At 45.3% G+C, this 57,671-nt stretch carries 54 protein-coding genes and 1 tRNA gene (1 of these 55 cut by a window edge); 32 read left to right on the top strand and 23 right to left on the bottom strand.

The features are described 5' to 3' along the window. The 3 genes from F3J22_RS20075 to F3J22_RS20065 form a co-directional block, all read left to right on the top strand. Positions 1–748, top strand: partial view of a FecR family protein gene (locus F3J22_RS20075; RefSeq protein ID WP_167019724.1) — the 3' portion only. 269 nt of this gene lie to the left of the window's left edge; 748 of the gene's 1,017 nt are visible here — the last part of the coding sequence; its start codon lies beyond the left edge, outside the window; it ends in the stop codon at positions 746–748. Between the two features lie 205 nt (positions 749–953). After that, a complete protein-coding gene (locus F3J22_RS20070; protein WP_167019723.1) occupies positions 954–4,436 on the top strand; it encodes a SusC/RagA family TonB-linked outer membrane protein in 3,483 nt (1,160 codons plus the stop codon). A 12-nt stretch (positions 4,437–4,448) separates the two neighbouring features. Further along, positions 4,449–6,017, top strand: a complete 1,569-nt coding sequence (locus F3J22_RS20065; protein WP_167019722.1) for a SusD/RagB family nutrient-binding outer membrane lipoprotein — start codon at positions 4,449–4,451, stop codon at positions 6,015–6,017. Positions 6,018–6,088: 71 nt separating this feature from the next. Here the strand turns inward: F3J22_RS20065 and F3J22_RS20060 are convergent, their stop codons facing one another. The 3 genes from F3J22_RS20060 to F3J22_RS20050 all read right to left on the bottom strand — a co-directional run bounded on the left by F3J22_RS20060 (position 6,089) and on the right by F3J22_RS20050 (position 8,908). Beyond that, a complete protein-coding gene (locus F3J22_RS20060) occupies positions 6,089–6,646 on the bottom strand; it encodes a cysteine hydrolase family protein (RefSeq protein WP_167019721.1) in 558 nt (185 codons plus the stop codon). A 69-nt stretch (positions 6,647–6,715) separates the two neighbouring features. Next, positions 6,716–7,300 (bottom strand): Crp/Fnr family transcriptional regulator, encoded by a 585-nt coding sequence (locus tag F3J22_RS20055; protein ID WP_167019720.1) that lies wholly within the window; start codon positions 7,298–7,300, stop codon positions 6,716–6,718. A 117-nt stretch (positions 7,301–7,417) separates the two neighbouring features. Beyond that, a complete protein-coding gene (locus F3J22_RS20050) occupies positions 7,418–8,908 on the bottom strand; it encodes a DUF1254 domain-containing protein (protein WP_167019719.1) in 1,491 nt (496 codons plus the stop codon). A 3-nt stretch (positions 8,909–8,911) separates the two neighbouring features. Between F3J22_RS20050 and F3J22_RS20045 the strand changes: the two genes are divergently transcribed. Continuing rightward, the gene (locus F3J22_RS20045) at positions 8,912–9,592 is read left to right on the top strand and encodes a GreA/GreB family elongation factor (protein WP_240155135.1); all 681 of its coding nucleotides are present in this window, start codon (positions 8,912–8,914) and stop codon (positions 9,590–9,592) included. 40 nt (positions 9,593–9,632) lie between these two features. Here the strand turns inward: F3J22_RS20045 and F3J22_RS20040 are convergent, their stop codons facing one another. Next, entirely contained in the window at positions 9,633–10,337 is a 705-nt protein-coding gene (locus F3J22_RS20040) for a hypothetical protein (RefSeq protein ID WP_167019718.1), read from the bottom strand. A 51-nt stretch (positions 10,338–10,388) separates the two neighbouring features. Further along, the gene (locus F3J22_RS20035) at positions 10,389–10,937 is read right to left on the bottom strand and encodes a GNAT family N-acetyltransferase (RefSeq protein ID WP_167019717.1); all 549 of its coding nucleotides are present in this window, start codon (positions 10,935–10,937) and stop codon (positions 10,389–10,391) included. 153 nt (positions 10,938–11,090) lie between these two features. Between F3J22_RS20035 and F3J22_RS20030 the strand changes: the two genes are divergently transcribed. Next, a complete protein-coding gene (locus F3J22_RS20030; RefSeq protein ID WP_167019716.1) occupies positions 11,091–11,759 on the top strand; it encodes an ankyrin repeat domain-containing protein in 669 nt (222 codons plus the stop codon). A 58-nt stretch (positions 11,760–11,817) separates the two neighbouring features. On the opposite strand, the gene F3J22_RS20025 is transcribed toward F3J22_RS20030, so the two are convergent. After that, complete coding sequence (locus F3J22_RS20025; RefSeq protein ID WP_167019715.1) at positions 11,818–12,930, bottom strand: acyltransferase; 1,113 nt, start codon at positions 12,928–12,930, stop codon at positions 11,818–11,820. 171 nt (positions 12,931–13,101) lie between these two features. Here F3J22_RS20025 and F3J22_RS20020 point away from each other — a divergent pair, with 171 nt between their 5' ends. Continuing rightward, positions 13,102–14,562 carry a S41 family peptidase gene (locus F3J22_RS20020; RefSeq protein ID WP_167019714.1) on the top strand — a complete coding sequence of 487 codons (1,461 nt, stop codon included), beginning with the start codon at positions 13,102–13,104 and terminating at the stop codon, positions 14,560–14,562. A gap of 7 nt (positions 14,563–14,569) precedes the next feature. Here F3J22_RS20020 and F3J22_RS30745 read toward each other — a convergent pair whose 3' ends face one another. The 4 genes from F3J22_RS30745 to F3J22_RS20005 all read right to left on the bottom strand — a co-directional run bounded on the left by F3J22_RS30745 (position 14,570) and on the right by F3J22_RS20005 (position 16,584). Beyond that, complete coding sequence (locus F3J22_RS30745) at positions 14,570–14,785, bottom strand: GDCCVxC domain-containing (seleno)protein (protein ID WP_304487957.1); 216 nt, start codon at positions 14,783–14,785, stop codon at positions 14,570–14,572. A 5-nt stretch (positions 14,786–14,790) separates the two neighbouring features. Continuing rightward, positions 14,791–15,396, bottom strand: a complete 606-nt coding sequence (gene merTP, locus F3J22_RS20015; RefSeq protein WP_167019713.1) for a mercuric transport protein MerTP — start codon at positions 15,394–15,396, stop codon at positions 14,791–14,793. Continuing rightward, positions 15,393–15,764 (bottom strand): metalloregulator ArsR/SmtB family transcription factor, encoded by a 372-nt coding sequence (locus F3J22_RS20010; RefSeq protein ID WP_167019712.1) that lies wholly within the window; start codon positions 15,762–15,764, stop codon positions 15,393–15,395. The genes merTP and F3J22_RS20010 overlap by 4 nt, the downstream gene beginning before the upstream one ends. A 367-nt stretch (positions 15,765–16,131) precedes the next feature. Beyond that, positions 16,132–16,584, bottom strand: coding sequence for a DUF6265 family protein (locus F3J22_RS20005; protein WP_167019711.1), 453 nt, complete (start codon positions 16,582–16,584; stop codon positions 16,132–16,134). Between the two features lie 392 nt (positions 16,585–16,976). Between F3J22_RS20005 and F3J22_RS20000 the strand changes: the two genes are divergently transcribed. From F3J22_RS20000 to F3J22_RS19975, 6 genes are all read left to right on the top strand, one after another. After that, entirely contained in the window at positions 16,977–17,525 is a 549-nt protein-coding gene (locus tag F3J22_RS20000) for an RNA polymerase sigma factor (RefSeq protein WP_167019710.1), read from the top strand. 106 nt (positions 17,526–17,631) lie between these two features. Beyond that, positions 17,632–18,819, top strand: coding sequence for a FecR family protein (locus tag F3J22_RS19995; RefSeq protein WP_167019709.1), 1,188 nt, complete (start codon positions 17,632–17,634; stop codon positions 18,817–18,819). A gap of 257 nt (positions 18,820–19,076) precedes the next feature. Then, the gene (locus F3J22_RS19990; RefSeq protein ID WP_167019708.1) at positions 19,077–22,421 is read left to right on the top strand and encodes a SusC/RagA family TonB-linked outer membrane protein; all 3,345 of its coding nucleotides are present in this window, start codon (positions 19,077–19,079) and stop codon (positions 22,419–22,421) included. A 50-nt stretch (positions 22,422–22,471) separates the two neighbouring features. After that, entirely contained in the window at positions 22,472–24,103 is a 1,632-nt protein-coding gene (locus tag F3J22_RS19985) for a SusD/RagB family nutrient-binding outer membrane lipoprotein (protein ID WP_167019707.1), read from the top strand. A 41-nt stretch (positions 24,104–24,144) separates the two neighbouring features. Then, positions 24,145–25,059 (top strand): glycosyl hydrolase family 18 protein, encoded by a 915-nt coding sequence (locus tag F3J22_RS19980; RefSeq protein ID WP_167019706.1) that lies wholly within the window; start codon positions 24,145–24,147, stop codon positions 25,057–25,059. 159 nt (positions 25,060–25,218) lie between these two features. After that, positions 25,219–25,812, top strand: coding sequence for an FMN-dependent NADH-azoreductase (locus tag F3J22_RS19975; protein WP_167019705.1), 594 nt, complete (start codon positions 25,219–25,221; stop codon positions 25,810–25,812). A 44-nt stretch (positions 25,813–25,856) separates the two neighbouring features. Here F3J22_RS19975 and F3J22_RS19970 read toward each other — a convergent pair whose 3' ends face one another. From F3J22_RS19970 to F3J22_RS19955, 4 genes are all read right to left on the bottom strand, one after another. Then, positions 25,857–26,318 (bottom strand): hypothetical protein, encoded by a 462-nt coding sequence (locus tag F3J22_RS19970; protein ID WP_167019704.1) that lies wholly within the window; start codon positions 26,316–26,318, stop codon positions 25,857–25,859. A gap of 62 nt (positions 26,319–26,380) precedes the next feature. Continuing rightward, positions 26,381–27,418, bottom strand: coding sequence for an AraC family transcriptional regulator (locus F3J22_RS19965; RefSeq protein WP_167019703.1), 1,038 nt, complete (start codon positions 27,416–27,418; stop codon positions 26,381–26,383). Positions 27,419–27,488: 70 nt separating this feature from the next. After that, the gene (locus F3J22_RS19960) at positions 27,489–28,190 is read right to left on the bottom strand and encodes a LytTR family DNA-binding domain-containing protein (RefSeq protein WP_167019702.1); all 702 of its coding nucleotides are present in this window, start codon (positions 28,188–28,190) and stop codon (positions 27,489–27,491) included. Next, positions 28,187–29,212 carry a sensor histidine kinase gene (locus F3J22_RS19955; protein WP_167019701.1) on the bottom strand — a complete coding sequence of 342 codons (1,026 nt, stop codon included), beginning with the start codon at positions 29,210–29,212 and terminating at the stop codon, positions 28,187–28,189. The genes F3J22_RS19960 and F3J22_RS19955 overlap by 4 nt, the downstream gene beginning before the upstream one ends. Positions 29,213–29,350: 138 nt before the next feature. Here F3J22_RS19955 and F3J22_RS19950 point away from each other — a divergent pair, with 138 nt between their 5' ends. From F3J22_RS19950 to F3J22_RS19935, 4 genes are all read left to right on the top strand, one after another. Further along, positions 29,351–31,528: an outer membrane beta-barrel family protein gene (locus tag F3J22_RS19950; protein ID WP_167019700.1), complete on the top strand. Its 2,178-nt coding sequence runs from the start codon at positions 29,351–29,353 to the stop codon at positions 31,526–31,528. A gap of 143 nt (positions 31,529–31,671) precedes the next feature. After that, positions 31,672–32,220: a serine O-acetyltransferase gene (locus F3J22_RS19945; protein WP_167019699.1), complete on the top strand. Its 549-nt coding sequence runs from the start codon at positions 31,672–31,674 to the stop codon at positions 32,218–32,220. Positions 32,221–32,337: 117 nt separating this feature from the next. Next, a complete protein-coding gene (locus F3J22_RS19940; protein ID WP_167019698.1) occupies positions 32,338–33,753 on the top strand; it encodes an aldehyde dehydrogenase family protein in 1,416 nt (471 codons plus the stop codon). A gap of 138 nt (positions 33,754–33,891) precedes the next feature. Continuing rightward, a complete protein-coding gene (locus F3J22_RS19935; protein ID WP_205195443.1) occupies positions 33,892–34,707 on the top strand; it encodes an AraC family transcriptional regulator in 816 nt (271 codons plus the stop codon). 4 nt (positions 34,708–34,711) lie between these two features. On the opposite strand, the gene F3J22_RS19930 is transcribed toward F3J22_RS19935, so the two are convergent. Next, positions 34,712–35,077 (bottom strand): helix-turn-helix domain-containing protein, encoded by a 366-nt coding sequence (locus F3J22_RS19930; protein ID WP_167019697.1) that lies wholly within the window; start codon positions 35,075–35,077, stop codon positions 34,712–34,714. Positions 35,078–35,209: 132 nt separating this feature from the next. On the opposite strand from F3J22_RS19930, the gene F3J22_RS19925 reads away from it, so the two are divergent. Continuing rightward, entirely contained in the window at positions 35,210–35,866 is a 657-nt protein-coding gene (locus tag F3J22_RS19925) for a DUF2306 domain-containing protein (RefSeq protein WP_167019696.1), read from the top strand. A 60-nt stretch (positions 35,867–35,926) separates the two neighbouring features. Here F3J22_RS19925 and F3J22_RS19920 read toward each other — a convergent pair whose 3' ends face one another. Continuing rightward, entirely contained in the window at positions 35,927–37,549 is a 1,623-nt protein-coding gene (locus tag F3J22_RS19920) for an NADP-dependent glyceraldehyde-3-phosphate dehydrogenase (protein WP_167019695.1), read from the bottom strand. Positions 37,550–37,817: 268 nt separating this feature from the next. On the opposite strand from F3J22_RS19920, the gene F3J22_RS19915 reads away from it, so the two are divergent. The 7 genes from F3J22_RS19915 (at position 37,818) to F3J22_RS19885 (ending at position 42,756) form a co-directional block, all read left to right on the top strand. After that, positions 37,818–38,162, top strand: a complete 345-nt coding sequence (locus tag F3J22_RS19915) for a hypothetical protein (protein ID WP_167019694.1) — start codon at positions 37,818–37,820, stop codon at positions 38,160–38,162. Between the two features lie 162 nt (positions 38,163–38,324). Then, entirely contained in the window at positions 38,325–39,143 is an 819-nt protein-coding gene (locus F3J22_RS19910; protein WP_167019693.1) for an MbnP family protein, read from the top strand. Positions 39,144–39,154: 11 nt separating this feature from the next. Further along, the gene (locus F3J22_RS19905; RefSeq protein ID WP_167019692.1) at positions 39,155–40,189 is read left to right on the top strand and encodes a cytochrome-c peroxidase; all 1,035 of its coding nucleotides are present in this window, start codon (positions 39,155–39,157) and stop codon (positions 40,187–40,189) included. A gap of 20 nt (positions 40,190–40,209) precedes the next feature. Continuing rightward, entirely contained in the window at positions 40,210–41,133 is a 924-nt protein-coding gene (locus F3J22_RS19900) for a transporter (RefSeq protein WP_167019691.1), read from the top strand. Positions 41,134–41,151: 18 nt separating this feature from the next. Beyond that, complete coding sequence (locus F3J22_RS19895) at positions 41,152–42,003, top strand: AraC family transcriptional regulator (RefSeq protein WP_167019690.1); 852 nt, start codon at positions 41,152–41,154, stop codon at positions 42,001–42,003. A gap of 125 nt (positions 42,004–42,128) precedes the next feature. Beyond that, the gene (locus F3J22_RS19890) at positions 42,129–42,278 is read left to right on the top strand and encodes a hypothetical protein (RefSeq protein ID WP_167019689.1); all 150 of its coding nucleotides are present in this window, start codon (positions 42,129–42,131) and stop codon (positions 42,276–42,278) included. Positions 42,279–42,420: 142 nt separating this feature from the next. Then, positions 42,421–42,756 carry a hypothetical protein gene (locus tag F3J22_RS19885; RefSeq protein WP_167019688.1) on the top strand — a complete coding sequence of 112 codons (336 nt, stop codon included), beginning with the start codon at positions 42,421–42,423 and terminating at the stop codon, positions 42,754–42,756. Between the two features lie 70 nt (positions 42,757–42,826). Here F3J22_RS19885 and F3J22_RS19880 read toward each other — a convergent pair whose 3' ends face one another. Next, entirely contained in the window at positions 42,827–43,912 is a 1,086-nt protein-coding gene (locus F3J22_RS19880) for a sulfatase-like hydrolase/transferase (protein ID WP_304487956.1), read from the bottom strand. Beyond that, positions 43,876–44,049, bottom strand: a complete 174-nt coding sequence (locus F3J22_RS30740; protein WP_304487955.1) for a hypothetical protein — start codon at positions 44,047–44,049, stop codon at positions 43,876–43,878. Before F3J22_RS30740 ends, F3J22_RS19880 begins: the two co-directional genes overlap by 37 nt. A 276-nt stretch (positions 44,050–44,325) precedes the next feature. Here F3J22_RS30740 and F3J22_RS19875 point away from each other — a divergent pair, with 276 nt between their 5' ends. Then, positions 44,326–45,357 carry an RNA ligase family protein gene (locus F3J22_RS19875; RefSeq protein ID WP_167019687.1) on the top strand — a complete coding sequence of 344 codons (1,032 nt, stop codon included), beginning with the start codon at positions 44,326–44,328 and terminating at the stop codon, positions 45,355–45,357. On the opposite strand, the gene F3J22_RS19870 is transcribed toward F3J22_RS19875, so the two are convergent. Next, positions 45,354–45,899, bottom strand: a complete 546-nt coding sequence (locus F3J22_RS19870) for a hypothetical protein (RefSeq protein ID WP_167019686.1) — start codon at positions 45,897–45,899, stop codon at positions 45,354–45,356. The two genes, F3J22_RS19875 and F3J22_RS19870, sit on opposite strands and share 4 nt — an antisense overlap. A gap of 76 nt (positions 45,900–45,975) precedes the next feature. Between F3J22_RS19870 and F3J22_RS19865 the strand changes: the two genes are divergently transcribed. The 6 genes from F3J22_RS19865 (at position 45,976) to F3J22_RS19840 (ending at position 50,037) form a co-directional block, all read left to right on the top strand. Further along, positions 45,976–46,551 carry a Crp/Fnr family transcriptional regulator gene (locus F3J22_RS19865; RefSeq protein WP_167019685.1) on the top strand — a complete coding sequence of 192 codons (576 nt, stop codon included), beginning with the start codon at positions 45,976–45,978 and terminating at the stop codon, positions 46,549–46,551. Between the two features lie 70 nt (positions 46,552–46,621). Beyond that, a complete protein-coding gene (locus F3J22_RS19860) occupies positions 46,622–47,029 on the top strand; it encodes a DUF4267 domain-containing protein (protein WP_167019684.1) in 408 nt (135 codons plus the stop codon). Continuing rightward, the gene (locus F3J22_RS19855; RefSeq protein WP_167019683.1) at positions 47,019–47,345 is read left to right on the top strand and encodes a hypothetical protein; all 327 of its coding nucleotides are present in this window, start codon (positions 47,019–47,021) and stop codon (positions 47,343–47,345) included. Before F3J22_RS19860 ends, F3J22_RS19855 begins: the two co-directional genes overlap by 11 nt. 59 nt (positions 47,346–47,404) lie before the next feature. Further along, positions 47,405–47,956 (top strand): hypothetical protein, encoded by a 552-nt coding sequence (locus F3J22_RS19850; RefSeq protein ID WP_167019682.1) that lies wholly within the window; start codon positions 47,405–47,407, stop codon positions 47,954–47,956. A gap of 91 nt (positions 47,957–48,047) precedes the next feature. Beyond that, positions 48,048–48,120: transfer RNA gene (locus F3J22_RS19845), tRNA-Lys, on the top strand. A gap of 1,026 nt (positions 48,121–49,146) precedes the next feature. Next, a complete protein-coding gene (locus F3J22_RS19840; protein ID WP_167019681.1) occupies positions 49,147–50,037 on the top strand; it encodes a hypothetical protein in 891 nt (296 codons plus the stop codon). Positions 50,038–50,241: 204 nt separating this feature from the next. Here F3J22_RS19840 and F3J22_RS19835 read toward each other — a convergent pair whose 3' ends face one another. Next, on the bottom strand, positions 50,242–50,748 hold the full coding sequence (locus tag F3J22_RS19835) for a DUF4240 domain-containing protein (protein ID WP_167019680.1): 507 nt from the start codon (positions 50,746–50,748) through the stop codon (positions 50,242–50,244). A 298-nt stretch (positions 50,749–51,046) separates the two neighbouring features. Between F3J22_RS19835 and F3J22_RS19830 the strand changes: the two genes are divergently transcribed. Continuing rightward, on the top strand, positions 51,047–51,646 hold the full coding sequence (locus F3J22_RS19830) for a DUF4291 domain-containing protein (protein ID WP_167019679.1): 600 nt from the start codon (positions 51,047–51,049) through the stop codon (positions 51,644–51,646). Positions 51,647–51,703: 57 nt separating this feature from the next. Here the strand turns inward: F3J22_RS19830 and F3J22_RS19825 are convergent, their stop codons facing one another. The 3 genes from F3J22_RS19825 to F3J22_RS19815 all read right to left on the bottom strand — a co-directional run bounded on the left by F3J22_RS19825 (position 51,704) and on the right by F3J22_RS19815 (position 57,302). Beyond that, positions 51,704–52,720 carry a PKD domain-containing protein gene (locus F3J22_RS19825; RefSeq protein ID WP_255492086.1) on the bottom strand — a complete coding sequence of 339 codons (1,017 nt, stop codon included), beginning with the start codon at positions 52,718–52,720 and terminating at the stop codon, positions 51,704–51,706. Positions 52,721–53,021: 301 nt separating this feature from the next. Then, complete coding sequence (locus F3J22_RS19820; protein WP_167019677.1) at positions 53,022–55,520, bottom strand: DUF262 domain-containing protein; 2,499 nt, start codon at positions 55,518–55,520, stop codon at positions 53,022–53,024. Between the two features lie 6 nt (positions 55,521–55,526). Next, positions 55,527–57,302 carry a DUF262 domain-containing protein gene (locus F3J22_RS19815; RefSeq protein ID WP_167019676.1) on the bottom strand — a complete coding sequence of 592 codons (1,776 nt, stop codon included), beginning with the start codon at positions 57,300–57,302 and terminating at the stop codon, positions 55,527–55,529. Positions 57,303–57,671: the final 369 nt, after the last annotated feature.

The following is a 57,671-nucleotide window of genomic DNA, read 5'->3' as shown; positions in this document are numbered from 1 at the left end:
AGCGGTTATCGGCACGCTGATGGTATGGTCGGGCAAACATTATTTCTTATCCTCTCCCGCTATAAAAACCATCAGTGCAAAGGAAATCGCTACCAAACCGGGTTCCCGTACCAGTGTAGTATTGGAAGACGGCACGAAGGTCTGGCTGAATGCAGATAGTAAAATCGAAGCGGTAAAAGGGAAAAGAGAAGTCACGCTTACCGGTGAAGCCTATTTTGATGTAATGAGTGATGCCAACAATCCGTTCATTGTGCACGTAAGCGGTGTAGATGTACGTGTATTGGGTACCACACTCAACATCAGGGCCTATCCGGGGCAGGGCACTGTTGAAACCGCGCTGATAAATGGTAAGCTGGAAGTAGAACTAAAAGAAGGCGCCGGCAGAAAAATCCTGTTATTACCCGGACAAAAAGCCACCATATCTACTACAGAGAAAAATACAGACCCGGCTGCACCACCTATTGGTTTTACGGTGAGCAATATGACCACCGATTCCGCCACTGGAGCGCCTCCTGAAACAGGCTGGATGAGTAACAGTATATCATTTAAACAACAAAATCTGCCAGATATAATAAAAGAGTTAGAAAGATGGTATGGGGTAAATATCTGGATAGAGAACAACAGGTACGACAATGAAATAATCACCGGAACATTCAAAGATAAAGACCTCCACCAGGTACTGCAGGCACTGCAACTTTCGGCAGGCTTTAAATACAGGACAGACAGCCTGGGAGTACATATTTACTAACGCAAAAAAGAACGTATGCTGTAAGAAAATTCCAACTATTCTAATTAAAAAGGCAGGAAGTGTTGGCCCACTCCCTGCCCGAAAGGATTGAACACTATTTACTATATCTCCTTGCTTGAACACCGGGAGATGTAAATGGCATTTTATTACCCAGAATCTAAAGATAATGAAGAAAAAGCAGGCAATTAAAAAGATTTTATTGCTTATGAAGCTGACTACATTCCTGATTTGCGCAGCCTGCATGCAAGTGGCTGCCAAAGGTTATGCCCAGGTCAAACTCTCCCTGAACTATGCCGATGTAAGCTTAAACAGTCTACTCGATAGTATTGAAAAGAAAAGTAATTACACGTTCGTTTACAACAACAAACTGACGCTTCAATCAGATAAGGTAAGCGTCCGGGTAACAGAGAAAACGGTGCCGGAAATTCTTAGCGGTGTACTTACGCCCATCGGGCTTGATTTTAAGATCATGCAGGGCAATATGGTGATTATCCTTCCCGCCGCAGAAACGCCACAGCAGCAGAAAGTCAGTGGCCGGGCCACAGACAAAACAGGTATGCCGCTGATTGGTGTCACCGTTAAGGTAGAGGGCGCCGCCAACGGCACCACTACCGATGCACAAGGTGCCTATACCCTCTCTATTCCTGATGGGAAAGGGGCGCTGGTATTCAGCTTTATTGGTTACCTGCCACAGCGCGTTGCCATAGAAAACCGCTCCCATATTGATGTTATCCTCCAGGAAGACACCAAAGGGCTGAATGAAGTAGTAGTAACGGCCATGGGTATTACCCGCCAGAAACGTTCCCTGACCTATGCTGTCAGTGAAGTGAAAGCGGCAGAGATCATGCATGCAGGTGCCGATAATATCGGTAGTGCGCTGGTAGGTAAATTACCGGGCGTAGACCTCGTAGGCATGGCCGGTGGCCCTATGGGTGGTACCCGCATCAATATCCGCGGTATCAATTCAATCGATGGAAACAGCCGCCCGCTCATCGTACTGGATGGTATCCCCGTTAATGACAATGACGACGGATTTTCTGGCCGCGGCAGCGGCGGAACCGCAAAAGGTTCCCTCCTGAACTATATCAACCCGGACGACATCGAGTCACTGACCGTGCTGAAAGGCGCCAACGCCGCTGCACTCTATGGCTCACAGGCCCTCAACGGTGTAATCGTTATTACCACCAAAAAAGGTAAAGGCGGCAGAAAAGGTTTAGGCGTAGAAGTTTATAGCGACTATACCTACAACCAACGCGCCTTTCTGCCTAAATACCAGAACGAATACGGCTCCGGAACAACACCGTATTTTACGTCTTTCGCAGCAGATGGCACGCCTATCTATACGGGTACCTCCACGCTGAACTTCGGCCCTAAACTGGATGGCAGTACCGTACAATGGTGGGATGGCCAGCGTCGTCCATGGGTAGGACAACCAGATAACTTCAAAGACATCTTCAAAGATGGCTTTACCAACAGCAACCGCGCCAGTGTAAACGGCAATTCCGACAAAGGCTTCTTCCGGCTCTCTCTGACCAACTTCAACTACGGCGGGTTCCTGCCGGAAATGAAACAGGGCCGCAACACCGTGTCGCTGGCAAGTGGCTACCAGGTGTCCAGCAAGGTAAAGGTAGATGTACAGCTGATGTACAATAATATCGACAACCAGAACCCGCCACAGCGTATAGACAGAGCGTCCAACTATCCTATGCCCAGGAATGAGCTGACCTCTCTGTATGAAAGCAATTATAAAAACGCACTGGGTTATTATCTCACCGACTCTATTAAAAAAATCTCCGGCAACCTGCGCGATAATATCCTGCGCCCATTGTTCTGGGACCAGCGCGAGAATCTCTATACCTCCAACCAGCAGCAGCTGTTTGGAAGCATCACTGCTACCATTGAGATCATCAAACCTTTGAGTCTGCGCCTGCGCTATGGTACCGACAGATACTATATCCTCAGCGAATCCAAAGAGAAATGGCTACAGGCATCAGATCCTACCAACATCAACGATCAGCAGGGCAGCTATTCCCGTACCATCGACAATAACTACAGGAACTACGCCGAAGCGTTGCTCACCTATAACAAATCGCTGGGTAAAGACTTCAAGCTGGGTGTTACTGCCGGTACTTCTTTTGATGACCAGTACGGATACGCCAATACCGCCTATACCAGAGGATTACGCTTCCGGGATATCTTCTCCCTGAATAACAGTAAAGCCAACGACAACAACCCTCCAAGAGGCAGCAGCGGCGGTGAACGTTATATGGCCGCTTTTGGTTCCGCACAGCTGGGCTACCGCGATTACTTATTCCTGGACCTTACCGGCCGCAACGACTGGTCCAGCAAGCTGCCCACCAAAAACCGCAGCTATTTCTATCCTTCTGTAGGGTTGAGCTATGTGTTGTCTGAAGCCGTGAAACTGCCGGAAATCATCAACTACATGAAGTTCCGCGGTTCGTATGCACAAGTAGGCAATACCGTGCCTTCCCGCTACTTTGCCAACGAAGGTTATACCTACACCTCTTACCTGCGCCCGGATGGTACCAGCGCTGTAATGACAGGTGTTAACGCCAGCGTGCCACCACTGGATATCAGGGCGGAGAAGAACTATTCCCTGGAATTCGGTATGGAAGCCGCCGTGCTGGAAAACAGGCTGACACTCGACCTGACCTATTACAGCAATAAAGGCGTAGACCTGATCAATGCCGTAAACGTAACACCATCCAGTGGCGCTACCAGCATCCGTATCAACTCCGGCTCCATGTCCAACAAAGGGCTGGAAATCCAGCTGAAAGCGGACGTACTGAGAGGTCATGCCTTTGGCTGGCAGACTACCCTCAACGGCTCTACGATAAAAAGAAAAGTATTATCCCTTGCCGACGGGATCAAAGAAAGAGTGATCGGCAACCCATTCAGTGCAGTATTCAAAGCCGTACCAGGCAACGCCCCATATGACATATACATGAACAAAATTGCCAGAGACGCTAAAACCGGCCTTCCCGTTGTAGATGCCAATGGTTTATGGACTTTTGAAGGAACACTGTCTAACATGGGTAACGCCTTACCTAAATGGTATGGTGGCTTCATCAATGATTTCTCTTACAAAAACTTCCTCTTCACAGTAGTGATGGACTATCGCTATGGCGGTAAAATCGTTTCCTATTCCAATATCCTGATGAATGCCGCGGGTGTATCTAAACAATCCCTGTATGGCCGCGACACAGAACATGGTGGTATTGCCTTCTACACCAACGACCAGGGTAAAAATATCCGACTGCAGGATGGCCAGCAGCCACCAGCAGGTAAAACCTTGCGTACAGATGGTATGATCGTTCCGGGAGTTAAACAGGATGGTTCTGCCAATGATATCATTGTTTCCGCAGCCAACTACTACAACAGCCGTTATGGCAACTTCGGAACAGAAGATGCGGTATTTGACAACAACTATATCCGACTGGGAGAGTTATCCCTGGCTTACCGCCTGCCGGCGAATATCTGCCAGCGCCTGAAAGTGCAGACAGTGACCATTTCCCTGATTGCACGTAACGTGGCCTATCTCTACAAATCGTTACCGAATGTAGTACCAAACAGCGGACTCGGTACCGATGCGGTGAACAGCAATTTCGAATATACCGCGTTCCCGTCTGCAAGGAACCTCGGTGGATCTGTTAAAGTAAACTTCTAAACTACAACCGTTATGAATTTAAAGAAATCAGCGATCGCAGGATTATTAGTGGCCATGGCAGTTACCGGTTGTAAGCGGAATATGGACGACCTGTTCAACAACCCGGAAACCTTTACCAGCACCAAAATCGAATACCTGCTGCCTACTGCTATCGATGCAACCATCCGTCAGGATTATGTATCTTCCTATAACAACTATTTCCGCTTCCTGGCACCGATGATGCAGCTGACGGCATCTTCCGTGGATCCTGTAAGTGGTAATTTCTATCGTGTCACCAGCGACAAAGGCGAGTGGAGCAACTATTATCTTACCAAAATGCTCAATGTAATTGCCATCGAAAACAATTACAAATACAAACTTACCGCGGCACAACAGGAAGAATATAAAATCTATTACCACCTCGCAAAAGTAATCGGTGCCTATGCTACCGGCCAGGCCACCGATCTTTTTGACGACATCCCCTATAAAGATGGTTTTGCCGCGCAGAATTCCTTGTACGGACAACCTGTCAACTACTACCCTGCCTACGATAACCAGCAAACTGTTTATTACAGTATCCTGGATGATCTGAAAGCAGCAGCCGATTACCTGAGTACTGCACAGCTGCAGCCCACGCTCTATGAAAGCCATAAATCACTGGCAGTACAGGACATCCTGTATAAGGGTAACCTGAGCCGCTGGGTGAAAATGGCCAACTCCCTGCGTTTGCGCCTGGCCATGCGTATTTCAGCGGTAGATCAGGCCAGGGCCAAACAGGAACTGACAGACCTGATGCAGAACAATCAACCACTGATTACGGACAACGCTGATAATGCGGTGTTGCTGATTGGTAACCAGTCGTACGGCGGTTCCAGCAACACCATCCTGCGTGCACTCAACGAAAACCTGACCTATCAGTATGCGCCAAAATTTGTGGTAGACCAGATGCAGCAGGCCGGCGATCCACGTCTGCCGATATTCTTCGGCAAAGGTGACACTACCGCTATCGTTGGGTTACCTGCTTCTGTTGGCAGCAGAACATTTGATGTAACCAAAGCAGCAGTGATAGATACGGTAACGTTTACACGTAATACCAATTTACCTACAGGTATTGTTATAAGTGCGGCAGATGTCTGCTTTTTACTGGCAGAAGCACGTCAGCAGAACCTGATCAGCACCAGCGACGCCAAAACCTACTATGAGAACGGCATTCGCGCGTCTATCTCCTGGTATTACAGTCTGTACCTGGGTAGCCCGGTTGCTAAAAAACCAGGTATCACCGCCCAGCCGGATGCCAATGCCATCAATACTTTGCTGGCCAGTTCAAGCTACGCCTTCAACAGCGCAAACGCCCTGGCACAGATTGGTTTACAGAAATACCTGAACACCAATTTCATGGAGATGAACGAAACCTATGCAGAGTTCAGAAGACTGGATTATCCGCAACTGCCGGCAGATATCTACGAAGGCCAGCAACAGAATGCGAGCTTCCCGGTAAGGTACTTCTACCCTACCTCAGAAGCGGCCAATAATTCTGAAAACTTCAGTAAAGTAGGTGCCAAAAATAATATGACTACCCGCGTATGGTGGGATGTGAAATAAGATTACAAGAACAATGGACAAATAAGAAAAGGCCCTCTCTGCTTTGCGGAGAGGGTCTTATAGTTTACACCTTACTGGTTTCCGCAGAATTCAGCGGCAGTAATTACATGGGCATACAATCCGCCGAGCGCCGCCATACCGGCCAGGTAAGCCTGATGCACTGCCGCCGCAGCAACCGGCTTGCCATACAACTCCCTGTCGCGGGTAGTGCAGGCATCACCGATTACAGTAGTGGTAAATCCTGCATCCATAGCGGCCCTGACGGTAGCGTCTATACATACATCTGTCATCATACCACATATCAACAGATCTGTGATATTTTCACCGCGGAGGTATTCCAGTAAAGTTGTTTCCCTGAAACTATTCGGGTAATGCTTGATGACCAACATTTCGCCGGATGCCGGCTCCACCAGCGGATGAATGTCCGCTCCAGGCGTACCAGGGAGGAAGAAATCCGCCCCCTCATTAATGGCCAGGTGCTGTATATGCACCACTGGTAACTGCCGCAGCCTGGCAGCTGTCAATACCTGCTGTGCATGCATCGCTGCCGGCATCGGGTTTACCAGCGTATGCGCGCCGCCTTCGAAATAATCATTTTGTACATCAATAATCAGGAGTGCTGTTTTCATAAAAGAAATTTATGTGTGCAAATTATCTTCTCCGGATCTCCTGAAAATTGAACTGGTTCAAAAAATCATTTATCGGCGTGACAGTCGTTTCCTGATCTTGCTTAAAAATTCGTGAGAGATGCCCAGATAGGCCGCCAGCTGTTGCTGTGTGAGTCGCTGCTCAAGCGCAGGATACTTTTCGACAAACTCCAGGTACCGTTGCTCCGCCGTTTTACCCAGCGATGAAATCACACGTCGCTGGAAGGTTACCAGGGAATGCTGGTTCATGATACGAAACATCTTTTCTACTTTCGGCAAGGCTTCATAGAGTTTATCTTTATCGGTTTTGCTGATGACAAGTACAGTGGTATCTTCCAGTGCTTCAATATTCAGTATGGAAGGGCGCTGATGAATAAAGCTGTCTATATCTGTTGCCCACCAGGTTTCTACGGCGAAATAGAGGATTTGTGCGTCTCCGTTTTCATCCAGATAATAGATACGAAAACAGCCCTTCGTTACAAATGCTTCATACTTACAGATCTCTCCTTCCCGCAACAGGAAATTTTTCTTATTAATCTTCCTGGGATGAAAATCTGTGATAAATGTTTCAAATTCTGTTGCCGATAGCTGAATGTACTTAGCTACGTGCTGTCTTAATAATTCAAAATCTATCATATAACAATTTCGCGGTAACCAATCTACGGCGTTAAATTTATGACTTTTTGAATGGACGTAAATTAAAAAACGTGCTGACAGCATAACGCTATCAGCACGTTCAGCGCGCTCAGCAAATTATTTCACTTTCGTAACAGCAGGCGGGTTCCAGCTATCATTCATAACAGCTTCTTCCGGCCAGTAGCAACGTACATACAAGGAAAACGGTGCCTTGGGTGAAGGCAGCCAGTTACTTTCCTTATCCGCACCAGGGGAAGTATGTTGCACGTAAATAGTGAGCGACCCGTCAGGATTCTCTTTCAGTCCTTTATTTTTGGTACCCAGTGAAAATCTATCGAGGGCATTAGGCTCAAAGAAGTGATGCTCATTATACAACGTCAGCGACCAGAAACCCTTTACCGGCGGTAGTTCACCTTTAGGGAAGGTAACGGTATAATTGCTGGAGCCATTTAACCTGCCACCCATGGAATCGAGGTCCTGGTAAAAGTACCGGGTTTCATTAGGTTTGTTTACGAAGATGTTTGCCTTGGCACAAGACAAACGTGTCAGATAATCTACACCAAACTGAGCGCCATTGCGCTGTGTAGTCCAGTTATACTTTACAGGATAACCGACATTTACGAACTGGAACAATGGCTGTACCAGGTTTTTCTCTGCTTCAACGGCCGCTTTTTTAGCAATTTCCTTATACTTAGGATTTTTCGCCATGCCATCTACGAGTGCCTGCATTTGTGCATACAGCGCTTCTTCTCCGCGTTGTGGCGGCACATCCTTTAAGATGCCAGGCAACTGATCGAAAAAGATTTCCGGGTCCACCCATTTAGTTTCTGCATTACCACCATTGGGATCAGGCGGGGTCTTCTCTGTTTTCGTCCAGTCTGTGGTCTTCATCTTTCCATCAAATTCGCTCAGTGGGTACATGGTAATATTAGCAATCAATGGCTGAATGGCTTTCTTGTCTTCGGGATCATCCGACTGGAATACACGGGGAATCACAATACCAAAGGTGGTGGTACATCTGAATACATCCTTCACTTCTCCGGGAACTTTGCCATTCCAGTTTTTTCCTGCCAACAGATAGAATCCCGGTTTTGTGTCATACATTTTTCCCAGTTTCGCAAAAGCATCTGTTCGCTGATCGCAGACCTGGTATACCCAGAACCGGTCGCCGAAGTCCGGCACCTGTACAATGACCGCATCCTTTTCTAAGTCCAGTCCTCCAAAACCGTACACCACATCCTGGTTCGGACAGGCTACTGCACGTTCTTCCGGCCGTACGTAATCTGTTAGCATACAAAGGTGATTGGGCGGAGCCAAGGGCAGCACCCCACCCGCATAAATCGGGTTCCTTAGCTTATTGAAAAGAATAATACGATTATTGATATTGGCCATAGGCCATCCCCAGCCATAAATACTTGTAGCCAGATTCCTGATATATTCATCTGTTAAAACCGTATTGGGAATTGGGCCGGGAGGGAAGCCGTTATCAGCAGCTACTTTGGTGGTGTCGGTACCGGTGGTGGCTGGCTGGCTGGTATTTCCGCCATTACAGCTTCCTAATACAGTAGCTGTTCCAACCATCACGGTTAGCAATAGTGAAAACTTCATAGTGTGTGCATTTTCGTTAGGAAAGAATACGGTCGACTACTGCTATCTGTTCAATGCTTTGGAGAGCTGGCAATACCATTGCCTTATCAGCGTTTTCTGCTAACAGTAAAAACAACGATTGGGGTCATTTGTTTACGGACACACCGGGTATTTCTTACCTGGAAAAGCCAGCTATCCGTGTTTTTATGTAAATTAACCGCTAATTACGATAAAGATATGGCCGCGCAGGAAATGATCGGATTTAAAAACAGTTTAAAGCTGCTGGGGCAGCAGATTATAGAAAACCGTATTGCGGCGGCGCAAGCTGCTATTGACAATGCGCAGGAAGCGGCCAATAATGAAAGTAAAAGCTCTGCCGGTGATAAATATGAAACGGGTCGTGCCATGGGACATCTAGAAAAAGATATGTACACCCGCCAGCAGGCAGAAAATCTCAAAGAGCTGGCCCAGCTGAAAACAGTAAAGGCAGACATGCATTACACCACTGCCCGGACAGGTGCGCTGATCGTTTGCGAAGCACAATATTTTTTTATTGCAGCTGGCTTAGGTAAGCAGCAGGTAGATGACCGGCAGGTATTTTTCCTCTCCCCTTTATCGCCACTGGCGCGGGTATTATTGAATAAAAAAGCAGGTGATACCTTTATTTTTAATAAACAGGAAATGGTAATAATAGAAATTTATTAATAAGATCTCCCCCCAGATACCCTACCAGGCCTGAATATCATTATTGCTGATAGTGTTTTTTCCTTATCCGCTCATTTTCCTTGTTTGCTCTCTCGCGGACTTCATCAGGAACCGTCTGTGCGTCCAGCCATGCATATTGATCTGTATTGAAAGCAAATGAGTTTTTCAGGCTGCCTGTTTCTCTTGCCAGCTTTAAACACCGCTCATACACATCAAAATACGCTGCTACGAAAGCATGCTGGTTATTCATCTCTTTGCCCGTCTTTGGATTCATTACTACAGGCTGACAGCTGCAGAGACTGACGCCTTCGGGATAAACAATCCTGTTAATCATAAACAATGCATCAATCTGCGTAGAATAGGTAGTGCTTTTCGCTTTGGGATGACAAATACGCTCGATAGACTCATAATAAAATTTCCTTACCGGGAAACAGCAGGTGGTGGTATCTCCTCTAAAACAGAGCAACTGTTCTATTATGGCCATCCTGGCGCTGTCGGAGATAAACGGTATGCCTCCCTGAAAATAACTATCACGGCCATAATACAGCACCGTATCTCCCATATCTATGCTGATGACTAATTTACATCCCTGCCGATTTGTATGCTCATCTTTACAGGCAACCTTTTCTACCCGAATGCGCTTAGGAATTGCTTTTATTGTATCCTGCGCAATCGCCTTAGCTGGAAACCCAAGCAGGAAAAGGCCTGACAGCACAGCATAAACACCTTGACTGAATAATTTCATTAAATAAATATTTAAGTGAATTTCCTGAAACCGGCTATCAGCAACAGACCATTATCCCTGTTTTTTTTCATCTATATTCATCTTCACCATCAGGTGTTCATGATGTAATACACCGTTCTTTATTACCGCATGTTTTTTTATTGCTTCCAGGTGATAACCTGCCTTCTGCAAGACCTGCTGCGAGGCTTTATTATAGGCGAATACGCCGGCGTATATACGCAGCAGGTGCATGGCTTCAAAACCATAAGCCGTCAGTAAAGACACCGCTTCAGACATGATACCTTTGCCGTGGAATGGGGCGCCCAGCCAGTAACCTATTTCAGCAGAATGCTGGTAGATATCCTGCTGTGGTGTAAGGGTGATAACACCCGCTATTTTATCTTTATAATAAATACCCCATGCATGGTTAATTTTTCCCTCCTGGATAAGCGCATAAAAAGCTTCCGCATCCTGCATTGTATAGGGAGACGGAAAACTATCCCGGAGATTGGCCGCAATGGCGGGGTCATTGGCCAGCAGGGCCATTTCTTCAAGGTCACGTTGTTCAATGGCTTTCAGGGTAACGTTATTCTTTCCTGAAAGTGTAGCTACTGTACTCATCTTACGAAAATACGGCTCTTTTTCCGGAATGACGCTGCAGTCATACCGATGATAGTTATAAAATATACCCGCAATGTTATAATAAGTGCCATTATCGCCGGGGATGCCGGCCTACCTTTGTTCATGATTGCAAATACCATAATTGGGTAACATATGAAAACAATCCTGTTACTACTCACGTTATCATTACCGGCGAATGGCGGAAAGCCGATTACTGTAAATTATATGGAACAACAAACACCCGAAACACTTATTGAACAGGTATCACGAAACCAGCTGCAAGCAGTAGAAAAGGCACTGCAGGGTGGCGCCAACGTCAACACAAAGGACGAAAAAGGCCACACGCTCCTCTTGCTGGCCGTTCATGGCCGTCAATATGAAATGGCTAAATTACTGGTGACACATGGCGCGGACGTCAATATGCAGGATGAGATCCTGGACAGTCCCTTCCTCTTTGCCGGCGCCACCGGGCAAAACGATATGCTGGAGCTTTTTCTGGCACATGGCGCCCGTTTTGATGTTTTTAACCGCTACGGTGGTTCCGCGCTCATTCCAGCCTGCGAAAGAGGCCACGTGGAAACAGTCAGGCTGCTCGCCAATACCAAAGGCTTTCCTGTGGATCACATCAACCGGCTGGGATGGACAGGCCTCCTGGAAGCGATCATCCTCGGCGACGGCAGCAGTAAATACCAGGAAATAGTAGCCATACTGAAAGCCGCAGGAAGTGATATGCATATCGCCGATGGCAGAGGCGTCACACCGCTGCAACACGCGCAGCAGGCAGGATATACCGCCATCATTAAAATACTGGAAGCGAATTAAATAAAAAAGCTTCTCTTACTACGTTTACTGGTAAGAGAAGCTTTTTTATATTATTCTTTTAAACACCAACAGTGGCCGTTTCTTTTTTAGGTCTATAGCTCGACTGTAACCTGCCCGACAACCAGCGTCTGAGCGGCTCATCATAAAAACGTAGTACCAGGTACCCCAACAGCACCGTCCCGAAAAATACGGCCACAGCAGCAATATTGGCCGCTACAGGCGTCGGCTTCCCTATATACAGGTAATTGCCGAAAAGCCATACCGCCCAGATATGTGTCATGTACAGCGGATAGGATAACCTGCCGGTAAACACACAACATTTCTCCAGGAATCCGGTCACCTGCATACCTGCGCCCAGCGCAAGCAACAGCGGGAATATCACCATCACAATCACCATCTCGGTGATCCAGTCATTATTAAAATGCGGGAACACAAACATGCCTGTCAGCAAGGCCGCCAGCAACAGGAAATTAAGCCTGTTTTTAATAATCAGGTTGCAGCGGAAAACGGTTAGCCCGGCCAGGAAGGAGAACGTTACCCTGGCAAAACCATCGAAAAAGGTAGACTGGTCCCAGCCGGTGATGATCCAGCCCCGGAGACGGGCCACGGCAATCAGCCAGGCGGCAGCGCCAACCAGCAATACCAGCAAAACACGTTTGGAAACCCTCACTAACACCAGCGCATATACGATATTGATGACGTACTCCATCAGCAGCGACCAGGCTGGGGTGTTATACGGAAATAGTCCGCCGCCACGGCCAGGCAGCCAGGGAAACGGTAGTAGCACCAGTGAACATACAAAGGCAAGCACTATCTTGCCGGCACCTGCTTCCGCCATATTGGCTGCGCCGGTGAAAGGATCAAAAAGATAGCCCAGCAAACCGATCACACTTCCCCAGATCACCATCGGATGCAGGCGGATCAGCCGGTTCAGGAAGAAAAGCCGGTTGCCCAGTTTGGGCGCACGCTCATCATAGGCATAACCTATCACAAAACCTGAGAGACAAAAGAAGAAGTCTACCGCCAGGTATCCATGACCGATGGGGCTTTTCGTATAGTCGGGAACGAGAAATTCATACAGATGAAACACGACAATCGATAAAGCTGCCAGTCCGCGTAATCCATCCAGTGCTTCAAAATGTTGCCTGGATTTTAACAGGTTGTTTTCCATGAGGAGTGAGATAAACACTTAAAATAGCCTGCTATGGCGGAAATGCAAAGTAGGTGATAATATACAGGAGGTTTTTGTTAAAAATATATTATGCCTCCGGCAGATGCCTGCATGAATTATATTTTCAGAGAATCCCTGCTGTTTTGTTAAATTGGAGTAGCAATTAATATTATGAGATCCGGCATCCTATACATACTACTGATTATTTCCCTTTTCCCATTACCCGGAAAAGCACAACAGGCAACAGACAAGCATGTACTTTCCGTTGCTGATATGCAACAGGACCTTGATATCCTATATCATGCCATTAAGGAAATCCACCCTGCCTACGGCCTGTATACCGCTCCTGACAGCTTCCATCAGTGCTATAAACGTACTGCTAACGCTATTCAGCAGCCATTATCGGAAAATGAATTTATTGCCGCTATCTATCCGCTCATCAGTGCATTAAAATGCGGCCATACCCAATTGAGAAATTCGGCAGGTTACAAACCCACCAGTGCCGACGTGCTGCCCAGGCTCCCTTTCCAGGTACTGGTACAAAACAACCGGGCATGGATAACCAGCTTCCAGGCAGCAGAACTGCATACCGGTGATGAGATTTTAAGTATCAACAACGTGAAAGTGCCGGATATTATTCAGCATGGGAGCGACCTATACGCCGCAGATGGCAACAACCGGACTTTCAAGGAATTATTTTTAAGTGAATATGATGGTTTTGAAGATGCCTGCAATAAATATTACCACCTGCACCCACCATATACCATTACGCTGAAAACAGCCGCAGGACAGGTTAAAACAGTAACTCCCGGCACGGCGGTTACCCAAACGGTGAAGGAGGTGGATAATTATCAGCAATGGAATACTTCCACCCATACAGACTATTTACCTTTACGTTTCCTGGATAACACTGCCACAGCCAGTTTCGAAGTACATAGCTATCAATATGAGGACACCCTTATATTCAGTAAGGCATTTAAAGAAATCCGTGAAAAGAACATCAAAAACCTTATCATCGACCTGAGACATAACACCGGTGGTGATATCAGGATTGCCGCGACATTACTGACATATCTCGCCGACAGCACATTCCGGATGGTGGGTGATCTCTGGGCACGCGTACCTGATCCCGGCAACACCAGGTTTAACCCCTGGTTCGATTCATTAAGAAGCGAGAGTTATAACGAGAGCTTTAAACCGCTGGGAATTAAAAAATCAGGTCACTATCAAATGGCCTTCCGGCAAGGCTTTACAGACCTGCTGCGTCCAATGGCTATCGCTGCTACAGACCATTATAATGGTAACCTCATCGTATTAATTGACGGGGCCACCTTTTCCTCCGGAGCACATACGGCAGCGGCTATACGTCAATATTGTAAAAAGGCTGTTTTTATCGGGAGAGAAACCGCTGGCGGCTCAGAAGGCTGCAGTGGCGGAGCTATGCAGTACCTCACCTTACCGCATACCCATATCGGGGTAGAGTTCCCCTTATTGCGGGTGGTATCCGTATTGCAACATCCGGTATATGGCCGCGGCATCATGCCTGATAAAGTGGTGCATTACACCCCGATGGATATCGTGACCAAACATGACGCGGACCTGGAACTGGCGCTGAAGGTAATCTCGCACTAGTCCATCCTTAGCAGCAGCAATTGCCTTGCTGCATCGGTGGGCATTTCACCGTACCATAGCTGCAATACACACAGCAGTCGCCGGCTTTGGGTTGCAGCCGCTGCTGACAACCAGTACATACATAAAAATACTGGCAGGCATCTACCGGCATTACTTCATTTTTCTGAAACCCGCAATGAGGGCAGGTAAGCAGAGAATTTAATTGAATATCGCTGCAAGACATAAGTATTAATTTTGTTGCATTACTTTATAACCTGTTTCACGTTCCACCGTCGTAGCCAGTTGTTGGTAAGATACCAGCAGACTATCAAAAGTAACGGTGGAAATCCCTTTGTCATATTTGGTTTGAACCTGGTGTACCCCGGGCAGCTGCTGCAAAGCCTTGTTTACGTGACCTTCACAGTCTTCGCAACCCATGCCTGCAATATGTAATACTACCTGTTGCAGGTGATTCGTATTCGTTACAGCAGCTTTGGCTACCGGTGCAGGCGATTGCAAATATTTTGCATAATAAGGAAAGGATGACAGGAGTACCGTCATGGCGGCAACTGTCCATAGGAAGCCTTTAGACTGCAGCCAGCTTTTCTTTGCCGTCACTGCGCAGCAATCGCTCACTGGTTTGGCTTTATACGCCTGGTAAAAGGCGAGGCCCAATACCAGGGCCGTAGCGCCCAGTAAATAGGGGCGCAGTGGTGCTGCCCAGCTAAATGTGGCCATGCTCCCTCCTGCCCCGCCGATGATCGCCAGCAGCGGCGCTATGCAGCATAAAGACGAAGTGAGTGCCAGTAATATTCCGGAGCCGAGGAGTGCTTTGGTATTCTTTCCGTTGCTCATGATGCCACCGTATTTAACTGATCAATGAGTTTAAAGAACGGGCGCAATAACTTCAGGTGTTCCGGTTTCACGGAATAGAAAATTGTTTGTCCGGCTTTGCGTGTTTGCACGATATGTCCATCCTTCATTTTACGCAGGTGCTGGGAAATAGCCGGGATGCTCATCCCCAGTATATCGCTGAGGTCACATGGACATAACTCTTTTTCTTCTTCCAGCAGGTACAGTATTTTCAGGCGTACTTCATTGCCAGCCAGGGCCAGTATCCCCGACAGCTGGGCAAAGGCAGCCTCACCGGCAGCTATTTTCTGGCGGCAATCCCTTATCTGTGCCGGGTTTGCCTGTTCACGAATACAGGTATGCTCGCTCATACGAAGATATTTCCTGCAAAGTAGCATTATTTACGTATTTAAGCAAATGCTTAAATACATTATTTATAGCAGAATATGGTAATCTTGTTATCGAAGATACTATCCCGGTACTTTTGTTTTTAAAATATACCGTTCCTCCGAATTCACCGCTACAGGTTTTACTAACTATATACTGATTATCTTCATAAAAACCCGGCGTAACCGGCTTAAAATCGCTGGCTGCTTTTCATTTAGTATGGTCTGTTACAAAGACAGTTTCAATTTAAAGAAGGGATGAAGCCGATGTAGCTATAGTAACAGCAATCAGAAGTGCCAGTAGTATCGCTTCTTTCAGGCGCATGTGGTTAGGGATAGGGAATAATTTTTATTATTCTTTTTCAAATAGAAACTCAATCGATTTACCGTCTCCGGATGTTGTTACCTTTAGTTGTTTGCCAGTTCGTTCGTACACGATCTTTTTAGGAAAATCGTGTGCAGGGTCTTCACAGGTAAAGCCATTGGCGCCAATATGCGTTATTTTAAACCAGGTAAGTTCCTTGTTTTCTGCCACATCGGCTACATAATATATATAATTGTCTTTAATCCGCAGCTGCAATTTTTCTACAAAGGTGGTGTCCTGTCCGCGCATACTGATGCCTGTTCCCTTCCAGGAAGTAGCGGAAACACGCTGCCATTCTTCATAGCCGGAGCGGCCGGGCTTTACGTTGGTCTTCATCCATTTCCCTTCCAGCCAGTTCAGCTTTTTAAAATCGCTGGCTGACTGTGCGGAGATGTTATTACTAAAAATAATGAAGAGCAGTACTACAGCTATTTGTTTCATGGAAGAAAAGAATAAAGGTTAATTGCTGGTAAGATAATAATAGCATCTACACAAATATAATTATGAAAGATGGATTATTTTCTATTGTTTAATAATAAAACATTAAGATATCTATTTGATAACCAATATTTATAAATATCATTCTGACAATTATTCTGTCAGATTCAGCCGCCACTAACGCCAACGTATACCCTATAAATCAGCCTCACCTTAAAAATAGCTTAAAATTGGCCACAGTATGCTATTTATGTGTTATTTACGGGATGAAGAATAGTTAATATTTTACCTCATGCCATTTTTTTAAATTCTTATGATTGTGGGTGTTACAATTTTTTTTGTTACTTCATTTTCATTAGCTTTATTACTGTTCAGTTTATACAAATGCAAGAGCGATGAACAATTTGTTATCTGAAGAAGATTTATGCGAATTGTTAGCCCAGGGACATCCGGATGCTTTCCGTGAGCTGTATAACAGATACTGGAAAAAGGTATACAACATAGCACTGAATTATCTGAAACAGCCCCAGGAAGCGGAGGACCTCGTTCAGAACATCTTTATTAAATTATGGCTCAAACGCAATACCATTGCGGGCGTACAACATCTGGACGCTTACCTTCGCGTGGTTACCCGCAATGAGATAGTATCGTGGTTTCGTAAAAATCAACTTTCTCTTATTGAATTAGACAGTAACATTCCGGTTAGTACAGACGAAAGTCAGCTGCCACACGCAATGGCCGTATCACGTGAGTCGGCCGCCCTGATATCCAAAGCCATAGAACAATTGCCGCCCCAGCGCCGCCAGGTATTTAAACTAAGCCGTGAACAAGGCCTCTCGTACGACCAGATCGCATCCCGTACCGGTATTGTCCGGGAAACCGTAAAAAAACATATCGTACGCGCATTAAGCTCTATCCGTCAATATCTTGAAGTAAATAAATAAACAATACTACCGCTCTTCTATCTCCACAAAAAAAAAATTTAAAATACCTGTCCCCTCCTTCTTCTCTTTTGCGTCTTTATAATAGTAGGCCGATGATTATAAGTTTATGAAACAGCAGCAAGCATTTAAAACGCTACTGGATAAGTATTTGGCTGGCAATTTATGTGCAGCGGAAAAAGAGCAGCTGGAAGCCTTACTGGCTTCCGATGAATATTGGGATAGTCTGGAAGCGCTCATTGATAATGACTGGGAAAAATTGCCCGCAACAACGGATGCTGAAAGTCCACTGGGCAAGGTAATATATAACAGGATACAGGCGCAGGCCCTCAGCGGCAGGCGTTCTTTATACCCTGTATTTTTTATCACACGAAAATGGTGGGCTGCCGCATCAGTAGCAGCCGTACTAACTGTTACGGCTACACTGTATTACTATCATGGTAAAACAGCTCATCCGAAAAGCGACCTGGCACAAGTTCTTCAAAACGATGTGGCTCCCGGAGGCGACAAAGCCATTCTGACATTGGCCAATGGCGAAAAGGTAATACTGGATTCCAGCAAACAGGGCGTAATCCTCAGTCAGTCGGGCATCATCGTTCAAAAAAACGGTACCGGCCAGGTGGTATACCAGGTATCAGGAAAACAGGACGCCCCGGTAGAATTCAATACCATCACCACTCCGCCTGGCGGACAATTCGTGGTAGTATTGCCGGATGGCTCCAGGGTATGGCTCAACTCCTGCTCCTCACTGCACTTCCCGACAGATTTCAGGGAACCACAACGCAGTGTAGACCTGAAAGGAGAAGCTTATTTTGAAGTAGCCGACAATGCCAGCAAACCTTTTCATGTAACAGTCAATGAGATAGATATCAAAGTACTCGGAACACGCTTTAACGTGATGGCCTATACGGATGAAGAAAATATCCGTACCACACTGCTACAGGGCGCTGTCCAGCTTTGGAACAACAATACACCGCTGCTCCTGAAACCCGGAGAAGAAGGGCGGTACAACCGAAATCAGGCAACAATGGTGGCCATGGCCGGAAATGAAGAAGATGCACTGGCCTGGAAGAATGGATACTTCAGCTTTGAACACGCCGACTTAAAAAGTATCACCCGCCAGCTGGCCAGGTGGTACGATCTGGAAATTGTTTACGAAGGTAACCTGCCCGAACAACGATTCATGGGTATGATCAGCCGCAACGGCCCGTTATCAGGCGCTTTGAATGTACTCCGCGGAATGGGTGTACGCAGCCGCTTAGAAGGAAAGAAACTTGTAATTATGCCAAAAGACTAAATCGCTTTACACACAGCAACCAAACTTGTTATTCACGTTATTGATTCACCCAAAATTAACTGCGCATGTAGAAAGTTCATCTATGTTATTCTAAAAAAAAGACCAGCAATGCGCTCACATTCCTGGTCTGTGTTAAGTATTAAAACAGACTCGTTTATCTATTTATTTTAACTCAACCATACAAATGTATGCAAAAAATCAACATTTGCAGCTGGCCTTCCTATGCCCGGCACCGCAGGTTCAAAATATTCCTTTTAATGAAGTGGACTGCTATTTTTATGTTAGCTGTCAGTCTGCATGTAAGCGCCACCGGATACTCCCAGCACGTATCCATTACCGTGGAAAATGCCTCCCTGAAGAAGGTATTTAATGAGATCAGAAAACAGACAGGTTATTACCTGGTATGTGATGAATCCCTCCTTACCCAGACTGGCTCCGTGTCTTTCAGCGTCACCAACAGTACGATAGACGATGTATTACAGAAATGCTTTTCGGGTATCCCATTCAGTTACTCACTGGTAGAGAAAACCCTCATCATCAAACAAAGAGATGAGCTGGCGCCTCCCCAGGACTCCACCCGTCTTGTTACCGGGCGTATCAGCGACGACAGAAACCAGCCGCTGATCGGCGCCAGTATCAAGGTGAAAGGTACTGCCACCGGTACCACCACAGATGAGAACGGCCGTTTCACCATTGCCCTCAAAGAGCGCAGCGGAATGCTGGAAATCAGCTTCATCGGCTACGAAACCAAAACCGTAGCGGTAAATGGTACAGACAAAGGTTTAAGCCTTTCCCTGAACCGCGACAGCCGCCAGATTGGTGAGGTTGTGGTAGTTACAGCGCTGGGGTTGGGTAAGAAAAGTGCCAACCTGACCTATTCTACCCAATCGCTGGGTACGCAGGAACTGAATACCGTTAAAAGCACCAACGTACTTAACAGCCTCAGTGGCAAGGTTTCCGGCGTACAGATCAACCGTACCGGCGGCGGTGCAGGCGGTTCCGTGCGTATCGTTATCAGGGGAGATAAATCTACCCGCAACAGCCAGCCACTCTATGTGATCGACGGTTTACCCCTCATCAATCCCACTGGTGGCGCCGATGCCGGATGGTATAACTCTACTGCTGACGGTGGCGACATCCTCAGTACCATCAACCCGGAAGATATCGAGAGTATCAACATTCTTAAAGGCCCCTCCGCCTCCTCTCTTTATGGTAGCCAGGGTAGTAACGGTGTTATTCTCATTACGACGAAAAAAGCGAAAGCTGGTATCTCTAAAGTGGATGTGGCTAGCAGCCTGACCATGGACCAGGCCTTCAAATTCCCTGAAGAACAGTTTACCTACGGCCAGTCTACCCCCGCTACCGCCACCACCGAAGGCAGCGAAGATAGCTGGGGCGCCAAAGGTGCCACCATGCCTAATTCCAACTACATCAAAGACTTCTTCCAGACAGGTATGACCTGGATCAACAGTGTAGGCATGACCTGGGGTAATGATAAAACATCCAACTATCTCTCCTATGCCAATACCGACAACAAAGGGATAGTACCTACCAATACCCTCAAACAGAATACCCTGACCTTCCGCGAATCCGGTAAGTTCCTCAACGATAAACTGACCGTAGACGGAACGTTTATGGGTTCCATTCAAAATTCACATAACCGTATCAACCCGGGTGTGTACTTCAACCCACTCACAGGGTTATACGCTTTCCCGAGAGGACTCGATTTCAACCAGTACAAGAATTATGAGTTCTTCTCTACCTCCCGTTACCTGATGGCACAAAACTGGTGGGATATCAATACAGATAAAGGCTTCACCGGACAGGACTACCAGCAGAACCCTTACTGGGTACTGTACCGCAACCCTACCGATAACGAAAACAGAAACCTCTATACCGCGCTGAACCTCCGTTATACTATCAACGACTGGTTATCCGCACAGCTCAGAGGTAACTACAACAACTATCAGAACAACTTCCAGCGTAATACCTACGCCACTACACAAACCACGATCGCTGCCGATAACGGTTTGCTGAATGTGAACCATACCAATAACCAGACATTGTACGGCGATTTTGTATTACAGGCCAATAAAAACCTGAATCCGGATCTGTCCCTCAGTGCAACCCTGGGTACTTCTATCCAGGACCAGAAGGGCGCCACTACCAATGTACGCGGTGCACTCACTGTTCCGAACGTATTCCTCGAATCAGCCATCGACTGGAGCAATATTTCCAGGGCTGTCAACCAGAATACCGCTATCCGCCGCCAGATACAATCAGTTTTCGGCGCCGTGGAACTGGGTTACAAGGAAAAACTCTTCCTTAACCTGACCGATAGAAATGACTGGTCTTCCACCCTGGCCTATACTCCTTCCGCCGGCAAAGGATTCAACTACTATTCCGGAGGTTTAAGCGCCATCCTGAGTAAGATCTTCAACCTGCCAGACATGTTCGACTACGCGAAAGTTCGTGTATCCTACGCCGTTGTGGGTAATGATATCGATCCGTTCAGAACACGTCCGCTGTATACCTTCAATGCAGGCATCTCTACACCGCCAACAAGTAATCCTATACATGTGGCCGGTTACTACCTGCAGCCGGAAAAGAATAAATCGCTTGAAATCGGTACCCAGTGGAGCATCCTGAAAAATCGTTTATCCCTGGACGTTACCTACTATAAATCCAATATCACCAATCAGTTCTTCACGAATATCGCGGTTGCTCCAGGTCTTGGCGCAGGTACCACTGCAGACGTAAACGGAGGAAATATCCAGAACACCGGAATGGAAGCGGCGCTGACCTTTAATGCCGTTAAATCCCGCAATTTCAGCTGGAGCACTACGATCAACTATTCTTACAACAAGAATAAAGTGCTCGAACTGTTCAACTCCTCTGTAGTTGCCAACCCTTCTCCTGATCAGAAATATTCGCTGAGCGGCGGTTCAGGCTTCCTGGTACAAGGTGGCTCCTTCGGTGATATTTATGGCCGTGGATTTCTAAGAGATGCAGCCGGACATATCGTAGTAGGTACCAACAACCTGCCCATGTCTGCCGACAACCTTTACCTGGGCAATCCTAACCCTAAATCAATCGTTGGCTGGAGCAATACCATCAACGTCCATGATTTCTCTATCGGTATTCTGCTGGATGGAAAATTTGGCGGCAAAGTGCTGAGCACTACAGAAGCACTGCTCGACCAGATGGGTGTTAGCAAAAGAACAGGAGATGCCCGCGATAATGGCGGTAAAGTCACTATTGCCAACGCAGTAGACCAAACCGGTAAAGCAGTGACGGCAGTGGTAGACGCCAAAGATTACTATCAGTCTATAGGCGGTAAAAGCCCTGTTTCAGAGGCTTACATGTACGATGCCACAGCGGTACGTCTGAGAGAGTTCTCTATATCCTACACGCTGAAACTGGACAAACTGGTTAAACAGATCCGCTTTAGCGCTATTGGTAATAATCTCTTCTTCCTTTACAACAAGGCGCCGTTTGATCCTGAGCAGGTAGCTGCTGTTAACCCGGGTGGTGTGGGTGTAGATGTATTTGGCCTGCCCACCTACCGTAGCTATGGTTTCAGCATTAAAGCCTCACTGTAATAGTGCAGGTAAGATGAAAAATCATTCGTTCCTATTAAAAAAGAGCTCACATGAAAATTACGCTATATAAAAGTTGCTACGTGATGATGACAGCCATGCTGTTGGCATCCTGTACAAAAAATTTCGAGTCACTCAACACCAACCCGGCCGGGGTTACGGAAGATGTATTCAAGGCCGATTTCCAGCAGATCATCCTGCCACTGGTGAATACGCAGAAGAACATTGTTCCTGCTTCCTCCGGCGACTACCAGTTACAACAAAATCTGAATGCTGATATCTACAGCGGATATATGATGACGCCTACGCCTTTCAACAGCGGCATCAATAACTCCAACTATTTCATGATGGATGGCTGGAACGTCGATATTTACAACGTTGTCTACAACAATGTACTGCAACCCCTCAGTGATTATAAGCGACTGGCGGCCACCTACCAGGGCGTGGATTTCTCCTTCACAGATGCGATGGCCAAAACCATTAAAGTATTGGCCTGTCATCGTACAGCAGATGTTTTCGGACCCATCATCTACACAAAATATGGTCAGGCCAATGCCGATCTCTCTGTAGACTATGATTCACAACAGGATGCCTATAATGCATTCTTTAAAGACCTGGATACTGCTGCCACCCTGCTAAAACCTTTTACTACAGGACAAAAAACAGTACTATCAGCGTTTAACAAAGCAGATATCATCTATGGCGGTAATCCTACCAAATGGTTGAAACTGGTAAACACCCTTCGTTTGCGACTGGCCATCAGGATTATCTATGCAGATAAAGCGACCGCAAAGCTCCAGGGCGAAAAAGCGCTGGATCCGGCCAGTGGTGGTCTTATCACTGCTAATGCCGACAATGCCATCATCGATTTCGGACAACGTTCACCAATAGACGAAATTGTTGGATGGGGCGATATCCGCAGTGGTGCACCACTCACCAGTTACCTGAATGGTTACAGCGACCCGCGTATGCCTCATATGGTGGCACCTGCCACCGTGGCTGTTGTTGCCGGAAAATATATCGGCATCAGAAATGGTGTGGCCATAGATGATAAAAACCGCTACGGCGGCTATTCAATTCCACTGGCCAAAGCCGCAGCAGCAGACTATTTCGATCCTAAAGACGGTAAAGGTAAACTGCTGGGTGCAGCAGAAACTTACTTCCTCATGGCCGAAGCAGGACTCAATGGCTGGACAGGCGCAGGAAAGGTAAGTGATAACTATCATCTGGGTATTACCACCTCTTTTGCAGAATGGGCCGCAGGATCGTCTGCCGACTATGAAAATGACAACACCTCTACCGCTGCGCCTTATGTGGACCCTCAGGCAAAAACTGCCGGTGCCAACGATGTTCCACTGAAAGACGCCAACCTCAGCACTATCACCATCAAATGGGATGATGCCGCCACACCTGAAAAACAGCTGGAGCGCATCATCACACAGAAATGGATCGCTATCTATCCTGACGGAGAAGAAGCATGGACAGAATTCAGAAGAACTGGTTACCCTAAATTGTTCCCCGTGGTAATAAACAACAGTGGAGGCCTGATCACCGGATTTATCCGCAGGCTGCCAATTCCAAGCAAGTATCAGTCGAACAACAAACCTGGCTACGACAGAGCAGTATTAACGCTCAAAGGGCCAGACAATGGCGGAACAAAATTATGGTGGGATAGTAAGCCCTAATCGTGTAGCCCTCGATTAATTCACCATAAAACACCCTCGTTATGAGAATTCAGCACGTTGTAATGGCGCTATCAATGATATCATTGATAGCCTTTAACTCCTGTTCCAAAAATGAGAGCACGCTGCAACCCATCAATGGAAAAGCAGCTGCCATTGTTACCGCCCTGCCTGTTACCGGCAAAAACAAAGTAGCCTATTATGCTTTTGATGCTACACCGGTAAGCCAGGGTTACATGTCTCTCCTCAATTTCACCGACAGCGCCAACATCGTTGTTGTATTTGAAGGTACCCTATGGGAACTGGCAGATACCGTCAACTACAACACCGGATGGATGGTAAACAGTATCTACAAGTACAAAAAACAGGTATTGGCCGACATCCAGACCTTGCGTGCACGCGGCGTAAAAGTATTGATGAACGTAGATGATGCTGCCTCCTGGAGCACCACTACCCCATTCACTACGTATAACGGCACCGCTTATACGTACACGCAGTTTGCTTCGTTTATTAATACCTGTGTAAACACCGTCGGACTGGACGGTATTTCCCTCGACGTCGAACATGGTGCCACCGATAATACCAATTATCGGAACCTGATCAAGGAACTGGGTAAATACTTCGGTCCGCAGTCTTCTGCCAGCACCTCCAAAATCTATACTGGTGCCGTTTATTCAGGTGGCGCTCCTGGACCTGCGTTCAGAGACACCGTACTCGGCAACAAGATGAATTTTGTGATGGATATGGCTTATTTCAGCAACAACACCACCCGCTTTAACTACTGGTCTGCCACTTTAGGCAATGCCAGAGTAATGGATGGTATGTCGCGCGATTACAACACCCAGGCCACTGCTGTGAGCTTCGCACAATGGCACCCTTCACCAGACAAAGCCGGTATCATGGTTTTTGCAGGCAACGTAAATAAAACGTACACAGATGCTATTCTGAGTGCGCTTTAATCATTGCTTTCACCTGTTACCAGCACATATCTATTAGCCCTTCATACATAGCGGGTGACATACAATGGGGACGTCCTGATAGGGGGCGTCCTCTATTTTTTTTATACAGATGTCCCCATTTGCTTTTGCCGATCGTCATGGGAGTAAATAATTGTTACCATGACAAACAAACGGGTATTACATATCACCACCAGTCCACGCGCTGCCTCCTACAGTAAAGGCCTGAGTACCGCCATCACAGACAGGTTACTGTCCCGTGAAGTCATCGACTTAACCGAAAGAGACCTGACAAAATCACCTCCTCCCTTCCCGGATGAGCTACTGACCGGCGCTTTTTATAAAGATCCGGCCACGCTCACCGCACAGGAACAGTCCCTGCTCCGCTATGCTGATGCGGTAGTGGCGGATGTCAGCCAGGCTGATATTATCGTCATCGGTACTCCCATGTACAACCTGGGCATGCCGGCCGTTTTAAAGGCCTGGATCGATCAGCTGGTACGCTTTGGCGTTACTTATGATTATGATGAAAATTTCAGGCGGAAATGCCGCTTTAATGGCAAAACAATATACCTGGCCATTGCCTCCGGTGGCCGGCTGGCCGACTGGCCCCAGGGAACCGAATTCATTGCGGCGCCTGTAGAAGCCGCCTTCAATGCCTATGTAGGTACAACTACGGTCAGGACTTTCCGCGTGGAAGGTACCGCCATGCCGGGGTTTCAACCGGATTACCAGCAGATATTAGCTGATTTTTAGGCAGAGGCGGATGTCTTGCCGGTAAGACATCCGCCTTTTATCTTTTATAGCGGATGGACCATCTGCCGCTGATCGCTGTAATATCTCACCAGGTAAACAAGCGCAGCTATCAGTAAAAAACCTTGTAAACAACCGGTAAACTCAAAAAAGAAATTATCCGGCATTTCGTACATGGGCGGAGGAAAAAGCTTCAATAAACCGGCGGTACTGAGCCCGCCAAAAAACAGGATGTTCTTTAATACATGATTATAGATGCCTTCGTATAAACCGATAAACAATACCGGGAATATGATCGTAATTACCTGGAATAATACCAGCCATAGCCGTTTGCCACGGCGGGAGTACATCCTGTATATTATCCATTCTGCCAGCACTACCGGTACTGCAAATAATGCGGTATACATCCGGAAATGCTGCGGGTAGATCAGGCTCCCATAAAAATGATGAAGGATAGTCATGCCCATAATGGCCATTGTCAGCAGGTAAAACCTATGCAAATGCTTCATGATTGTTGTTTTCCCAAAGGTCGCCAGGCGGCCGGCGATTCTTTTGAATGGAATTTACCTGATCAGAGCTGCACCATACGCGGGCAGGTACAGCCGGTATTGAGATAGGCTGTAGGCGTAAATCCGGAGAAACGGGTAAACTGCCGGTTGAAATGTGCCTGATCAGCATAGGCTTCACTCCAGTTGAAACCGGTGAGCCTGGAAGTAGGCAACATGGAAACAGCCTGAATGCTGTTAAAGAACAGGCGGATCTGCTGCATTACCTTGGGGGTAACGCCAACGAACATACGAAAGAGATGGATCAGGTGCTTCTGTGAATAGCCGGATTTCGCTACCAGCAAAGCCAGTGGCTGACCGATGTTTTCGATCATATAACGTATCACCGACGCTTCTACCGGAAATTTCCCGCTTGCTCCCATCCGGCCGCTAAAAAACTGCAGGAGCATCGGCAAATGCAGCTTAGTGTCTGTAGTTTTCTGAAGGGCATCCACCAGGATATTAACCGGTTCACCGAATATGGCAGCGGCATTAAAGGCCTGGTTTAATAGCTGCTCCTGGGGAATGCCGGTGCAGGAAAATAAACCATCCGGCTGAAAACGAATGATGATGCGGCGCATCCTGCTTTCCTGCGGGTGATCTACCGGCTGGTCGCGCTGTCCTATCAGGGTAGCAGTAGCACTGCTGAGGTTAAGAATGAGTTGCGCATGCCCATCGGGCAGAATCTTTTCCGTCTGACAGGCATTATCGGAACATTCAAAATATACGATACTTTCTATAACAGCACGAAGATAATCAGGTATGGGAAAGCACTCCAGCACAACGCCTGCTGACTGCCACTGCCGGAAACTTTTTTTCAGCGCAGCCATACGGCTGCCGGCACCGCTATTTATCAGTGCGGCATGTTGTTGTGTTAATAATGATTTGGCTGATAAGGAAAGTTGACCTGCAAATTGCAGCAGCTGGTATTTGGTAGGCAGCAGTAGTCCGTGCTCCATGCGAAGCAACGCCGGCGCGGGAATATGGCTAATGCCGGCAAATTGCGATGCCGGGTACCCTGCCTTCTCCCGGATGTCCCTGATATATACACCCAGCAATTCCATTTACCAAAATTAAACCCATTCCGGCAGAAAGCTTTGTACTTTTTTTACCTGGTGATTGCCTGCTGTTACATTACCGCTGTACCCATTCACTCACCAGCTTACGGTACGTTTCACCTATGGGTAAAAACGTCCCATCCGTGAGCTGGATCTGATTCCCTTCTATGACCTTAATCTTACTGAGCGGAATGATATAGGAACGATGGATACGTACAAATTGCTGCCGGGGAAGCTTTTCGAGGATGTCTTTCATGTTTTCCAGCACCATAATTTTGTCAGACTCCGTATGGATACGGATATAATCTTTCAAACCTTCAATATAAATGATTTCAGTGGTAGCTATTTTATAGTGCTTACGGTCAGCCTTTACGAAAAGTGACTCTTCCGTATTACCTGCTTGCTGCTGAAAGGTTTCCTGCCAGCGAAAATACTTCTCCACGCTCTGATAAAAACGGTTAAAGGTAACGGGCTTCAGCAGGAAGTCGATCACATGAAACTGATAGGCATCCAATGCATATTGCGGGTAGGCAGAGGTAATAATAAAATTATGCTGGCGGTTAAACAGCTGCATCAGTTCAATCCCTGTCAGCTGGGGCATTTGTATATCGAGGAACACCAGGTCTACCGTTTCGGCCTTCAGTATTTCCATGGCTTTAAATACGTCGCTGCCGGCATACAGTACATTCAGTTCAGGCACCTTGGAGGCGTAGTCCGCGATCAGCTTTACTGCAAAAGGCTCGTCGTCCAGTATCATACAGTTGATTCTTTTTCTCATCTCAGTTTGATTGATAGTTGTGCAGTGAATTTATTATTGCTGCTGCTCAGTTGCAGCTGATGGTTACCGGGATAATAAAGGTGCAGGCGCTTTTTCAGGTTGTCCAGCCCTATCCCGCCCAGTTTATCTTTCTGCTGGGTACCGATCTCGTTTTCAACGTGAAACTTCAATGCCTGCTTACTGGCGTGCAGGGTAATGGTAATAGGATCTTTCGCAGAGGCCACCCCGTGCTTCAGGGCATTCTCCACCAATGGCGACAACATATACGGAGGAATTTCTATATATTCATCATCTACATTATCTATAAAATTTACAAATGCTGTGGTGGCATGGCGAAGCTCTTCCAGCTCAATATATGCTTTGATATATTCAACTTCATCCGCCAGCCGTATCTTTTCCTTTTGCGATTCATAGGTGGTAAAACGCATGATCTGACTGAGCTTTTCAATGGCAGGCAGTGATTTATCCGACTGAAAATATACCATGGAATAGATATTGTTCAGGGTGTTGAAAATAAAATGCGGGTTGATCTGTGCTTTGAGAAACTTAATCTCCGTATTCTTGTTTTCTTCAAGGATAGCCTGATTATATTCCAGCAACCGGATAACATAAATACCCAGCCACAGGAAAGAACTGAGGATAACCGGCATACTGCTGTATTGCAGGTTATCGAGCATATAATTGAAAAAAGCAGGGTTGGTATAGTTGATACGATCGAAAAGTATGTCCGTGATTACCTGCTCCGTCAGCCAGCGCATACCGGTAAAGAACAGGTAAGAAATGAATAGGCCAGCCACCAGCCGCCACCAGCTGAAATTCCTGAATACCAGCTTCATCACCACCAGGTAATGAAAGTAAAAAGTGGCCAGAAACACCACCAGGTAAGTACCATAAAACAGGTCAGGCACAACGAATTTCACCTGTATCGGGTTCTTTACAAAAGTAAAATACGCTGCCAGTAACCAGAACAGGCAGTGTACCATCACTTCTTTCTTCTTTGATAAAGTTCCCAGGTATTTCATTGCTACAATTTTTACAAAGCTATTCATTTCCAAAAAGATACCATACCGGGTTCGTAGAAAAACGGAAGGGGTTTGTCGATAAAAGTAGTAGAAGGCATTTATTCCGCTGAGTTTTGTGGGGTACTTAATTCGCAACTCATGAAACAAATGATCCTGATACTGCTGGCAAATCTTTCCTGTTCCTATGTGTACGCACAGCAACCCGCTGCTGCCACTGATTCCATTCCTGCTGCCAAAATCACTGAACTAAAAGGTATTACTATCTCCACCAGAAAAAAAATGATAGAACAAAAAGTGGACAGAACGATCTTCCACGTAGAAAATGCGATCATGCCTGCCGGCGGCACCGCTGTGGATGCCCTGAAGGCCACGCCTGGCGTGAGAGTACAACAGGACAATATCTCCATTATTGGCAAAGGAGCGGTATTGGTGATGATAGATGACCGCCTGCAACGTATGACGCCAGAAGATCTCGCCATCTTCCTGAAGTCCATTCCGGCAGAAAATATCAAAAGCATTGAAGTTATTACCACTCCCCCATCCAAATACGAAGCAGAAGGCAATAATGGCCTTCTCAACATCAGACTGAAAAAGGCCAGGGCCAATTCCTGGAATGCCAGCATAGGCGCCGCCTACATACAGAAAACCTATAGTGGCAGCGATGTACAGGGAGTATTCAACTACAACCATAACCACCTGGCCTTGCAGGCATCATTCAATAAAGGACAACAGCAACTGCTTACCAATAGTACGTCACAGGTTTTCTATCCTAAAGAACTATGGGAACAGGTGGTAAAGAATAAATCCACCGACAACACCAGCAGCGCCAGTTTCGGCCTGGATTACCAGCTGACACCGACATGGGCCACAGGCATCAGGTACCTGGGTAGCTTTACCGACCGTAACTCCACCAATCAGCCGCTTACTACCCGATACGGCAGCAGTAACGTCAATGGCTATATTAATTCAGACGTGGCGGCCGGCAATAAACCTGTTATGCATGCCATCAACTGGCATCAGGTGTTCACACAGGATTCCGGCAAAAAAACCTTCAGCACGGATCTGGATTTCTTCAGCTACGACAAGCGTGATAACCGCAGCTATAGCGGCAATGAGCTAGATCCCTACAAAGGGATAATTCCGGGTAGTTTCTTCGCTGCCAATAATAACAACATTAATAAAATGCACAACATTGCTTTTAAAGCAGATGCCGACATTCCTTACAAATGGGCTAACATCAGCTTCGGCGGCAGGTTCTCCCTTACCAATACCAATAATGACCTTACCGTATTTGACCTTCATAGCGGCAGCCCGGTGCTGAATAGCGAACAGTCAAATATGTTTAATTACAAAGAATACAATGAAGCCCTTTATTTTTCTGCCAGTAAAAAGATCAGCAGCAAATGGGAAACCCAGGCCGGATGGAGGATTGAAGCTACACAAACCAGCGGCTACTCCCAAAATCTTAACCAGACAAACACCAATCGCTATCTGCAATTCTTCCCTACCGCCTATATAACCTATACGCCCAACACGGAAAATACCTTTTCACTGAATTACAGCCGCCGCATACGCCGGCCGGACTTCGACTACCTGAACCCTTTTATTGTTCGCAGCAGCCCGTATTTCTATGCAGCGGGGAACCCATTCCTGCAACCATCCTATATTAACAACCTTGAATTTTCGTATATGCTGCATCAGCACTGGACCGTAAACGTATACCATTCTGCCGTGAGCAATTTCAGCCAGGATTTATCCATTACCGACAGCAGTACCAATATTACCAGGCAAACCCCGCTGAATTACGCCAACACCAGCCAGACAGGCATTTCCAGCTATTATAATTTCAGCCAGTGGAGCTGGTGGACCAGCTACACCGGTTTCAATGTGAACTATCAGCGTGTACGCTCCAGGGTGAGTAATGTAAGTTCTATAGATGGCTATAACGGGTATATCTATACGAATAATGATTTTACACTCAACAAATCAAAATCATGCTTCCTCAGTCTGAATTATGCCCTACAGCTGCCTGGCCGCTACCAGATCTTTCAGATTTCCACCCTCAACATCCTCGACGTATCGGTAAAGTTCCTGCTGGCAAAGAAAAAACTGGCGATAACCTTAACCGGGGAAGACCTGCTCAACGCTCAAAAACCACTCATCGCCTATTATTCCAATGGCATTAAAAATACCGTCCAAAGCTATGGCGACACGAGGGGATTCCGTATAGGGCTAACGTATAAACTGGGTAATAAATTAATCAACGTGAAGCAACGTAATTTCGGCAACGAAGAAGAAAGAAACAGGGCCAATTAATAAAGGAATGCTCTGGCCCGCTATCCCCTGTAACACCTGTTAATACAGGCATTACAGGGGATCATCTGTATAAAAATAAAATGACTATATTTACCCCTACCATATCTTAACCATTACGCCCCTACGACGGGCATTGAAAAACCATGAACAGAAAAATCAAAGCTGATCTCTACCGCTATGGCGGATTATCAGGTACAAAAGGATTCATCAAAGGCTTGCGCATACCGGGTTTCAGGTATATGTACCTGATGCGTAAATCTTCGGAAGGCAGTAAATTTTCCCTTAAACGTTTGTTTTATAGTATGCTGAGAAGGAAGTATTCTTTCAGATATGGCATCCAGATCCCGTCTGCCACACAGATAGGAGAAGGCTTCTATATCGGGCATTTCGGAACTATTGTTATCAATGAAAAAGCCATTATCGGTAAAAACTGCAATATTGCCCATAACGTGACCATTGGCCAGGCCAACAGGGGTAAGCTCAAAGGCTTTCCTACCATCGGCGACAATGTATGGATCGGCACCGGCGCCGTGATCGTTGGCAATGTCAATATCGGCTCCAATGTGCTGATAGCGCCTAACTCCTACGTCAACGTAGATGTACCGGAATACTCACTCGTCATGGGTAACCCCTGTAAGGTAGTACCAAAGGAAAATCCCTGCGAAGGCTATATCAATAACATTTTAAACTAATATATCATACTTCTGCCCGCTTAAATCATGAGCCGTACAACAAAGTAAATTTGAGCTGTACAACAAAGCATATTTTTTGTTTCTACCTGAACTTTGTACCAGTAAAAACAAAAAAATATGAAAAGTATAGATAAAGGTTACATCAACGGAGCGTTCGTAACATTACACGGCACACAGGTTTTTGATCTTGTTAGTCCAACCGACCACCAGCTGCTCGGGCAGGTAACACTCGGCGACGAAACGGATGTTGAGCGGGCAGTTGCTGCCGCTAAGGAAGCATTTAAGACTTTTCGCCACTCTTCAGTTGCGGAACGCATCCAGCTACTTCATAACCTCCGTGAAGCTGTCAGCAAAAGATTGCCGGAGCTCACAGAAGTGATGATACAGGAATATGGCGGCACCCGCCAGTTCTGTACCATGAGTACGCAATATTCGCTCTCCTATTTCGATAGCCTGATTGAAACACTGCAAAACTTCGAATTTGAGCGCAAAGCGGGCCATACAATGGTACAACTGACCGCAGTTGGTGTTGTAGGTATCATCACGCCATGGAACGCCAGCAACGGCTTTATTTGCAGCAAACTGGCCACTGCCATCGCAGCAGGTTGTACCGTAGTGGCAAAACCCAGCGAAATGAGCGCCCTGCAAACGCAGCTGCTCACAGAAATATTCCATGAAGCCGGACTTCCCAAAGGCCTTTTCAACGTAGTAAACGGGCTGGGAAATGTAGTTGGTAATGCCATCACCACCCACCCCGACATCGCCAAAATATCCTTCACCGGCTCCACTGTAACGGGTAAGCATATTGCCAGAACAGCAGTTGACACCATCAAACGAGTAACCCTGGAACTGGGTGGTAAGTCGCCCAACATCATCCTTGACGATGCCGACTTCGAAAAAGCCATTCCACAGGCAGTATTTGGCGCCTATATGAACAACGGCCAGGCTTGTATTGCCCCTACCCGCCTGCTGGTACCGGCATCCAGACTCGAAGAAGTCAACCAGCTGGCCAAAGCAGCAGCCGCACAAGTGGTGGTAGGCAACCCTTCCGATGAGAATACCAACGTAGGCCCGATGGTATCAGAGAAACAGTACGAACGCGTACAGTCCTATATCAACATCGGCATCCATGAAGGCGCCACACTCCTCGCCGGCGGCACCGGCAAGCCCGCCGGACTCGAAAACGGCAACTTCGTCAAAGCCACTATCTTCACCAACGTACGCAACGACATGCGCATCGCACAGGAAGAAATCTTCGGCCCGGTGCTGTCCATCATTCCTTACGAAAATGAAGCTGATGCCATCGCCATCGCCAACGATACCACCTACGGACTGGCAGCGTACGTTACCTCCGCGGATGAACAGCGCGCCATACGTGTGGCAGCACAAATAGACGCAGGAAGAGTGTGCGTAAACGGGTTTAAACATGATCCCCTGGCGCCTTTCGGCGGGTTCAAACAATCTGGTATCGGCAGGGAGTTTGGTACCTTCGGACTCGAAGAATACCTGGAACCTAAATCCATCCTGATATAAGTTTTATATTTGATTACGATAATGTGGAATAAAGGCCCCGCGCTCCGCGCGGGGCCACTCAAATGATACCGAAGGTATCATTTGTAAATTCGCTTCGATGCTGGATTCGCAACTGCCTTCGGCGGTATCTCGCTTATCATGAATAATAAAAATATGACTGATCATAATAACTATATCAACTACTCCTGTCACTTCACCGCTTTCCGCGAGGGCGAGCAGTTTGTGCGGCATCAGACACTTTCCATGATAGTATCAGGGGAAATGGAACTGAACGATGGCACCGTCCGTAAGGTATTGCGTAAGGGAGATGTTTACCTGGCCAGGAAAAACCAGCTGTTGAAGTTTGCTAAAAACCCGACCGAGAAAGAGGAATTTAAATCATTGTCTATCTGGTTCAATGAGGAACTACTGCAGGAAGTCCGCGACCAGGAAGATTATCAGCTGGAAGAAAAGCTGATCACACCTGCCTTTATTGATCTATCCGACGCACAGCATGTAAAGTATTTCATGGAGTCGTTGCTGCAATACAAAGACCTCCTGGAGAATAAATCGCCTGAATTATTGCATATCAAACAGAAAGAAGCATTGATGCTGTTGTTTGCGTATGATAAAAACCTGAAGCGTGTATTGTTTGATTTTACGGAACCTTATAAAATCAACCTGGAAGAATTCATGCAGCAGAACTATCATTTCAATGTGAAGCTGGAACGCTTTGCCTACCTTACCGGGCGTAGCCTGGCAACCTTCAAGCGTGATTTCCAGAAAATCTTTAATACTTCGCCGCGTAGCTGGCTGCAGCAGCGCCGATTACAGGAGGCATATTTCCTGATCACCAACAAACGGCAACGCCCCAACGATTTTTACCTGGACCTGGGCTTTGAAGACCTCTCGCACTTCTCCTATGCCTTTAAGAAACAGTACGGCCATGCACCTACGGAGTTACTGAATGGCTAAACAACTATACAGCTTTTGCTGCCTGCATACCCATACGTTCCTTTATCAGGTCCGCGTGGTCGATGCCCCATTTGTCTATACTTGCCAGGATGGGTAACATCGTTTCGCCAAGGGCGGTGAGTTTGTAAGTACTTCGTTTAGGATAAACATCTTCCGTAAACCGCTCTACCATACCAAAAGCCAGCAACTCTGCCAGCTGCATTTCTATCACCCGTGCAGCAGCATCCGGCATATACCTGGCAATATCACTGGGGCGGGAAATTCCCTTGCCCACCGCATCCAGGATACAGCACTTCCATTTACCACCCAATACCTGCATCGCCAGGAAGATACCACAGTCAGGGTCCAGTTCTATTTTTCGTGTATACATACAGTTTAGGTTATCTCTTTAAAGGTACAGCATCCTGCATAAAAATACTTTCCGGATCATACCGAATCTTTTTTCGGGTATTGTCTGGCCAGCCGCTTCCACAGACATTTGCCCAGACAAAAACGACTGGCAATGCAAAAATCAACGACGATCAGAAAACCTTTTCCTTTCAGCCTCACAGACATCATTCCTTTGCTGATATGGATCAGCATATTTTTTATGGCCTGGCTGTTCATGCATCCGGCAGATCCATACCTGGCCATGACGCGGGAAGCACTGGGCCGCTACTTTCCGGTGCGGTGGTTTCTCATCGCACATATTACTTCCGGTGGCGGATCTTTGCTTAGCGGAGCCATACAGTTCTGGCCCAAACTGCGAAACTACAGCCCCCTCCTGCACCGGGCCGTTGGCTATATTTACCTGCTGGCAGTTCTGGTAAGCAGCATTTGTGCGCTGGTACTGGCTTCCACTGCGGCCTATGCATTGAGCTGGGCCTATGCATTCACCTTACAGGTATGGGCGTCTGTATGGATCAGCGCTACCTTTATCGCCTTCTGGATGGCAGTCAGGAAACAATTTAAGCTACATAAAGAATGGATGATCAGGAGTTACATCATCACGGTGGCTTTCCTGGTTTCAGGCTTTGCCAGCAGGCTGCCTGTCATGCAGCAGCTGGGCAGCTTTGCAGAAGTAAGCGTGCCGCTTTTCTGGATGGGATGGGCTGTACCGCTTTATGTGTATGAAATAATCAGGAGTAGCAGTTTCGGTAAGAAGAAACCGGGGAGATAAAAAGCGCTAATAGAAAATGCCCTGCGCTTCGCGCAGGGCATTGATCAAACTTTTTCTCTTTTAGAAAATATAATTCGTACTTAAGAAATCCGAACTATGTTCTTTCAGGATATCTTCCAGTAACTGTTTATTGGTATCATTCATTTTAGTGGCAACCAGCGAGCGGATAGAGAAGGAACGCAGCGCATCATGTACCGATAAAGTCCCTTCTGCACTGTCTTTACGGCCGGTAAACGGAAACACATCCGGGCCGCGCTGACACTGGCAGTTGATATTTACCCTGCTCACCTGGTTTACCAGCGGATCTATCAGCGTTGCTACTTCTTCAGGATTATTACTGAAGATGCTCACCTGTTGTCCGTGCGGGGATTCTATCAGGTATTCGATCGTTTCTTCGATCTCATCGTAAGGCACCACAGGTATTACCGGGCCAAACTGTTCTTCCCTGTAGAGTTTCATCTTATCGTTGACAGGGTATACCACCGCCGGGAATACAAATGATTCCGCCGTAGCGCCACCATTTTCATTGACGATCGCAGCACCGTGCTTAATGGCGTCGTCCAGTACTTCACGGATATACGCAGGCTTTCCTGGTTCAGCCACTGGCGTGAGTTGTACTCCTTTCACCCAAGGCATACCGAATTTCATTTTGCCAATGGCCTCACTCAGCCTGGCGTTGAACTCATCCGCAACAGAACGGTGAACAAAGAGGATCTTGATGGCGGTACAACGTTGACCATTATACGATAATGCACCGAGGATACACTCGTTTACGGCCACCTGGATGTCTGCATGCTCGGTGATAATAGCGGCATTTTTAGCATCCAGACTCAATACTGCACGCAGGCGGTTCAGTTTGGGATGGTGCTTGCGCAGGTCGTTGGCTACTTTGCTGCTGCCGATAAAGGCCAGCACATTGATTTTGCCGGTAGACATAATACCCGGGATCACCGCGGCACCGCGGCCGTAAATCGTATTTACCACCCCTTTAGGGAACGACTCCATAAAAGCACGCAACAGCGGGTAATGTAATAATGTACCATGTTTCGGCGGTTTGAACAGGATGGTATTCCCCATCAGTAAAGCCGGGATCAGCGTGGTAAAGGTTTCATTCAGCGGATAGTTGAATGGACCCATGCACAGCACCACTCCCAGCGGGGAACGGCGGATCTGGGCAATCGTGCCTTCCCTGATCTCAAAACGGGAAGAACTGCGGTCAATCTCTTTCAGCGCATCTATGGTGGCATTTATATATTCAATGGTGCGGTCAAATTCCTTGATGGAATCTGCATAGGATTTCCCTATCTCCCACATAATGAGCTTGACGATAAGTGTACGTTGCTCGTTCATCTTTCGGGCAAATACGGAAAGACAGTCGATACGATCGTCCAGGCGCATGGTAGGCCATTCGCCACGGCCATTGTCATATGCAGCCAGGGCCGCATCCAGCGCTTCAAAGGCTTCCTTTTCGGTACCAAGCGGATAAGTGCCTATCAGCTTGCGCTTCAGCCCTTCGGCACCAGGAATATTGATCGGAGAATATACTTCACTCACCGGCCCATCCCACTGCCTCATTTCGCCATTTACTAAGTACTCGCGCTGATGGATCTCTGAAATACGGAATTCTTCCGGTATCTCCCGCTCCTCAACAAAAAGTTGCTTTAGGTCTTCTTGAAAACTCATGTGAAAAAATTTATGTGTACAAAGTACACAAATTATTTTATTATCAAAATAGAATATATTGATAGCGGTATAGAGAGATATTTATTTGTTGCTATTACTCCGGAGAAATTCCCGTTTATTGTAATTATTGTCCGCTTTTATTGCAGGCTATTAACCAATTAGGTACTACATTTGCGCCAGCATATTTTGCTGAATAGTAAGGAGTCAGCATTAACCTGGTAGCAATTTTAATCTGATCATGCGGAAACAACTCATAACAGTGCTTTTTATGATGGTTTGGCTTTGCCAGCTGTCTGGCCGTTATGTGGTACTGCTCGACTACTATCTCAACCAGGACTATATCGCCGGCAACCTCTGTGAAAACAGGAACAAGCCCCAGCTGCATTGTAATGGTAAATGTCACCTGGCGAAAAAGATGCATGAAGAAGACCGTAAAGACCAGGAAAATCCTGAGCGCAAACTGGAGAACAAGCTGGAATACTGTACAGCTTTGCATTCCGACATCCTCCTCGCACCTGCTTTTAATATCCAACATGATATACCCTATCATCCACAATCTATAGGATACCCCATAGATCAGCCTTCTGCCGTGTTTCGCCCTCCTATTGCCTGATCTCCTTTAGTTATACCTGTTATTTTTTTCTGCAGATGATCATCTGCATTTATCTGCCTGCGCTATATCCTGGCGGATATCCGACTACAGTTTCCTTTTAAAAAATCTGCATCCACATGCAGAAAGGGATTGCTATTGCCTGCACCTTTCAACATATTATTCATGAAACACATCAACATATTACTGACTACCGCTCTTATTGCAATCACGACTTTCAGCGCCTGTAAAAAAGAGGATACCACTGCCCCATCCGGCAGTAGCGCCAAAGCGACCTTGTCTATTCAGTTTGACAATATTGTGGGAGATAAAAATCTGCAATTGGGTACCGGCACCTATACCAATGCTTCGGGAGAACAATTCAAAATCGATTTTTTAAAATATTATATCACCAATATCAAAGCCACCAACAATAAGGGTATTGAATACACAGTTCCGAAAGACAGCAGCTACTTCCTCGTATCAGAGGCAGATGGCGCTTCACAGTTCGTGAAAGTACGCGTACCTGAAGGAGAATATACTGCTATCAGTTTTGTATTGGGAGTAGATAGCCTGAGCAGCGTAATGGACGTTGCCAAAAGAACCGGCGTACTGGACCCTTCCGGCGGCATGGACCAGGGCATGTACTGGGAATGGAATATGGGTTATATCTTCTTTAAGATGGAAGGCTCTTCTCCTGCTGCCCCGGCGGATCCCAGCGGCAACTGTAAGTTTCGTTACCATATAGGTGGCTTCGGTGGCTATAGCGCACCGACTATCAATAACATCAAGACCATCAAGGTGGACCTCACCAAAGCCGGCGTAGCAAAAGTCCGCGCCGGACGTGAAGCGAACGTTCACCTGATGGTCGATATACTGAAAGTATTCAACGGCGCCACCAATGTGAGCATTGCCAGCAATCCCACGGTGATGTTCTCCAATTTCAGCACCATCGTAGCCGGCAACTATGCCAATATGTTTACGCATGACCATACCGAAAACTAAATCAGGGCGGTATGAAAAAAAGCTATAGGTATATCACGTTACTGGCTTTACTGATTTGGTCCTGTAGCCGGGATAAGGCTACTACACCCGCTTTTGAAGGATTCGTACAACCGGCAGGGTTTCCCCTGCCGGTGTACCATCTCGCCGGCAATCCGGTAACGCGTGAAGGTTTTGAGCTGGGACGCAAGCTATTTTACGAGCCCCGGCTGTCAAGGAACAACACCATTTCCTGTGGCAGCTGTCACCTTCAAAGCTCCGCGTTCACGCATCATGGCCATGATATCAGTCATGGTATCGACGACCGTCTTGGTAGCCGCAATGCGCCGCCCATCATGAACCTGGCATGGAATACTACGTTTATGTGGGATGGTGGCATCTTCGACCTCGACCTTCAGCCGGTGGCGCCTATCAGCAATTTTGTAGAAATGGACGAAAAGGTAAGTAATGTGCTGGAAAAGCTGAAAGCCACGCCACCCTATCCTGAACTATTCAGGAAAGCCTTTGGCAGCAAGGATATTACCACTGCCACTATGATGAAAGCCATGTCGCAGTTTATGGTGATGGTAGTGAGTGATCAGGCTAAATACGATAGTGTGCGCCGAGGGCAAACCACTTTTACACCTGATGAAAGCCGCGGCTATGCCCTATTTCAGCAACATTGCAACAGCTGCCACCGCGAGCCTTTGTTTACAGATCATTCGTTCCGGAATAATGGTATCGGCCCCGGCCCTAACAACGATTCCGGCCGTTTCGCCATTACGCTGAAACCGGGAGACATGTACGCCTTCAGGGTACCGAGTCTGCGCAACCTGGCCTATACCGCGCCCTATATGCACGATGGCAGGTTCTATACCTTGCAAGGTGTGCTTACGCACTATACGTCGGAGATAACGGACATGCCTACACTGGACCCGATCCTGAAAACCGGCGACAAGCCAGGCATCGCGCTGTCAGCAACAGAACAACAGCAATTGCTGATCTTCCTGAATACACTTAATGATAAAAAATTCATCACAGACAAACGGTTTTCCCAGGAAACACCCTGATCTGCATAAAAAATATCTGTATGAAAAAAATAATTGTATTACTTACATTTATATTCCTCACCAGCTATAAACTGTATGCCTGCGACATCTGCGGCTGCGGCGTTGGCAGCTATTACATCGGTATTCTGCCAGACTTTAAGCAAAAATTCGTAGGACTCAGGTACCAATATAAAACACTGACATCGCACCTGGGGCCTGGCGGCACGCATTCCTATCTTACCACTGCGGAAACCTATCAGACAGCAGAGCTCTGGGGAGGATGGAATATTGGCAAACGGTTCCGGGTAATAGGCTTTGTACCTGTCAATTTCAACAGCCGCGAAAACCAGGGAGCGACCCTTCGCCGCTCCGGCCCTGGCGACATCGCCGCTGTAGGCTATTATCAGCTGTTTGACCAACAACAGACCGTAGGGAATAAATTACTGGTACAATCACTGTGGGTGGGCGCCGGCATAAAGCTGCCTACCGGTAAATATGAACCCGCGGAGCATAAGGAAAATGAAGACACGCCTAATAATTTTCAGCTGGGCACCGCCAGCACCGACTTCACGCTCAATGCCATGTATGACGTCCGGCTGATGGACTTCGGCATCAATGCCAACGTGAGTTATAAGGTCAATACCGGCAACCGGTACGATTACCGCTACGGCAACAAGTTCACCGCCAACCTGCTGGCCTATTATAAGATCAGGGCAACCAGTAAAGTAACGGTAGCGCCTAATGCCGGTATGTTGTATGAAACCGCTGCACAGGATACAGAAGCAAAAAAATATGCAGTCGATAACTCCGGCGGCTATACGCTGATGGGCACTACCGGCCTGGAAGTGACGATGGGCAATATCTCATTGGGGGCCAACTGGCAGCCTGTTATCGCACAGCAACTGGCCAACAATACGCTGAAAGCCGGCAGCAGGGCCATGGTGCATATCAGTTACCTGTTTTGATCTCTTAATTGGTTGTGTATGAAATCCGGAGAAATTACAACGTGTATACTTCCTGTTGAAAATGAAAATTTCCAGGCGGCAACTATGGATCAGTTTCCTGAAAAGCTTATCCCGACAGGTATTCCGGTCAAACTGGGCTTTTATGTTCTGTTACTGACAGAAAAAGGAAGACCTGGCATTACCATCGATGGACAGGCGATAGCCGTTTCCACTCCTGCTGTGATCTGTGCCAGGCCAGGTAGTATTATGCAATGGCAGAAGACAGCAAAGCTAAAAGGGTACATGATTTGTTTTACTGCAAATTTTTTTTCAGTAAGATATAATAACAATGCCTTGTCTGGCTTTGCCTTCCTCGAAAGTGCAAATGGCGGGCATCTACCATTAAATACCATACAGCATAAAACCTGGAATACACTGTTGGAACAAGTAATGCTGGAATCTAACCAACAACATAAAAACAGGGACAGCATCCTGCGTTCTTACCTGAATATCATGCTTTGCATGTTTGATCGTGAGCGTCCGGCGGAAGTAGTACTAACGAAAAGGAATATACGGGAAGAAAAAATCAGGCAGTTCAAATCCATGCTGGATGAGCATTTCATCTTACATAAAGCACCATCTTTTTATGCCGGATGCCTGAACATCACCACCAACTACCTGAACAAGCTTTGCAAGCAACAGGAAGGCTTATCCTGTGGTGCGATGATCAGGCGTAGGGTCACCATTGAGGCACAGCGGTTGCTACACTATACCGCCGACCCTATTACGGATATTGCACACCAGCTGGAGTTTGAGCAGGTATCCTATTTCATTACCTTCTTTAAAAAAAATGTGGGCGTAACGCCGGAACATTATAGAAAAAACAATTAGAAAAATGTCGGGATATTCAGCCGGAGAAAGAGTTACCATCAGGGTAAGGGTAAGAACAAAAACCGGGATTAAGATAGTACCGGTACCCAAGGTGATAAAAATGAATCTTAACTAAAACAACATTTATGATAAAAAATACCAATGATGTATTAAAAAGGAATGAGCGAAAATTTAATCGTAGCAGGCGGATGGTAAAACTGACACTGGCGCTGATACTATTGCTCATGGCTGGGTTGCAATATCATCACCTGATAGAAATATTGCAATCGATATAGGAAGTAGCTGAAATATAGCGTTTGTAATTGCAGCAGTATTGCAGCAGAAATTAAAAGGTCTTTTCCATTCAACTGCCATTTTATATCAGTGGCCGGATGTTATTTCGCGAGCATTCTTTTTAACCCAAACCACGCATTTACAATGAAAAAGATCCTTATTCTTCTCCTGCTGGTAGTAGCTTCTGTGGCAGTTAAAGCGCAGGCACAGTACTTCTGTAAAAGTTATGTCCAGACATCCTCCGACTCCTGGAGTATTGCGGTAAACAAAGATGCCAGCTGGAGCGCCAGAGGCCCGATCGAATACCGGGTCACCATTTACACCAATACTGGTGCTACTATTGGCAGCTGGCAGCCTTTTTACAGTGGCCAGGTAATAGCTTCCAGTGGCCTCGGCGGCACGGCTGTCATTGAAATAAGAATACTGAACTTATTGACAGGCGCTGTTCTTTCACAGTTTGAGGTAACTACCACCTGCTGATGACAACATTAAAAAAAAGCAGCCTCTACTGAGTAGAGACTGCTTTTTAACCATATATGAAGCGTAAAACCTAGTGTATTGAAATCTGTACTCTGCCCGGGTATTTTTTCAATACCCCCCTATAGCGGAGGAATTCAGTTTGTAAAGGAACACCCAGCGGGATATGCCTGATACCCACTGTTTCATCTTCTTGTGGATTCGTATACAGGTTAAACATGATAGAACCGAAAGCCTGTACCAGTCCGCCGCTGAAGCCTCCGTTAAAGCCGCGTTGCGTGATTGCATTCGCCTGCTGTGCCAGCTCCATGAATTTAAATTCATCTACCCTTACAGCAGATAATTTATCATCCCAGAAGTAGAACACGCTTTTCCTGTTGCTCTGGCTATTATCGCCGGCGAGGAAAGACAACTGATCAATGCCATCAATATAGGTAGTTGCGGGAACCAGCTTTGACACCTCTGCCCCCGGTTTGCCAGCAATGGCCATGGAAGTAGGCAATACATCAGCCAGGTCAAACAATCCGTCAGATTTACGGGGTTTCACGACTCCTTTCCAATATACGAAAGTAGGTACCCTTACTCCTCCTTCATAGGTAGAACCTTTTGCGCCGCGGAAAGCTGTTCTGCCGGCAGGCGGCACCTCTGATTCCGGGCCGTTATCTGAAGTAAAGAGAATCAGGGTATTTTCGAGCTCACCAGTCTCCTGCAAGACCTTAATCAGTCTGCCGAATACATCATCAATCTCCACGATTGCATCGCCATAAACCGTGCGGGAAGCAGACCTGCCTTCGTAATAACTGTTTGGATAGTTATCGAAATGTGCTGCCCTGGTACAATAATACAGGAAGAATGGTTTTTTGCTGCCGGCCTGTTTTTTCAGGAAATCTTCCCCATACTTGCACCAGTCCTGGTCGAGGTTTTTAATATTATCTACCGTGATCTCCTTTACTTCTTCAATTTTCCCACCTTTGGCGGAGTGTACATCATATTTGCTGAAAGGAAGGTCTTCGATATACTTATAACGGTCAGGGCTCAACGCTACTTCCGGATTATAGGTAGGGTCGCGCCATTCGGTATACATATCCGATACAGAGAGGAAGCCACGGAAGTCGTCGAAGCCTACGTTCTGAGGCTGGGAGCCATTGTTTTCCCCCATATGATGGTGGCCTTTGTAGGGGAACAGCTGGGTTGAGAATAGGCACTGGTAAGTATCATGCCTTGTGCTGCAATGCTGTCTATAATAGGGGTATTATTACCAACAGAGATACCACCGCCATTAAAGCCGAAGTCCATATGGATGATTAATGTGGTTAGAATGATTGCTGCAGGTTGTTATGCCGGAACTAATTTGTTATACGCAAATATGAAGATAGTGGAATCGGGTAACAGGTTGATTCTTATAAAATCATCATCTTACTAATACTACCAGAACAGCTGATGATAAAAAAAGTTTAAGTTTTTAAAGATATGAAAAGATGATAATGTTTATTTATATCCCTGATTCCGGTGATATTGCCGGGGTACATAAAGCAGTACCTTCGCCTTGTCAAAAAGCCATAGCCGCAGATCATGAACAAAAATTCTGAATACGAGAAAATGCCCAAAAGCCTGAAAGGGCTTAATTTATCGGAGAAGAGTCAGCATGAGCTGAATAAATTAAAGTGGGTGGTCACCGAGAAAATTCACGGTGCTAATTTCAGTTTTGTCTATGAGAACCACCGGTTGTTGTACGCCAAACGCAAGGATTATCTGCAATGGACGGATGATTTCTTCGGGTTTCAGCTGGTAGCTGCCAGGCTGGAAGACAGCATTATCCGGGTGTTTGAGCAGCTGGCACAGGATATTCCTGCCAGCAGGTATATCATTTACGGAGAATTGTTTGGCGGGAGATATCCTCACCCGGATGTCGTTGCTGATCCGCAGTTCCAGGCGATACAGACTGGCGTGTATTACAGTCCCGTAGTGGATTTCTGCGCTTTTGACATTGCGATGGAAAATGATGACACAGGCGCCAAGCAGTACCTGGACTATGCCAGGTCTGTTGCTTACTTTGAGGAGTATAGCATTTTCCATGCGAAGATTCTCTTTAGCGGCAAACTGAATGAGGCGCTGAATTTCAATACCAGGATCAATTCTGCCGTACCGGCGCAGCTGCAATTACCGACGCTGGACAATAATCTTATCGAGGGCATCGTTGTGAAGCCGCTGCAGCATATGGGACTAACGGAAATGGATATACGGCCCATCATCAAAATAAAAAATCCGGAGTTCGACGAAGAAAAGAAATTCCATGAAGCGGAGAAATGGTCGCTGATACCAGAGGTCACGTCCCGTGCGGAAAAGCTGTCGTTTCTGGTGGAAGAAATGAGCGGATATATAACGGAGAACAGGCTTAACAGTGTGCTATCCAAAACAGGCCGCGCTGACAAGGCTAATACGACCCGGATGAATGAAATTAAAGCAGAGTTTCTGCGGGATGTTTATGAAGATTTTAATTTAGATAATGCCGGCATTTTAGATGACCTGAGCGAGGCAGAAGCCCGGTGGATAAGGGATCGTATAGCCATGCGGATCGTTGGGTTATTAAATAGTTTTAGTTAGACGATGGCATTTCCGTCGTAATCGAATTTGTATGAATTATGCTGCCAGTCATGGGCAAGGATATATTCATCTGTCATCACAAAATCGTTTATTCCTTCCGGTGTACTGAATATATCGGCGCCTGACCGCTGCCAGCAGATATTGCCATTGTGATCAATGCGGGTGATTTCCAGTTCCCCATGAACGATGTAATCAGCGCCATACCTGAATACTTCAAAACAATAAGTGGTATCTGCCTTCGTTGTCCAGAGCGGTTCCAGCTGAGGTACGGATAAACAATATAGGCGATCAGCAGAACTAAAGATGATCCGCTCTTCTTCCACAATAACAGCTCCTTCATAGACACGTTGGCCATTCGTTCCGATAAGCGCGCTATCCAGCAGATTATCGTCTTCATACACGTCAATACCCAACAGCGAACTTGTGTAATCCGGATCTGGAAAATAGTGCCTGTTATACTCCCGGACATTATCTGCCGAGCCTGGCGTATAGTCATGGTCTTGCACTATTTTAACCGTGTATTTGCCACATTGGATTTCCATAAATTTTCTTTCTCTCTGGTAAATTTCTCTCCATAAATATATATTTTTAAGGAGAAATAAAACCATATCATCCCCCATGCATCAGGATCTCCTACAACATATCGGCTATTTCATACATCTTTCCGAAGAAGAAAAAGAATGGGTTTCACAAAGATTTATCATCCGAACTTATCAAAAGGGGGATTATTTCCTGCGGGAAGGCCAGGTATGCCGGGAAGCAGCCTTTATTCAGTCGGGGCTGCTGAGATATGTGCTTACAAAGGAAGATGGTGAAGAATTGACGGTAGACTTCAACAAAGAGCAGGAATGGACCTGTAATTACGCCAGTTTTCTGGATAAGAGTCCGTCAGGAACTGCTATTCAGTGTATTGAGCCCACTACCCTGCTGGTTATCTCTTATGATGATCTGCAGTTGCTGTATACCCATGTGGCCGAAGGGCAGAAATTTGGTCGCCTGATCTGTGAATTTTTATATGTAGAGGCTATCAAAAAAGTCCGTTCGATGTATACCCATCAGCCGGGGGAGCGTTACCTGCAGTTCCTGGATACCTACGCCTCGCTGGCACAGCGCCTGCCCCAATATTATATCTCCTCCTATGTAGGCGTACAGCCGCCATCATTGAGTCGTATCAGGAAAAGACTGTCAAAATAGATTTATTAACCTGGGTTAACGAACCCAGAATAGCCGCTTCATAGCTTTGTATTGTCAAAAACAACAAGCTATGAAAACAATCACACAGAAAACAGCATGGTTCCTTTCCCTGGCCACCGGATTACTATTGATGTTCATCGGCCTCCGGTTCTTTCTTGTACCTGAACAGGCAGAAGCTGGCTTTGGTATCCATACCGGCCTTACCGAACATTTCGAATTTCACTATATCAAGGGCATCCGCGATTTCGCGTTTGGGCTATTAACGACGGTATTGCTGCTAAACAAAGAATACCGGAGTCTGGGTTGGTTAATGCTTTGCTGTGCTATCATTCCTACCACAGACTTCATCGTGGTACTGAGTAATCCGCTGCATCCTGCTGCTGCCATCTACCCACACCTTACAGCAGTATTGATCTGCCTGACTGTTGGCCCATACTACCTCTACACCACCAGAAAATCTCAATCCTATGCTGTTTAGTATCTTATTGCTCATTCATTTTGCGGCCTTTGCCATCTATGTCGGTTATCTCGGGCTGCTATGGCCTACCCGCGGCGCAGGCCCGCGCAGCAAAGCAGGACTCGTGTTAGGGATTACAATATTGGTTACAGGTGTATTGATGGTGATGCTGAAGTATCCGAATATAAATTACTATAAAGTGGTTCCCAAGACGGTGGCCTTTCTGATAGTAACCGTTATCAATGGCATATTTGCAGAGAAGGATCTTTCGAAAGCAGCGTATTACGCGCTGATTGGACTTACCCTGGGAGCGGCCTGTATTGCGATTTTTCACTAAAGATGTCGGCATAGAAACCCAACGAATGTATATCTTCGCAGCAAACATTGTTACTCCTTATGCGTCATATACTCGTGAAATCCTTACTGTTATTGCTTTTCATGATTCCAGGCCGTTGCCTGGCCGGCGGACTCTCCGCCTGGGAAGAAGATACTCCCTTTCATAACATCCTGGCACATGATGGCGTAACAGTAGGCTGGGTAACACTTACCATGGATACCACCAGTCTTTCGTTTAAGCATTTTTATTTCTACAAAGGGTTTATTGTGGCATCAGCAGATTCATCTTACTATATCATTGACGAAGAGAAAAAGACGATACAGGAATTCGGAGATCAGGATAAATGGCAGCAGGCTATTAAGGCACAACACCTAAACCCTTTATGGAAGCGGGAATACGACGACTGTTATGGCACAGATAAATTCGGAATGATATTCGCTTTGTTCGTACTCCCGATACCGTTATTCCTGCCATTACTCTGGATAACATGTGTGATCAGTCTATTTTTCTCTACAAGAAAATTAATTTTCCTGCGACGTCATTTTTCGTGGATATACCCTACAGTATTGCTTTTGGTGTTATTACTCAATAGATATCCCAATAGTATCTAGAAAAATATTTTCAGATTTTTTCATAAAAATGCTTGCCAATTAAAAACAACTCCTTATCTTCGCGGCCCGCAATGATGAAAAAATCACTGCTGATTCCGTAGCTCAGTTGGTAGAGCAATACACTTTTAATGTATGGGCCCTGGGTTCGAGTCCCAGCGGGATCACTGGAAACCTTTCTCTACTCTGTAGAGAAAGGTTTTTTGCTTTTACGCTATAATCTCCTCTATAATGTTTGTGCGTTTAGGCGCACAGTTTACTTCTCTTTATTCAGAGGCTACGATAACGGTAAGAAGGCTGTCATCCACGCTTAATCGTTTACGGTTCCAGGAAGACGGAAGAATACCAATTCTCAGTATTAAGTAAAGTTCGTTTTTCGATTCAAAAACAGTGCTAGATAAAAATAATACTGGTGCCGTCTTTCCGCACATCCTTTTGGTTACAAATCAGCTTTAGCGGAAATATAATTACGTTATAATTTACGCTATAAAAAATGAGTGGGTCTGGATAAAAATAAATTATCAGATGCCTAAGCATTGTTATAGAATATTGAAAATAATATTTAGTTAAAAGAAAGATAGATGAATATATTTCGTATCAATGAAATAAAGTCGAAATAATCCCGGCGGGATCACAGACAATCTTTAAAACCCTTTCCAGTAGATGTTTTTGAGGCTTTTAGTCGAGCTTCGATTATATAACCTCATATTCCCCATACTTCATTAGGCTAAAGAACTTTTACCAGGTTATAAGTAAATTGTATCAGTATAATTATCCTTTAATATTTCGTTTATTCGATTCCGTTACAAGATAACTTATTACACATCGCGTTATTGTTAGTGGGTCGATTATTTGAACTCAAACTATTCCTGTAAGCTTGAAATATAACCCCAGCCATGCTGAGAATTATGATACGAAGAAATTGCACAATGTTTAATTATTATTCAAAAGTCTTTAGATTTGGCTGTTAATTAACCAATACAAAACCTATCGCCTATGAAAAAGCGTTTAAACAGTATTGGCGATTGATATGAGTGGAACAGTCATTGGGGTGTTATAAATAGCTACGATACCGATGATTAACCTGCCAGACAATTTGAAAATGTCTTTTGGTATTTCACATAAGGCAGTCCTTACGTACGAATAATTTTAGTTGTATAATTTGTGTCTTCTTAACCTAAACTATGAAATTAATGAACAGAATCCTGTGTCTGCTGCTTTTTGCAATGATTTACCTTGTAGCTTGTAAAAAAAATAATGACTCAACTCCTGATGTTCCCAAAGTTCAATCAATCACCAGTATTCTCGGCCCTATGGGCTACGCAATGAACTTTACGTACACAGGTGAATTGTTGTCGGGCTTTTCCTATCCTTACAAGGGAGGGGCCGACTTCTCCGTAAATTATGACAGTAAGGGCCGAATCGGGAATGTCGTTGCCTCTTACTATTTTCTCGGTACCTTTAAGATGGCTTCTGCTATATTTACTTATGGTACTAATGAAAACGTAAGCCGGGTGTCATATAAAACCACTGGCGGGGGCAGGAATGCCTCAGACCCTTATTTCGGAGATTTATCAGACGGTAAATTGCAAACAGCGTATGATTCTTTGACTTACGGTACTAATAATCGCATAGAGTCAATTTATTCTATGGATGCGGGGATAGTTACAGGATTAGTCCAGTTCTCCTACGACGATACTCACCCCGATGTGCCTGTGAAACTCGAACAATTCCGTAATAATGCCGGACAACTTACACTGGATGATAAAATTGAGTTAACGACCAATGATATGAATAGTCCATTTAACACCTTATGGTTCTTTCCCTACATGGATAAAATAAGTTACATGGTGGGCAGCTCTATGGGGGTGGACTTGCCTATTCTTTTTGATGACCCTTCTACATATCTTGACTATTATCTTCCATATGTGAAAAAATGTATTACTAATTATAAGGTTTATAACAATTGGGGGTTCTATAACTATAAGAATACGATTTTCAACTATTATTACGCCAGTGATGGAAAGAGATTTACAGCAAGAAAACAAGGGGGAACAGATAGTGTGAATATCATACTCAGGTAATTACTTTTGAAGCTGGTTTTAGTAAAAAAGCCCTACAATAACGATATTGTAAGGCTTTTTTGTTAAAACATTTGATTCTGTTTAAGTACCTCTAAATTATCATGAAACAAGCTCGGGAATTGTCCTACGGGGATCACCACTTCAAACGGGTAGCCAAATTTGGTACCCCGTCTCTTTTTTACATTTATCCATAACCGTTATCATTTAAATACCGCCCGGAGTTTTGGGTACAATAGAGGCAGATCTTCCTCCTTCCAATCTATATGCGCCAAAATCATAGTCCAGACCTTTCTCAAAAGCAATGTCCCTGGGAAGGTTCTCCGCATCTGCCACAACTCCACTTTTCATTTGGTAAGCGCTATCTGCCACATACAGTAGCTCCTCGAATTCAGCAAACTTTGAATTATCAACGAAATCCGCCAGGGAATCAGGATGCAGTAAGGTGTCGTCAAAAACTTTTCTGCCCATACTAATTATCCAACATCGGAAGTACAGGTAGCTGTCGTCGCTGACAGAACCAGCAATTATTTTCTGTGCACCCACGATTTTATAATCATCAAGTGCTATAATCAATTCCCTCAGTATCATCTCAAAATCTACTATATCATTCAATGAGAAACGGGCAAGGGATTTCTGAAGCTCGTCGGCTTTAAATTCTTCGGGTACATGAACAGATTCTTCAATAATCTCCCAAAACGTTGTTTTTTCCATACCAGGGATAAAAATTTTATTGTATTATGTCGACTAAAATAAACGAATATGGTAGGTAAAAGAAATTAGCATCGACTTTTTTTGAGATATATTCATATAATCCTGCGAAACCATCAATCCAACAACCATATATACGTGCACGTTACTACATAAATATCCAAAAATTATATAATTTCGCTCCCATTGAAATAAGGTATCGTTAACCAGCTACACCGCTATCCCTGACCAGCTTACATTGCTCCTTACGCTTCCTGTTATTTCACCAACACGACTATTTTTATTATCCAAATACCCAACCATGTTAGAACGACAAATCAGGGCCGTCTATGACGAAGAAACAATCACCGTATACCAGGCATACTCACCAAAGATTGGCATCCTCGCAGTGGAACACCAGCGCTTCATACCACCATTTAAAATGGACCGCATGACCTGGATCAAGCCCTCCTTTCTGTGGATGATGTACCGCGCCGGGTGGGGTACAAAAGAAGGACAGGAACACATCCTTGCCATCAATATCAAACGCAGTGGATTTGAATGGGCCATCGGCAATGCCTGCCTCTCCCACTACAAACCAAAGTTACACGGCAGCGAAAGCGCCTGGCAGGAAGCCATGAAACAGGCACCCGTACGTATCCAATGGGACCCGGAGAAAGACATCCATATGCAAAATCTTGACTACAGAAGTATTCAGATCGGCTTATCAGGTATTGCTGTTGAGCATTATGTAAATGACTGGGTAGTATCGATAACAGATATCAGCGACTACTCCCGGGATTTACATCAGTTAATCCGCAGTGGCAAAAAGGAGGAAGCAACAGCAAAACTTCCGCAGGAACGTATCTATCCACTGGATGCCGCACTGGGTAAACCTATTCATCATTCCACACAACAATAAAAGCTGTCTCTACCCGGGTAGAGACAGCTTTTTTCTTTATAAACTAAAAGTCTAACCTTAACGTATCAACGTTACCGTCCCCTTCCTGCTAAATCTTCTCCCCAGATAATCTACTCCCTCTACCATCCATACATAGGTATCCGCAGGTGCTGGCTGTCCCCTCACCGTACCATCCCAGCCGCCAGGCAAGTCGGTACTTTTAAAAACCAATTGTCCCCAGCGGTTCCAGACGCAGAAGAAGTCGAGATGCTGCACGCCAGGCGCTATTGCCCTGAATACATCATTTCTTCCATCATTATTGGGCGTAAAGGCATTGGGGACATAAAACTCCGGCCCGGTATAAACTTTAATATGAATAAAATCCGTGGCAGTACAGCCTTCCGGAGAAGTGAGTGTCAGCCCGTAGGTTTGATCGCTTTGCAGGTAAGCCACAGGATGATCGCTGTAAGGATCACTCAGTCCTGTTGCCGGCTGCCAGTGGTAAGTGACACCTGGCTGCGTCCAGCCGGCCTGCAGTTGCAGTGGCTGCCCTACTGCGATAATGGTATCTTTCCCCGCCTGCGCATATACGTTGTTTACTTTCACCGGCACCGGTACCACCGGAGAAGCACATCCTTCACTACTGAGACCATACATCGTAGCCTGGTAAAGACCGGTATCTGCATACTGATGCTGCAACGACTGCCCCATCCCCATCTGCCCATCCCCAAATTTCCATACATACTTACTAATGGCAATCCCCGGCGTTTCATTGGTGCTGCTGAAATCTGTAGCAACACCCAGACAAACATTACTTCCTGTGGCGGTAATATCAGGCGTTTCACTGAAAAGTACTGTTTTGGTGGCGGAGCTACTACAGCCCTGTGTAGTCGTCACCGTTAGCGCCACCGCATGTGGCCCTGGCTGTGTGTATGGAGGCGCCGGACTGCTACCGGTACTACTGGTGCCATCGTCCCATTGCCAGCTCCAGGTCGCGGGCGTACCTACTGTCACCTGTGTTTCATCGGTCATCGATTGATTAGCACCTAAACAGTATGGGACGGGACCAAAATCTACCTTCGGGTAAGAGCCCAGCGTAAAAGGGGATTTTAGCGTATCAGAAATACAGCCGCTGTTATCCTGGTTTACCGGTAAAAAGGTAAATCATCGAATCTGAAAGAACACAAAAAAGGATACACAAAACAATTTGGTTTTAGTGTATCCTTTTTTCTAGTAAAGTCTTATCAATACAAATTTTCTGAAATCACAAGTCAATAATAAGCAAACCAACCAAAACCCAAACATGAGACTTAAAACTTTATGGGCCATGAAAGTAAGTCAGGAAAAGGAATCTGGTAGAAGCTGGCTATTCGGAATGAACTTCCCTTTTTGGGTTTCATTTTACAATTTCATGTAGATGAGTACAGAGCATTTGTAATCTTTCCATAACTGTATTAACTTCCTCCATCCGGGAATATCCTCCATTTTCTGTGTCTGGATATTTAAAGTCTGCTTTCTCCAAAGCATCAAGGATCACGCTATCATAAGCAGATGTATCACCGGAATTGCTGTTCAATACCTTGAAATTTAAATGAAGATGGTCTTTATTAAATATATCAATACCATATTCTTTACTACTATAGATCATTCCTCGAAGCGTAATCTTTGGTATACCTGTTTCTCCATAGTCTACTGTATAATTGGCCTTAAAAGGACCGAAGTCACAGTTCTCCATTTCTTCTGTAAATAAATGATAAGTAAGTAATTCATAATGATAAGTCAACTTACTAGTTTTCAAAAGACGGATTCTTTGATCGCTATCATTTACCCGGATAAAACCCTGTGTACAAGCTTTAATCAAGCGGGGATTTCTTACAAAAGGAGCCCGCCATCCCATAGGAATATCTGCAATAAATCTCCGACAGGAATCTTGGAAATTTTTGGGATCAAATCGATTATCGTCGAGTAATTCTTTTACAAGTTTTCTGCGTGCAGTCTGCACTTCGTTGTCATTGTCCTGCCTGCCGTTTAGTCGCAAAAGTCGTTTCCAGCTATAATCACGAAGATTAGCAGAGCTATGGAGAAAATTTTTTCTCCAATATTCGGCGGTGATCAAATAATCACCTTTGGAAAGCATAGCCCTTTCCCACAGATACTCCTCCTCTGAAGCGTTACTTCTGTTATTGAGATAATCAAACAGTGCGGTAGATTTTTCCACATAGCTATTAAATATATTCAGGAATGTACTATCTTCTTCATCGTTCCAATTACAATGCTTATTCCTGTTATAATACTCAAGTATCCCGCTGAATTCTAATAGGAAGCCTATCTGACCTCTTACAAAAGAATGCTTCTCGATACTCAACACAGCAGTAGCCCAAGGATTTCCTTTGAGTATAAGACAGGCTTTGATTTTCTCCTCTTCTATTTGTTGACCATAGAAAGAGCTGATCTCCGCTTCTCCTCCTGCTAAGTGCGTCAGAATATCTGGCATATAGGGAGATAATTTTCTAATTTCCTTCAAGGCGTTCGCTAAACTTCTTGAATCGTCGAAATCACTATTCTCGGTAAGGTTATAGACAACCCGCATCATTTCTTTAAGTCCGCTGGTTTCAAAACCCCTCAAAATATACGTCAGGAATGCGTGAAATCTAATTCTATCAGTCGCTCTGAGGTCATGAATGAATGCCTTCCGGGATACCGACCAATGGTTATAATGGTGATCTTCCGGCATATGGGCAGCATCTATCTCAGTTACCTTTAGTAAGCTATCAAACGAAGCTACAAGAGCGGTAATAATATGAGCTTGCAGCACTCCATAATCCTTATAATTGAAGAAAGAAACACCTTTCGCCACTCCTTTATAACCGGCTTCACTTTTGATATCCTGTGTACCCACCAATTTTCTCAAATTATCATCTACACTATCCCTATTACAGGCATACTCATTAGTGAGTATGACGCGGATAAAATTCATGATGTAGTCATCAGAAAAAACTGGCTTCCCATTTTCATATGATTGAGCCCAAAAAAAATCCAGCCATTTTGTGTCAATGCTATGGGAAAAGTAGTCTTGGGTTAGTAATTTCATTTCACCCTTTCCGGACTGGAACGACCAATGCTTAGGCTCACCCTTAAACAGTTCTGCTATTTCTTTTTCCAGTTTTGCCTTGAAGTTCTCAAAGGGTGTTAGCTCCTTGCCTCGAGAATTTATTTTAATATAGAGGTCATCTGTAAGATGTAGTTCTCCAATATCGAGAAATTGAAAGGTAATTAGAGGTGGCTCACTTTTTATAAGCCTGTTAAAGAAGTCCGGTTTATTTCGAAACCTTTGATCTATTGCATCCAACATAGTGAGCATAGACTGGATTGTCGGATCCTGTCTCCATGACTCAAAGTACCAACCTTCATTTGTAATAATTGTGGATAATGATTTACCATGTTCTAATGGCCCAAAATCAACAATACTTGACAACAGTGCATCACAAAACTCACGGGCACTGGCACGTGTTTCGTATGAAAATCGGGACCTATTGCCATCCAGCAAGTTTTCACGTAATGTTTGTTCGTTCCCGCTCAAGGTGCCTAAATACCAGTGAAGCAGAAAAAGGGTAGTAAGACGCTGTTGTCCATCCAGTGGAATAAATGTAGGCGCCCCTTTAACAGGCCTTGAAATACTACCATAGACAAAATCCAGATCCCTGTTGGGAATATTTTCATCCAGATACTTATAAAGTGTTGTCAGGAATTGCGATCTTACTTCTTTAGCAGATTTTCGTCCCTGTGCATAATCACGCTGAATAATCGGTATTTCAATGTTCAATTGTTGCGTGGAAAATAATTGAAAAAATGACAACCTTTTTCCTTCATTAATTTTTATTTCACTTAATTGCATGGGGATTTACATTTCTTGTGAGGGAAGATAATTTTCTAACATACGAAAAATGGCATTAGTGTATGACAATGCATCACTTTCTTTCCAATGCATGACATCGCCAAGGCGATCTGCATAATATTTTAGAAATACGTTCTTAGTACAAATAGGCACAAACTTTCCTATGCTGTCATTTTCAATAATATGCTGGCGCTTAATGGGAAAGAATGCGTTTTTGTAACTACGATTTGTGGCCGAATCCAGGAGTGTAAGGTTCCCAATGCTATCTATGTATTTATTGCGGTCATCTAAATCAGCATCGAATCGATTAGCTATTTCCTGTTTTATTTCTGAAAACATCACTTCGTTAACAGCGTCCATGGAATAAAGTTCGAGAATCCTTTTACAAAAATTCCCGTCATCTTCTTTCAAGTCATCCAATTTACTCTTGTTTTGTAAGATTACTTCTATACTAAGACCTGTAAAATATTTCACGATATCGGCCATCCAGTCCTTCCTATAGCGTTTATCTATATCTCTTTCTGTTTGAGAGTTGATATGTTCAATGTCCCAGTCATAAGTTTTGAATAAATCAAATGGAAACCTGCTCTCGCCTTCAGATTTCAGAAGCGTCTGAATATTGAACAGTAACAACAATCTCTTAATTTCGGCTCGATCATTATTATACTCCAGATTGACAATTTGAAAATTGACAGTATTTTTTATTTTTTCATTCAGGATTTCTTTAAATTTATCCTTACTTATTTTATCTGCATCAGCTTTTAGTTTATTCATTCGATAGCCGCAACAAATGAGATATCCAACCAAATGATATAGCTCATTGTTACTGAACCAATCTTCAAGGACCTGAAAGTATTGTTTTACCTTGATCCACATAGCACCTATGTCAACTTGTCCGTTACTATCTTTGACCAGGTTTTCTTCAGAGATAAATGCATAGAATGTATGATAATAATCAGTGTCTTTTTGTCGATCAAACATTCTATCAAATATATATTCAATACGGTTCTCGTAATTAAATGTATCAGCTGCATCATAGATAAAATACCAGAATTCATCACGTTGGAGCATCCTTTCGATATAATCCCACTCAGTTGCGATCTGGATTTGTTTTACATCAGCCTTTTCTATTGGAAAATGTTCTTTTTGTAACAGGAAAGCCTTTATCAACTCTGCACTTGTTAAGGGAATTTTCCCTATGTTTAAACGGGTAAAGATATCAATATGAGTGGCTGTCTCTGACTCATCAACCTGATACCATATTACCTTTACGTTTTTTCCTTCATCATCATCATTTAGAAATGTTTGTTGAAAGTTGATCTTGGTATTCGGACCTTTACTTTTGAACCAAGCTTTAATTGAATTAAATGCTTCGCTCATGTGATAATAATCAATGTTATCCTCACGGTGAATATCGCCAATATTCTCAATGAAGCTCTGGCTTTCAGGTCTTGTCTCGTAAGAGATTGAAAATTTAATATTGTCAAGATCATCTGCCCGGGTTTGTAAGTAGGTAATGATCAATAGAATGGTTGTTAATCGTTGCTGTCCATCAATGACGATCCATCCTTGAGGGGAGGGAGAAACAACCAGTGGCTGTAGACAATAGAACACTTCTTTGAAAGGAGTATCTTTTTTTTCTGCTCGGAATCTCCAAATATCATCCAGTAAAGCTATAACTTGTGCCGGCCCCCAGCGATATCCTCTTTGATAGGCGGGAATATAAAAAATTTCATTACTTAAACGGCAAATAGGTTTTAGTATTAATTTCGTAGTGGTCATTAATAGGGACTATATTTTTATGTAATAAGCTAATTTATATATTTCCAGTGATATTATAAGTACTCAAAAACCTAATACAGAATACCTGTTAAATCAAGTCTGGTGAGATGAAATTAAATTTTTTGAAAGATATAGGCACAATATTATACCATCTAACATTATACTTAACAATCGAGGATTGTAAATGTAGATGATTATAATTTTTAATTATAAAATTGCTTTTGTGCAAAGTAAGCTAATCCAGAAGGATACAAACCCTACACACAAACTTATCAAGCCTTAAAAAGTGGTACTATTCTTCTCCCTACAGGAACTCATCCTGTGAAACCATCAATCCAACAATCGTATATACGTTCACATTACATCGAT

It is taken from the genome of Chitinophaga sp. Cy-1792, from assembly GCF_011752935.1.
Lineage (GTDB): Bacteria > Bacteroidota > Bacteroidia > Chitinophagales > Chitinophagaceae > Chitinophaga.
The sequence above is the reverse complement of the archived record's forward strand: the minus strand, read 5'-3'. Positions and strand labels throughout refer to the sequence as shown.

What these genes read in the sequence shown, in the direction of transcription:
- F3J22_RS19815 (WP_167019676.1), bottom strand. Translation starts at nt 57,302, where the DNA reads ATGACCACTACGAAATTAATACTAAAACCTATTTGCCGTTTAAGTAAT.
- F3J22_RS19945 (WP_167019699.1), top strand. Translation starts at nt 31,672, where the DNA reads ATGAACAGAAAAATCAAAGCTGATCTCTACCGCTATGGCGGATTATCA.
- F3J22_RS19885 (WP_167019688.1), top strand. Translation starts at nt 42,421, where the DNA reads ATGAAAAAGATCCTTATTCTTCTCCTGCTGGTAGTAGCTTCTGTGGCA.
- F3J22_RS19905 (WP_167019692.1), top strand. Translation starts at nt 39,155, where the DNA reads ATGAAAAAAAGCTATAGGTATATCACGTTACTGGCTTTACTGATTTGG.
- F3J22_RS19995 (WP_167019709.1), top strand. Translation starts at nt 17,632, where the DNA reads ATGAAACAGCAGCAAGCATTTAAAACGCTACTGGATAAGTATTTGGCT.
- F3J22_RS19920 (WP_167019695.1), bottom strand. Translation starts at nt 37,549, where the DNA reads ATGAGTTTTCAAGAAGACCTAAAGCAACTTTTTGTTGAGGAGCGGGAG.
- F3J22_RS19970 (WP_167019704.1), bottom strand. Translation starts at nt 26,318, where the DNA reads ATGAAGCATTTGCATAGGTTTTACCTGCTGACAATGGCCATTATGGGC.
- F3J22_RS19840 (WP_167019681.1), top strand. Translation starts at nt 49,147, where the DNA reads ATGAACAGAATCCTGTGTCTGCTGCTTTTTGCAATGATTTACCTTGTA.
- F3J22_RS19865 (WP_167019685.1), top strand. Translation starts at nt 45,976, where the DNA reads ATGCATCAGGATCTCCTACAACATATCGGCTATTTCATACATCTTTCC.
- F3J22_RS19985 (WP_167019707.1), top strand. Translation starts at nt 22,472, where the DNA reads ATGAAAATTACGCTATATAAAAGTTGCTACGTGATGATGACAGCCATG.
- F3J22_RS19955 (WP_167019701.1), bottom strand. Translation starts at nt 29,212, where the DNA reads ATGAAATACCTGGGAACTTTATCAAAGAAGAAAGAAGTGATGGTACAC.
- F3J22_RS19860 (WP_167019684.1), top strand. Translation starts at nt 46,622, where the DNA reads ATGAAAACAATCACACAGAAAACAGCATGGTTCCTTTCCCTGGCCACC.
- F3J22_RS20005 (WP_167019711.1), bottom strand. Translation starts at nt 16,584, where the DNA reads ATGAAACAAATAGCTGTAGTACTGCTCTTCATTATTTTTAGTAATAAC.
- F3J22_RS20010 (WP_167019712.1), bottom strand. Translation starts at nt 15,764, where the DNA reads ATGAGCGAGCATACCTGTATTCGTGAACAGGCAAACCCGGCACAGATA.
- F3J22_RS20055 (WP_167019720.1), bottom strand. Translation starts at nt 7,300, where the DNA reads ATGATAGATTTTGAATTATTAAGACAGCACGTAGCTAAGTACATTCAG.
- F3J22_RS19935 (WP_205195443.1), top strand. Translation starts at nt 33,892, where the DNA reads ATGAATAATAAAAATATGACTGATCATAATAACTATATCAACTACTCC.
- F3J22_RS19925 (WP_167019696.1), top strand. Translation starts at nt 35,210, where the DNA reads ATGCAAAAATCAACGACGATCAGAAAACCTTTTCCTTTCAGCCTCACA.
- F3J22_RS19875 (WP_167019687.1), top strand. Translation starts at nt 44,326, where the DNA reads ATGAACAAAAATTCTGAATACGAGAAAATGCCCAAAAGCCTGAAAGGG.
- F3J22_RS19910 (WP_167019693.1), top strand. Translation starts at nt 38,325, where the DNA reads ATGAAACACATCAACATATTACTGACTACCGCTCTTATTGCAATCACG.
- F3J22_RS20020 (WP_167019714.1), top strand. Translation starts at nt 13,102, where the DNA reads ATGAGATCCGGCATCCTATACATACTACTGATTATTTCCCTTTTCCCA.
- F3J22_RS19855 (WP_167019683.1), top strand. Translation starts at nt 47,019, where the DNA reads ATGCTGTTTAGTATCTTATTGCTCATTCATTTTGCGGCCTTTGCCATC.
- F3J22_RS19820 (WP_167019677.1), bottom strand. Translation starts at nt 55,520, where the DNA reads ATGCAATTAAGTGAAATAAAAATTAATGAAGGAAAAAGGTTGTCATTT.
- F3J22_RS20025 (WP_167019715.1), bottom strand. Translation starts at nt 12,930, where the DNA reads ATGGAAAACAACCTGTTAAAATCCAGGCAACATTTTGAAGCACTGGAT.
- F3J22_RS20035 (WP_167019717.1), bottom strand. Translation starts at nt 10,937, where the DNA reads ATGAGTACAGTAGCTACACTTTCAGGAAAGAATAACGTTACCCTGAAA.
- F3J22_RS19965 (WP_167019703.1), bottom strand. Translation starts at nt 27,418, where the DNA reads ATGGAATTGCTGGGTGTATATATCAGGGACATCCGGGAGAAGGCAGGG.
- F3J22_RS19940 (WP_167019698.1), top strand. Translation starts at nt 32,338, where the DNA reads ATGAAAAGTATAGATAAAGGTTACATCAACGGAGCGTTCGTAACATTA.
- F3J22_RS20050 (WP_167019719.1), bottom strand. Translation starts at nt 8,908, where the DNA reads ATGAAGTTTTCACTATTGCTAACCGTGATGGTTGGAACAGCTACTGTA.
- F3J22_RS20060 (WP_167019721.1), bottom strand. Translation starts at nt 6,646, where the DNA reads ATGAAAACAGCACTCCTGATTATTGATGTACAAAATGATTATTTCGAA.
- F3J22_RS20065 (WP_167019722.1), top strand. Translation starts at nt 4,449, where the DNA reads ATGAATTTAAAGAAATCAGCGATCGCAGGATTATTAGTGGCCATGGCA.
- F3J22_RS19980 (WP_167019706.1), top strand. Translation starts at nt 24,145, where the DNA reads ATGAGAATTCAGCACGTTGTAATGGCGCTATCAATGATATCATTGATA.
- F3J22_RS19975 (WP_167019705.1), top strand. Translation starts at nt 25,219, where the DNA reads ATGACAAACAAACGGGTATTACATATCACCACCAGTCCACGCGCTGCC.
- F3J22_RS30740 (WP_304487955.1), bottom strand. Translation starts at nt 44,049, where the DNA reads ATGGACTTCGGCTTTAATGGCGGTGGTATCTCTGTTGGTAATAATACC.
- F3J22_RS19950 (WP_167019700.1), top strand. Translation starts at nt 29,351, where the DNA reads ATGAAACAAATGATCCTGATACTGCTGGCAAATCTTTCCTGTTCCTAT.
- F3J22_RS19835 (WP_167019680.1), bottom strand. Translation starts at nt 50,748, where the DNA reads ATGGAAAAAACAACGTTTTGGGAGATTATTGAAGAATCTGTTCATGTA.
- F3J22_RS19915 (WP_167019694.1), top strand. Translation starts at nt 37,818, where the DNA reads ATGATGGTTTGGCTTTGCCAGCTGTCTGGCCGTTATGTGGTACTGCTC.
- F3J22_RS20000 (WP_167019710.1), top strand. Translation starts at nt 16,977, where the DNA reads ATGAACAATTTGTTATCTGAAGAAGATTTATGCGAATTGTTAGCCCAG.
- F3J22_RS19895 (WP_167019690.1), top strand. Translation starts at nt 41,152, where the DNA reads ATGAAATCCGGAGAAATTACAACGTGTATACTTCCTGTTGAAAATGAA.
- F3J22_RS20040 (WP_167019718.1), bottom strand. Translation starts at nt 10,337, where the DNA reads ATGAAATTATTCAGTCAAGGTGTTTATGCTGTGCTGTCAGGCCTTTTC.
- F3J22_RS19890 (WP_167019689.1), top strand. Translation starts at nt 42,129, where the DNA reads ATGATAAAAAATACCAATGATGTATTAAAAAGGAATGAGCGAAAATTT.
- F3J22_RS19990 (WP_167019708.1), top strand. Translation starts at nt 19,077, where the DNA reads ATGAAGTGGACTGCTATTTTTATGTTAGCTGTCAGTCTGCATGTAAGC.
- merTP (WP_167019713.1), bottom strand. Translation starts at nt 15,396, where the DNA reads ATGAGCAACGGAAAGAATACCAAAGCACTCCTCGGCTCCGGAATATTA.
- F3J22_RS19870 (WP_167019686.1), bottom strand. Translation starts at nt 45,899, where the DNA reads ATGGAAATCCAATGTGGCAAATACACGGTTAAAATAGTGCAAGACCAT.
- F3J22_RS19830 (WP_167019679.1), top strand. Translation starts at nt 51,047, where the DNA reads ATGTTAGAACGACAAATCAGGGCCGTCTATGACGAAGAAACAATCACC.
- F3J22_RS30745 (WP_304487957.1), bottom strand. Translation starts at nt 14,785, where the DNA reads ATGTCTTGCAGCGATATTCAATTAAATTCTCTGCTTACCTGCCCTCAT.
- F3J22_RS19960 (WP_167019702.1), bottom strand. Translation starts at nt 28,190, where the DNA reads ATGAGAAAAAGAATCAACTGTATGATACTGGACGACGAGCCTTTTGCA.
- F3J22_RS20030 (WP_167019716.1), top strand. Translation starts at nt 11,091, where the DNA reads ATGAAAACAATCCTGTTACTACTCACGTTATCATTACCGGCGAATGGC.
- F3J22_RS19850 (WP_167019682.1), top strand. Translation starts at nt 47,405, where the DNA reads ATGCGTCATATACTCGTGAAATCCTTACTGTTATTGCTTTTCATGATT.
- F3J22_RS20070 (WP_167019723.1), top strand. Translation starts at nt 954, where the DNA reads ATGAAGCTGACTACATTCCTGATTTGCGCAGCCTGCATGCAAGTGGCT.
- F3J22_RS19930 (WP_167019697.1), bottom strand. Translation starts at nt 35,077, where the DNA reads ATGTATACACGAAAAATAGAACTGGACCCTGACTGTGGTATCTTCCTG.
- F3J22_RS19880 (WP_304487956.1), bottom strand. Translation starts at nt 43,912, where the DNA reads ATGGGGGAAAACAATGGCTCCCAGCCTCAGAACGTAGGCTTCGACGAC.
- F3J22_RS19900 (WP_167019691.1), top strand. Translation starts at nt 40,210, where the DNA reads ATGAAAAAAATAATTGTATTACTTACATTTATATTCCTCACCAGCTAT.